Genomic DNA, 55894 nt, shown 5'->3' on the forward strand with positions numbered 1-55894 from the left:
CTCGAAGTTCAAGGCCGAGGCGTACATCCTGACGAAGGAGGAGGGCGGCCGCCACACGCCGTTCTTCACGAACTACCGGCCGCAGTTCTACTTCCGCACGACGGACGTGACCGGCGTGTGCACGCTGCCCGAGGGCACCGGGATGGTGATGCCGGGCGACAACGTGACCATGGACGTGGTGCTGATCGTGCCGGTGGCGATGGAAGAGAAGCTGCGCTTCGCCATCCGCGAGGGCGGCCGCACCGTCGGCGCCGGCGTCGTCGCCGCCATCAACGACTGATCGCCTCCGCAGCGATGACGGGAAAGGCCGGCCCCGCGCCGGCCTTTTCCTTTTTCGGCCTCTGGGAGGCGCGGCGGCCCTTGCATCCGCGATGCGGTTGCGGCATGGAGCCTTCGCGCCGCGCGAGCGGGGCACACAGGAGTGTAGCTCAACTGGTCAGAGCGCCGGTCTCCAAAACCGGAGGTTGCGGGTTCGAGTCCCTCCACTCCTGCCAGTCCGGTCCGCCCGCCGCTCCTCGGTCGACAAGTCACCCGACTTGCGCTAGAGCGGCTCCGATCCGAGATCTGAAACGACCGTCGGTGCGGGCCGGAAAGGCTCTCGGCGCCGGGCGTTCGCGTTTCTGAACGCGGCCGTAAGGCACGAATCCGTCAACGAATCTGGCGCCATGGCATCGAACGAAGCGACGAAGAAGGTGGACCTCGCCCGCGGCACGAACCGTGGTCGCGACGTTGCGCCGCCGGCCCGTCAGACTCCGCCTGCCAAGGTGCCCCAGAAGCGCGTCGGCCCCGGCGAGTTCTTCTCGCAGGTGCGCGACGAGGGCCGCAAGGTCACGTGGCCGTCCCGCCGCGAGACCACGATCACCACGATGATGGTCTTCATCATGGTGGTGGTGACGAGCCTCTTCTTCACCGTGGTCGATCAGGCCATGCGCTTCATCGTCGGCCTGATCCTCGGGCTCTGAGGGATCCTTCCGGTCCCGGACTTCATCGGAGTTGAGCGAACGCCGTGTCCAAGCGCTGGTACATCGTCCACGCCTATTCGAATTTCGAGAACAAGGTCGCCCAGTCCATCAAGGACCAGGCCGCGCAGCGCGGCCTGACGGACCTGTTCGACGAGGTGATGGTTCCGACCGAGAAGGTCGTCGAGGTTCGTCGCGGCCGTAAGGTCGATGCCGAGCGCAAGTTCTTCCCCGGCTACGTGCTGGTGAAGTGCGACCTGACCGACGAGGTCTACCACCTCATCAAGAACACCCCGAAGGTCACGGGCTTCCTCGGCGCCGACAAGTCCAAGCCGGTGCCGATCCCGGACGCCGAGGCCGAGCGCATCAAGGGTCAGGTCGCCGAAGGTGTCGACCGTCCCAAGCCCTCGATCTCCTTCGAGATCGGCGAGACCGTCCGCGTGGCGGACGGGCCGTTCGCGAGCTTCAACGGCACCGTCGAGGAAATCGACGATGCCCGTTCCCGCCTGAAGGTGGCCGTGTCGATCTTCGGCCGCGCCACCCCGGTGGAACTGGAATACGCCCAGGTCGAGAAGGCCTGAGCGTAACACCCGCGGGAGATCCGCCCGGCTTCGCCTCCGGGAGCTTCGGATCGCACCGCGACCTGCAACCGTCCGACCCGCCGCGCCTCGGCAGCGCGGGGGTGGATGAACATTGGGAGCAGTCCCTATGGCGAAGAAGATCACGGGCTACGTGAAGCTTCAGGTCCCGGCCGGCGCCGCCAACCCGTCGCCGCCGATCGGCCCCGCGCTCGGTCAGCGCGGCCTCAACATCATGGAATTCTGCAAGGCCTTCAACGCGAAGACCGCGCAGATGGAGAAGGGCACCCCGATCCCGGTGATCATCACCGCGTATCAGGACCGCTCCTTCACCTTCGAGATGAAGCAGCCCCCGGTCACCTTCTTCCTGAAGAAGGCGGTCGGCCTGAAGATCGGCAAGAAGCCGGCCTCCGGCTCCAAGACCCCGGGCAAGGGCCCGACGGTCGGCAAGATCACCGAGGCCCAGCTTCGCGAGATCGCCGAGAAGAAGATGCCCGACCTCAACTGTGATTCCGTCGAGGCGGCCGTTGCCATGATCCGGGGTTCCGCCCGGGCCATGGGCCTCGAAGTCACGGCCTGAGGAGGGACACATGGCACGCGAAGGAAAGCGCATCCGCGCCGCCCGCGAGGGCCTGGAGCCGACCAAGCTCTATTCGATCGCCGATGCGGTCAAACTCGTGAAGGAGCGGGCGACCGCGAAGTTCGACGAGACCGTCGAGGTCTCCATGAACCTCGGCGTCGATCCGCGCCACGCCGACCAGATGGTCCGCGGCGTCTGCAACCTGCCGAACGGTTCCGGCCGGACGGTGCGCGTGGCGGTGTTCGCCCGTGGCGCCAAGGCGGATGACGCCAAGGCGGCGGGTGCCGACATCGTCGGCGCCGAGGATCTCCTCGAGATCGTCCAGGGCGGCAAGATCGACTTCGACCGCTGCATCGCGACCCCGGACATGATGCCGCTCGTCGGCCGTCTCGGTAAGGTGCTGGGCCCGCGCGGCCTGATGCCGAACCCGAAGGTCGGCACCGTCACCATGGACGTGAAGGGCGCCGTGGCTGCTGCCAAGGGCGGCGCCGTGGAGTTCCGCGTCGAGAAGGCCGGCATCATCCATGCCGGCGTCGGCAAGGCCTCGTTCGACGCCGAAAAGCTTGTCGAGAACATCAAGGCGTTCGCCGATGCGGTCGCCAAGGCCAAGCCGGCGGGCGCTAAGGGCACCTACGTCCAGCGCATCGCCGTCACCTCGACGATGGGCCCGGGCGTGAAGGTCGAGCCGAACACGGTTCTGACCGCCTGATCGGTCCCAGACCTGCGACCTAGCGAAGCGCCCGGCCGGCAACGGCCGGGCGTTTCGTGTTTCCAGCCCAGGTCGGCGTTCGCAATCGCACCATTCCTGGTCGTAGAGGGGGCGCCGGCGCGATTAGCTGTGCTAGATAGGCGCCCATGCGTAGCACCGTCTCCGTCACCTCCCGTCGACGCATCCTCTGCGTCTTCCCCGCCTACACGCCGTCCTTCGGCACATTCTCCCACGCCTACCCATTGATGGGCGGCGTGAAGGCGTTCATGCCGCCCCAAGGGCTCCTCGTCATCGCGGCCTACATGCCCGAGACCTGGGAGTGCCGCTTCATTGATGAGAACATCAAGCGCGCCACCGCGGCGGATTTCGCCTGGGCGGACGCGGTGTTCGTGTCGGGCATGCACATCCAGGAAGGGCAGATCCACGACATCTGCGAGCGGGCCCACGCGGCCGGCAAGCTCGCGGCGCTCGGCGGACCCTCCGTCTCCGGCGCGCCGGAGAAGTACCCGGATTTCGACTGCCTCCATATCGGCGAGATCGGCGACGCCACCGACCGGCTGATCGTCCGCCTCGACGAGAGCGTCGCCCGTCCGGCCGCGCAGGAGTCCTACGAGACCGCCGACCGTCTGGCGCTCGCCGACTTCCCGACCCCGGCCTACGAGGCCGTGCCACTGAAGCGCTACCTGATCGGTTCGCTGCAATTCTCCTCGGGCTGCCCCTACCGCTGCGAGTTCTGCGACATCCCGCAGCTCTACGGCCGCCAGCCTCGGCTGAAGGGCCCCGAGCAGCTCTGTTCCGAGCTCGACGCCATCATCAGCCAGCCCGGCCACCCGGCGGTGGTCTACTTCGTGGACGACAACTTCATCGGCAACCGTAAGGCGACGCGCGAGATGTTGCCGGTGCTGGTGGAGTGGCAGAAGCGGAACAACTACCCGCTGCAGTTCGCCTGCGAGGCGACCCTCAACATGGCCAAGCAGCCCGAGATCCTCGAGCTGATGCGGCAGGCGAACTTCATGACCGTCTTCGTCGGCATCGAGACGCCGGAGGCGGAGGCGCTGAAGGGGATCGACAAGACCCACAACGCCGCCGTGCCGATGTACGAGGCCATCGAGACGCTCAACTCCTACGGGCTGGAGGTGACGTCGGGCATCATCCTCGGACTCGACTCGGATAGCGACAAGTCCGAGCAGAACCTGATCGACTTCATCGACCGCTCCGCGATCCCGGTGCTGACGATCAATCTGCTCCAGGCCCTGCCGAAGACCCCCCTCTGGGACCGTTTGGAGAGGGAAGGGCGCCTCATCCACGATGCGGCGCTCGAGTCGAACGTGCTGTTCAAGCGCCCGCACGACACGGTGGTGGCGAGCTGGCGCCGGGCCATCGCCCACGCCTACGAGCCCGAGAAGATCTTCGAGCGGTTCAAACACCAGTGCGAGACGACGTACCCGCACCGGATCACCACGCCAACGGCGGGCAAGCTGACCTTCACGAATCTGCGGCGCGGGCTGATCCTCGGCTTCAACATCATCACGCGGGTCGGCCTGTTCTCCGATTATCGCGGGCCGTTCTGGCGAGCGGCGGCCTTCGCCCTGAAGCGCGGGCAGATCGAGGCGGTGTTCAACATGGGCTTCGTGGCCCACCACCTGATCCGCTTCACCCGCGAGGCCCTGCGCGGCGAGCACAACGCCTCGTTCTACGCGGCCAAGGCCGCCGAGGCGAAAGAAGCGCAGGAGCGGACATGGTGGGAGAACGCCCGGCGGCGATTCGTGCCGGAGCGCGAGGCGGCCTAGGTCGCAACCACCGCGCGTTTTATCCGGCCGCTGAAAGACCAGCGTAAGTCGTGTGGATAAGCCATCGGGGCAAAGGACGCTTTGCCTCGGTGCGAAAAAACGGCCCACAAAACGGGGCGAAGACGTGACGGCCTGAGATTCCGGTCCTAAGCTTGGCCGGTCAGTCGATCATCCTCCGATGCGACGGCTTCGGGCATAGCGAAGCTTGCGGCGGAGCTTGCCGGCCGCTGCCAGAGAGCAGGCTCGTCGGAGGAGGTGAGGACGTTGATCGTGTTTCCGCTGATGGTGAGCATCACCATCGCGAAAACGCGAGATGGGTGGCGGTTCGCCATCCATCTCGCTTTGATGATCTAGTCGGATCGTCTGATAAGAGGGCTCGCGGGCTTGCCCCCGCGGGCCCTCGCCAAGGAAGATATCCCCGACAGGCGAAAAAGCAAAGCCGCCGGGATTCTTCCCACCGGCCGCAACGGGCGATGCATGGCAGCCATTCCGGGCTTTGGTCCTTGCCTGCGGCGGAAAAGTCGCGTTGCGGGCCTTGGCAGGCGGCTTGCTAGGTTCTATACACCGCGCCTCACGCTATTCACGTCATTGAGGGAGACGGCCGGTAGGCCGGCTTCCGTTTGAAATGTCGTCCGGGCAACCGGACGTCACTGGCCGGCGGGATCCAAAGGGCGACGAGCCCGGTGGAGCTCAGTCCGGCCGTGTCCTGTCCGAGACTGCAGGCGCCGGTTCGCCGGCTTAATCCCCCAGCCTGCACAGACGGGGATGACCGACGTTTTACGACAGCCGCGCCAGGGCTTCGGCACTGGCAGGCAATCGGTTTGAACCAACTCACCCGCAGGGTCCCGTTCAGGGGTTCGTCGGGGACAGGGCCGCGAAGCGTCGTTCGGACGTTCACGGTCTTTCGCGAGGCCGAGCACGTCCGGGCGGCATGTGCAACCGGCGGAGCCAATCCAGGTTCCGCCAACCGGAGAGAGCCCAGTGGACAGGACAGCAAAGGCTGATCTCGTCTCGACGCTCAACGGCGTGTTCAATCACAGCGCCGTCGTCGTCGTGGCCCACTACAAGGGCCTCACGGTCGCCGACATGCAGAAGCTGCGTTCGCAGATGAAGCAGGCCGGCGCCACCGTGAAGGTCGCCAAGAACAGCCTCGCCGGCATCGCTCTGGAAGGCACGGACGTCGCCTCCATCAAGCCGCTCCTGAAGGGCCCGACCCTGCTCGCCTATTCGGGCGATCCGGTCGCCGCCGCGAAGGTCGCGGTCGACTTCGCCAAGACCAACGACAAGCTCGTGATCCTTGGCGGGGCGATGGGCACGACCTCCCTGAACCCCGATGGTGTGAAGGCGCTCGCCTCGCTCCCGTCGCTCGACGAACTGCGCGCCAAGCTCGTGGGCCTGATCCAGGCTCCCGCGACCAAGATCGCTCAGCTCAGCACCGCGCCGGCGGCCAAGCTCGCCCGCGTGTTCGGGGCTTATGCCAAGAAGGACGAGGCCGCCTGAGGCCCCTTCAAAATCAACCCGTTCGAACCGATATCCTGAAAGGAATACGACATGGCTGATCTCGCCAAGATCGTCGACGACCTGTCCGCCCTGACCGTGCTCGAGGCCGCCGAGCTCGCCAAGATGCTCGAAGAGAAGTGGGGCGTCTCCGCCGCCGCCGCCGTCGCCGTGGCCGCCGGCCCGGCCGCCGGTGGTGGCGCCGCTGCCGCCGCCGAGGAGCAGACCGAGTTCACGGTCGTCCTCGCCGCCGCCGGCGACAAGAAGATCGAGGTCATCAAGGAGGTCCGTGCGATCACCGGTCTCGGCCTCAAGGAAGCCAAGGACCTGGTCGAGGGCGCCCCGAAGCCGGTCAAGGAAGGCGTGTCCAAGGACGACGCCGCCAAGCTCAAGGCCCAGCTCGAGAAGGCTGGCGCCAAGGTCGAGCTCAAGTAAGACGGCGATGGGCCGGCCACGGCCCATCACTCCCCGGCGGTCCGCACAGGGCTGACCGGGACCGGAGCCCGCGGGTGCGAACGCCCGCGGGCTTAAGGTCGCTTCGGGCGACCGGTGGCCCCTGAAACGGGACCGGCGGAATTCGGGACGGGTGGCGTGGTCCGGCGGGGCGCGCGTCACAGCCACGGTGCGGGAGCCCTGAGCTTCCCCGGGCAACGGGCACGCGGAATGGAGCGAGGTCACATGGCCAACACGCTGGTCGGTCGCAAGCGCATTCGGAAGTTCTTCGGCAAGATCAAGGAAGTGGCGCAGATGCCGAACCTCATTGAGGTTCAGAAGGCGTCCTACGACCAGTTCCTGATGGTCGACGAGCCGGAGGGCGGCCGTGCCGACGAGGGCCTGCAGAGCGTGTTCAAGTCGGTTTTCCCGATTTCGGACTTCGCCTCGACGGCCCTCCTCGAGTTCGTGCGCTACACGTTCGAGCCCCCGAAGTACGACGTGGACGAGTGCCGCCAGCGCGGCATCACCTTCGCGGCCCCGCTGAAGGTGACGCTCCGCCTCATCGTGTTCGATGTCGATCCGGACACGCAGGCCAAGTCCGTCAAGGACATCAAGGAGCAGGACGTCTACATGGGCGACATGCCCCTGATGACGGAGAACGGCACCTTCATCGTCAACGGCACCGAGCGCGTCATCGTCTCCCAGATGCACCGTTCGCCGGGCGTGTTCTTCGATCACGACAAGGGCAAGACCCACTCCTCGGGCAAGCTCCTGTTCGCCGCGCGCATCATCCCCTACCGGGGCTCGTGGCTCGACGTGGAGTTCGACGCCAAGGACATTGTGCATGTCCGCATCGACCGGAAGCGCAAGCTGCCGGTGACGTCGCTGCTCTATGCGCTGGGCCTCGACGGCGAAGAGATCCTATCGACCTTCTACAACCGCGTGGTCTACGACCGCGACGGCGCCGACTGGCGCGTGCCGTTCGATGCCGAGCGCATGAAGGGCATCAAGACCACCTCCGACCTGATCGACGCCGAGTCCGGCGAGGTCGTGCTGGAGGCGGGCAAGAAGCTCAACGCGCGCAACGCCCGCCAGATCACCGAGAAGGGCGTGAAGTTCCTCAAGGCGACGGACGAGGATCTCGTCAGCCAGTACATCGCCGAGGACCTCGTCAACATGCAGACGGGTGAGATCTGGGCCGAAGCCGGCGAGGAGATCACCGAGAAGCTGCTGAAGTCCCTGGACGATGTCGGCGTCACCGAGCTGCCGGTGCTCGACATCGACCACGTCAACATCGGCCCGTACATCCGCAACACCCTCGCGGTGGACAAGAACTCGGCCCGCGAGGGCGCCCTGTTCGACATCTACCGGGTGATGCGCCCGGGCGAGCCGCCGACGCTCGACACCGCCGAGGCGATGTTCCACTCGCTGTTCTTCGATTCCGAGCGCTACGACCTATCGGCGGTCGGCCGCGTGAAGATGAACATGCGCCTCGACCTCGACGCTGCCGACACCGTGCGCACCCTGCGCAAGGAGGACATGCTCGCGGTCGTCAAGGCGCTCGTCGAGCTGCGCGACGGCAAGGGCGAGATCGACGACATCGACCACCTCGGCAACCGCCGGGTGCGCTCGGTCGGCGAGCTCATGGAGAACCAGTACCGGCTGGGCCTGCTCCGCATGGAGCGCGCCATCCGCGAGCGCATGAGCCAGGTCGATATCGACACGGTCATGCCGCAGGACCTCATCAACGCGAAGCCGGCTGCGGCGGCGGTGCGTGAGTTCTTCGGCTCGTCGCAGCTGTCGCAGTTCATGGACCAGACCAACCCGCTCTCCGAGGTGACGCACAAGCGGCGTCTCTCGGCCCTCGGCCCGGGCGGTCTGACCCGTGAGCGCGCCGGCTTCGAGGTGCGCGACGTGCACCCGACGCATTACGGCCGCATCTGCCCGATCGAGACGCCGGAAGGCCCGAACATCGGCCTGATCAACTCGCTGGCGACCTTCGCCCGCGTGAACAAGTACGGCTTCATCGAGACCCCGTTCCGCCGGGTCCGCGATGGTGTGGTGACGGACGAGGTCGCCTACCTCTCGGCCATGGAGGAGGCGAAGTACTACGTCGCCCAGGCGAACGCGCAGATGGACGAGGGCCGCAAGCTCACGGAAGACCTCGTGGTCTGCCGCCGGGCGGGTGAAGTCATCGTCGTCGGTCCCGAGCGCGTCGACCTCATGGACGTGTCGCCGAAGCAGCTCGTGTCGGTCGCCGCGGCGCTCATCCCGTTCCTTGAGAACGACGACGCCAACCGCGCCCTCATGGGCTCGAACATGCAGCGCCAGGCGGTGCCGCTCGTCCGCGCCGACGCCCCGTTCGTGGGCACCGGCATGGAAGCGGTCGTCGCCCGCGATTCCGGTGCGGCCATCGCCGCCCGGCGCACGGGCATCGTCGATCAGGTGGACGCCACCCGTATCGTCATCCGCGCCACGGAAGAGGCCGACGCCAACAAGCCGGGCGTCGACATCTACCGGCTGCAGAAGTTCCAGCGCTCCAACCAGTCGACCTGCATCACGCAGAAGCCGCTGGTCCGCGTCGGCGAGGCTGTGAAGAAGGGCGAGATCATCGCCGACGGTCCCTCGACCGAGTTCGGTGAGCTGGCGCTCGGCCGGAACGTGCTCGTCGCGTTCATGCCGTGGAACGGCTACAACTTCGAGGACTCGATCCTGCTCTCCGAGCGGATCGTGAAGGATGACGTGTTCACCTCGATCCACATCGAGGAGTTCGAGGTGATGGCCCGCGACACCAAGCTGGGTCCGGAGGAAATCACCCGCGACATCCCGAACGTCTCGGAAGAGGCGCTCAAGAACCTGGACGAGGCCGGCATCGTCTATATCGGTGCCGAGGTCCATGCCGGCGACATCCTCGTCGGCAAGATCACGCCGAAGGGCGAGAGCCCGATGACGCCGGAGGAGAAGCTCCTCCGCGCCATCTTCGGCGAGAAGGCCTCGGACGTGCGCGACACGTCGCTCCGGGTGCCCCCGGGCGTCACCGGCACCATCGTCGAGGTGCGGGTGTTCAACCGGCACGGCGTCGACAAGGACGAGCGCGCCCAGGCGATCGAGCGCGAGGAGATCGAGCGGCTCGCCAAGGACCGCGACGACGAGCAGGCGATCCTCGACCGCAACACCTACGCCCGTCTGGCGGATGTGCTGATCGGTCAGGCGCCGGTGGCCGGGCCGAAGGGCTTCAAGAAGGACACCACGCTCTCCCGTGAGCTGATCAACGACTACCCCCGCTCCCAGTGGTGGCAGTTCGCCGTCATCGACGACCGTCTCATGACCGAGATGGAAGCGATGCAGAAGCAGTACGACGAGTCGAAGAAGCGCCTCGAGCAGCGCTTCCTCGACAAGGTCGAGAAGCTGCAGCGCGGCGACGAGCTTCCGCCCGGCGTCATGAAGATGGTCAAGGTCTTCGTGGCGGTGAAGCGCAAGATCCAGCCGGGCGACAAGATGGCCGGCCGTCACGGCAACAAGGGTGTCGTGTCGCGGATCGTGCCGATCGAGGACATGCCGTTCCTTGAGGACGGGACGCACGCCGACATCGTGCTCAACCCGCTCGGCGTGCCGAGCCGGATGAACGTCGGTCAGATCCTCGAGACGCACCTGGGCTGGGCCGCTGCGGGCTTGGGTCGCAAGGTGGCGAAGGCGGTCGATGCCTATCTGAAGAACCAGGACATCGCCCCCCTGAAGGAGGAGATGCAGTCCATCTACTCGCCTTCGGAGCTCGAAGGCCTGTCCGACGAGGATCTGCTGGAGGCGGGCAACAACGTCCGTCGCGGCGTGCCGATGGCCACTCCGGTGTTCAACGGCGCCAAGGAGGCGGATATCGAGCAGATGCTGGAGATGGCCGGGCTGGACCGCTCGGCGCAGTCGACGCTCTACGACGGGCGGACCGGCGAGCCCTTCGACCGCAAGGTCACGATGGGCTACATCTACATGCTGAAGCTCCACCACCTCGTGGACGACAAGATCCACGCCCGGTCGATCGGCCCGTACTCGCTCGTCACCCAGCAGCCGCTGGGCGGTAAGGCGCAGTTCGGCGGTCAGCGCTTCGGCGAGATGGAGGTCTGGGCGCTGGAGGCTTACGGCGCCGCCTACACCCTGCAGGAGATGCTCACCGTGAAGTCGGACGACGTGGCCGGCCGCACCAAGGTCTACGAGGCCATCGTGCGCGGCGACGACACGTTCGAGGCGGGTATCCCCGAGTCGTTCAACGTGCTCGTCAAGGAGATGCGCTCGCTCGGCCTCAACGTCGAGCTGACGTCCTCCAAGAAGGCGGCGAACGACCAGCTGGAGCCGCCCGCCGACGCGGCGGAGTAAGGTCCGAAAAAACCTCCCGTGGCGGCGTCCGCGCCGCCACGGTCGAGCGGGGAGGGGAAGAGCCTCCGGCACGACGGCGAGCCGAATCCTACGGGGTCACGGCGCCGGCCCTTTTTTTGAAGACGCTGCGGCCCGGCGCGGGGCTGGCGGCGTCGAGCCGAGGAGCGGATCATGAACCAAGAGGTCATGAACCTTTTCAACCAGCAGCCGCAGCCGGTGAACTTCGACCAGATCAAGATCTCGATCTCGTCGCCGGAGAAGATCCTCTCCTGGTCCTACGGAGAGATCAAGAAGCCCGAAACCATCAACTACCGGACCTTCAAGCCCGAGCGCGACGGCCTGTTCTGCGCGCGCATCTTCGGACCGATCAAGGACTACGAGTGCTTGTGCGGCAAGTACAAGCGCATGAAGTACAAGGGCGTCATCTGTGAGAAGTGCGGCGTCGAGGTGACGCTGGCGCGCGTCCGGCGCGACCGCATGGGCCACATCGAGCTGGCCGCCCCCGTCGCGCACATCTGGTTCCTGAAGTCGCTGCCCTCGCGCATCGGCCTCCTGCTTGACATGGCCCTCAAGGACCTCGAGCGGATCCTGTACTTCGAGTCGTACTGCGTCATCGAGCCGGGCCTCACCCCCCTGAAGGAGCGTCAGCTCCTGACGGAGGAGGAGTACCTGCGCGCCCAGGAGGAGTACGGCGAGGACAGCTTCACCGCCATGATCGGCGCCGAGGCTATCCGCCGGATCCTGCAGGAACTCGACCTCGACAAGATCGCCAACGACCTCCGCGAGGAGATCGCGGTCACGACCTCCGAGCTGAAGCCGAAGAAGCTCCTGAAGCGCCTCAAGATCATCGAGGCGTTCCAGATGTCCGGCAACAAGCCGGAGTGGATGATCCTGACGGTGATCCCCGTGATCCCGCCGGACCTGCGCCCGCTGGTCCCGCTGGATGGCGGGCGCTTCGCCACGTCCGACCTGAACGACCTGTACCGCCGCGTTATCAACCGGAACAACCGCCTGAAGCGGCTGATCGAGCTGCGCGCGCCGGACATCATCATCCGCAACGAGAAGCGGATGCTGCAGGAGGCCGTGGACGCGCTGTTCGACAATGGCCGTCGCGGCCGCGTCATCACGGGCGCCAACAAGCGTCCGCTGAAGTCGCTCGCCGACATGCTGAAGGGCAAGCAGGGCCGCTTCCGCCAGAACCTCCTCGGCAAGCGCGTCGACTACTCGGGCCGTTCGGTCATCGTGGTCGGGCCGGAGCTGAAGCTGCACCAGTGCGGCCTGCCGAAGAAGATGGCTCTGGAGCTGTTCAAGCCGTTCATCTACGCGCGCCTCGACGCCAAGGGTTTCTCGGCCACCGTCAAGCAGGCCAAGAAGCTCGTGGAGAAGGAGAAGCCGGAGGTTTGGGACATCCTCGATGAGGTGATCCGCGAGCACCCGGTGATGCTGAACCGCGCGCCGACGCTGCACCGCCTCGGCATCCAGGCGTTCGAGCCGAAGCTGATCGAGGGCAAGGCGATCCAGCTGCACCCGCTGGTCTGCGCCGCGTTCAACGCCGACTTCGACGGCGACCAGATGGCCGTGCACGTCCCGCTGTCGCTCGAGGCGCAGCTGGAAGCGCGCGTCCTCATGATGTCGACCAACAACATCCTGCATCCGGCCAACGGCCAGCCGATCATCGTGCCCTCGCAGGACATCGTGCTCGGCCTCTACTACCTGTCGATCGTGGGCGAGGGCCTTCCGGGCGCCTTCGACGGCACCAACAAGCTGAACCCGATGCAGGGCGTTTACGGCAACCTCGGCGAGCTGGAGCACGCCCTGGCCGCCGGCGTCGTGAAGCTGCACTCGAAGATCAAGTGGCGCTGGAAGGGCATCGGCCCCGATGGCGAGCCGCTGACCAAGACCTACGAGACCACCCCCGGCCGCGTGATCCTGTCGGGCGCGCTGCCCCTGCACCGGAAGGTGCCCTTCGACGTCGTCAACAAGCTGATGACCAAGAAGGAGATCTCGGCGATGATCGACACCGTCTACCGCCACTGCGGTCAGAAGGAGTCGGTGATCTTCTGTGACCGCATCATGGGCCTGGGCTTCACCCACGCCTTCAAGGCGGGCATCTCCTTCGGCAAGGACGACATGGTCGTGCCGGAGAACAAGTGGGAGATCGTCGAGGGCACCCGCACGCTCGTGAAGGATTACGAGCAGCAGTACAACGACGGCCTCATCACCCAGGGTGAGAAGTACAACAAGGTCGTCGATGCCTGGGCGAAGTGCTCGGACAAGCTGGCCCAGGAGATGATGGGCCGGATCTCGTCCGTCCAGAAGGACGACACGGGCGCCGACAAGCAGGTCAACTCGATCTACATGATGTCCCACTCGGGCGCCCGTGGGTCGCCCGCGCAGATGAAGCAGCTCGCGGCGATGCGCGGCCTCATGGCCAAGCCGTCGGGCGAGATCATCGAGACGCCGATCATCTCGAACTTCAAGGAAGGTCTGGACGTGCTGGAGTACTTCAACTCCACGCACGGTGCCCGTAAGGGCCTCGCCGACACCGCCCTGAAGACCGCCAACTCCGGCTACCTGACCCGCCGCCTCGTCGACGTGGCGCAGGACGCGGTGATCCGCGAGGTGGATTGCGGCACGACCAACGGCATCAAGATGCGCGCCATCGTCGATGCCGGCCAAGTGGTCGCGACGCTGGCCACCCGCATCCTCGGCCGTGCGACCGCGGAGGATCTGGTCGCGCAGGATGGCACGGTCATCGTGAAGACCGGCGAGACCATCGAGGAGCGGCACCTGCCGGCGATCAACGCCGCCGGCATCCAGGAGGTGAAGATCCGCTCCGTGCTGGTCTGCGCCACCCGCAGCGGCGTCTGCGCCACCTGCTACGGGCGCGACCTCGCCCGCGGCACGCCCGTCAACATGGGCGAGGCGGTCGGCGTCATCGCGGCGCAGTCCATCGGCGAGCCGGGCACCCAGCTCACGATGCGCACCTTCCACATCGGTGGCGCCGCCCAGATTGCCGACTCGTCCTTCATCGAGTCGAGCTTCGAGGGCACGATCAAGATCCGCAACAGGGCTCTCGCGAAGAACTCGGACGGCGACCTGGTCGCGACCGGCCGCAACGTGGCGGTGGTCATCGTCGGCGCGGACGGGGTCGAGCGGGCGGTCCACCGCCTGCAATACGGTGCCCGTGTCCGCGTGGACGAGGGCGACAAGATCAAGCGCGGCCAGCGCATCGCCGAGTGGGACCCCTACACCCGTCCGATCCTCACCGAGGTGGACGGCATCGTGGCCTACGAGGACCTCTACGACGGCCAGTCGATGACCGAGACGACCGACGAGTCGACGGGTATCGCCAAGCGCGTCGTGGTGGATTGGCGCGGGTCCGCCCGGACCTCCGACCTGAAGCCGTCGATGGTCGTGGTCGACAAGGACGGGAAGGCCGTGAAGCTGCCACGCGGCGCGGATGCCCGCTACGCGCTGCCGGTCGATGCCATCATCGGCTACGATCCGGGAGCCAAGGTGAAGGCCGGCGACATCCTCGCCCGCGTCTCCACCGACTCGGCCAAGACCCGCGACATCACCGGCGGTCTGCCGCGGGTGGCGGAGCTGTTCGAGGCCCGGCGCCCGAAGGATGCGGCGATCATCGCCGAGAAGTCGGGCACCATCGCGTTCGGCCGCGACTACAAGAACAAGCGTCGGCTCACGCTGACGCCGCATGACGGCTCGGAGGCGGTCGAGTACCTGATCCCGAAGGGCAAGCACATCCACCTGCAGGACGGGGACGTGGTCGAGCTCGGCGATTACATCGTCGACGGAAACCCGGCGCCGCACGACATCCTGGCGATCAAGGGCGTGGAGGAGCTTGCCGCTTACCTCGTCAACGAGATTCAGGAGGTCTACCGGCTGCAGGGCGTGTCGATCAACGACAAGCACATCGAGGTGATCGTCCGTCAGATGCTGCAGAAGGTCGAAGTGACCGATGGCGGCGACTCGGACATCCTCTCGGGTGACCAGATCGACCGGACCGAACTGGCCGAGTTCAACGAGAAGCTGATTGCCGAGGGCAAGAAGCCGATCCAGGGCGTGCCGGTTCTGCTCGGCATCACCAAGGCGTCGCTGCAGACGAAGTCGTTCATCTCGGCGGCCTCGTTCCAGGAGACCACCCGGGTGCTCACCGAAGCCGCCGTCAACGGCAAGGTCGACACCCTGGAGGGTCTGAAGGAAAACGTCATCGTCGGCTCGCTCATCCCGGCCGGCACCGGTTCGCTCGTCGCCGACATCCGTTCGGTGGCCCGCCGCCGGGACAACCTCATCCTGCAGCAGCGCCAGACGGAGAGCGGCATCGATCCGGTCGAGGGCCTTCCGCCCGCCGCCGAGTGATCGATCCATCCTTGCGAGACTCGAAGGGGGCGGCCGAAAGGCCGCCCCTTTTTCGTATCCGCGCCGGGCATCCGCCCCATTAACCACCGGTCAACCATCCCGCCCGATAAATTTCGTGAGGGCCACTTGCCGCCGCCATCGGTGGGCAGCGTGGCGAGCGCGGCACATCGGAACGGGTCGGCAAGGCGTGGCGACGAGACGAGTGCAACAGGAGACCCACCTTCGCTGGCTGTCGGCGGTGTTCACGCCGTGGATGGCCGGGCTCGGGCTGCTCGTCTCCTTCACCGCCAGTGCGGGCACCGAGAGCACCGTGGGCTCGGGCGTGCTCGGCGCCGCCGATATCCGCCGGGCGGTGCCCGCCATGCCGGCCGGAACCGCGCTGATCGGCGCGGCCATCCGCCGGATCGGCGAGGATCCCCAGCGGCCCGACCCTATCGCCTTCACCCGCGAATCAGGCCTCGCCATGCTGTTCGGCGACGTGACCGGCGGCGTCAGCGGCATGATCACCACCGGCTCGGCCGTGTGGGATTCGGAAGCCGAGCCGACCTCCGGCTTCGTGCCCGTCGCCGATCTTGGCCTGACGACGGGTGCCGGCACCGCCGAATCGACGGGCGCGGCCACCGCCGACCGGACCGACGACGAGGACGGCAACCGCTTCGACGGCTCGACCCCAGCGGTGCCGAAGGCGGTCGCCCTATCGTCCACCACCCCGGCCCCGGCGGACGCAATACCCGTGGAGATCACCGCCGCCAGCCTCGTGATGCCCGAGTATCCCCTGCGCAGCGGCGCGGAGATCGAGGCTGCGCCGACGGACGAGGCGCGCAGCCGCTACGCCGACCTGATCGACCCGGAGGCCCAGGACAAGGAGCAGCGCTGCCTGTCCGAGGCCGTGTATTTCGAGGCCCGCAGCGAGTCCGAGACCGGGCAGGCTGCCGTCGCCCAGGTGGTGCTCAACCGGGTGAAGAGCGGTCTCTATCCGCAGAGCATATGCGGTGTCGTCTACCAGAACCGGCACCATTACATGGGCTGCCAGTTCTCCTTCGCCTGCGAGGGTAAGTCGCTGCGCATCAGCGATGCCTCGGCCTGGTCGAACGCCACCCGCGTCGCCCGCTCCGTCCTCGAAGGGCGGACCTACGTCGCGGAGGTCGGTGGGGCGACCCATTATCACGCCGATTACGTGAGGCCCGGCTGGTCGCGCCGGATGCGCAAGCTCGACGTGATCGGCCGGCACATCTTCTACGGCCTGAAGCCCGGCCAGACCTGAGTCGCCGACCCCGCGACGATCCACGACCCCCGCCGGTGCGAGCCGGCGGGGGTTTTTGTTTGCCGGCGGGGCGCAAGCTCAGTTGGTTCCCCGAAAGCGCGAACAACAGTTAACGAACGAAACAGACGCTTCTACGCAGTTCGGACCATAGATTAATTTTACTGTGATTGAGGATCTCGGTTGCTGCGAAGCTCGGGATACTGCTTTCCTCGTTGAGCGTAGGGCGCGGAAATCTCCGCGACCCGGATTGTCCCACGCTTCAAGAGGTTCGCAGCGATGACCGCGCCGGTCGCCAAGACTGTCCTGATGGCCGCCGCCCTGGGCGGCCTGTTCTTCGCCGCCCCGGCCATGGCCGGCGGCTGCTACGGTGGCGGCTGCTACCGCTACGCCACGACCCCGCCGGTCTTCGATACGGTGCAGCAGAACGTGCTGGTGCGTCCGCCGCGCACCGTCTACCGCACCATCCCGCCGGTCTACGACACGGTGCAGGAGCAGGTGATGGTCGCCCCCGGCGGCCGCGTCTGGCAGACGAGCCGTGGCCCCGGCGGTGAGCTGATCGGCTGCTGGGTCGTGACCCCGCCGCGCTTCGCCCTCCGCCAGCGCACCGTGCTGGTTCGCCCGGCCGAGACGGTGCCGGAGACCTATCCGCCGGAATACGCCACCGTCAGCCGCCGGGTGCAGGTTGCCCCGGCGCGGGCGGGCTGGGTGCCGGTCGGCGGCGGCTATGGCGGCTATGGGGGCTACGGCCCGGGCTATGGCGGCCCGCTCGTCGGCTCGATCCCGGACGCCTTCGGCATCACCGGGGCCAGCTCGGCGGATATCGGCGTCGGCCTCGGCTTCTCGCGCGGCAGCATCTACGACGGTTACTGAGTGACGGACGGCCCGGATCGACCAACCGGGCCGTCTTGATTCCCACGAGCTGCGGCGTACCTCCCCGTCATCGACGGGAGGAGCAGGCGATGGGCACGTTCAAGGCGTGGGTGGTCGACAAGACCGAGGGTGGGCAGAACCTCGCCTTCCGCGACTTCGACGAGGCCGACCTGATGGACGGCGACGTCACCGTCCGCGTCGGCCACTCGACGCTGAACTACAAGGACGGCCTCGCGCTGACCGGCCGCTCGCCCGTGGTGCGCCGTTTCCCGATGATCCCCGGCATCGATTTCGCCGGCACGGTCGAGACCTCGGACCATCCCGATTACAAGCCCGGCGATCAGGTGGTGCTCACCGGCTGGGGCGTCGGCGAGACGCATCTCGGCGCCTATGCCAAGAAGGCGCGGGTGAAGGGCGATTGGCTGGTGCCCCTGCCGGAGGGCCTGACGCCGGAGCAGGCCATGGCGGTCGGCACGGCGGGCTACACGGCGATGCTCTCCCTGATGGCCCTGGATGCCCATGGCGTCACCCCCGCCGACGGGCCGGCTCTGGTGACGGGTGCCTCGGGCGGCGTCGGCTCGGTGGCGGTCGCGCTCCTGGCGCGGGCCGGCTGGCACGTCATCGCCTCCACGGGCCGGGCGAGCGAAGCGGATTACCTCAAGGGCCTCGGCGCCGCCGAAATCCTCGACCGGGCCGAGTTGGAGAAGCCCGGCCGCCCGCTCGGCAAGGAGCGCTGGGCGGCGGCCATCGATGCGGTGGGCTCTGCGACGCTGGCCAACGTGCTGGCTATGACGAAGGCGGATGGCGCCGTGGCGGCTTGCGGCCTCGCGCAGGGGATGGACCTGCCGACATCGGTCGCGCCCTTCATCCTGCGCGGTGTCTCGCTCCTCGGCATCAACAGCGTGACGACGCCGCAGAAGAAGCGCCGCGAGGCCTGGGCACGGATCGCCCGCGACCTCGATCTCGACAAGCTCGCCTCCATGACCCGCACCGTCGGCTTCGAGGAGGTCGGCCGGCTGGGCGAGGCGATCCTCGCCGGGCAGGTGCGGGGTCGCACGGTCGTGAAGGTTGCCTGAGGGGGGATTCGCGTACCCGTTGGAACGGTCACCGTGGCGAATCGGTTGATGGTTTTATGAGCGTCGCATTCGTCAAAGAGCCCGAGGGCGGGGAAGCGTTCGAGAACCTTCCCGACCGTCCCATCTCGCCCCACACCAACTTCGTCACGCCCGAAGGCCTCGCGCAGATCGAGGCCGAGGTCGCGCGGCTGGAGAAGGAGGTCGCGTCGCTGGATCCGACCGACAAGGCCGAGGATTCCCGCATCGGGCGTGACCTGCGCTACTGGGCGTCGCGCAAGAACACGGCGCAGCTCGTGGAGCCGAAGTCCGGCGACACGGTGCATTTCGGCGCGACCGTGACGATCCTGCGCGAGGACGATTCCGGCAAGGAAACCAAGCAGACCTTCCGCATCGTCGGCGAGGACGAGGCCGACCCGCACAAGGGCTCGATCTCCTACGTCGCGCCCCTGGCCCGCGCCCTCACCGGCAAGGGCGTCGGCGACGTGGTCGAGGTGAACGGCAACGACGTCGAGATCCTCGCTATCAAGAACTGATCGCCCTTCCCTCGAACAGGGGCCGCAGGGGCTGCATCGCCGCCGCGATGTGATCCATGAGGGCGCGGACCCGCGCCGAGCGGCGCAGGTCCTGATGGGTCAGCAGCCACAGGTCTGTGTGCAGTTCGGGCTCCAGACCGCCAAGACGCTGGAGACGAACATCGGCGTCACCCTCCACGCAGGGGAGGGGCCCGATGCCGATGCCGGCGGCGATGGCCTCCCGTAGCCCAGCTACCCCGTTGAGGGACAGGACGATCCGCTCCGGCGCCGTCCGCCGCTGCACGAAGCCGGCGAACAGCCCTCCGGCCACGCTCTCGCTGAGCCCGACCCATCTCTCATCCGCGAGCGGTCCATAGGCCCGGTCGGCAGCGCCGTAGAGCGCCCAGCCCACTCCGGTCAGGCGGCGGCCTACGAGGGTTTCGTCGGGCCCCCGGCTGGCGCGCAGGGCCACGTCGGCGTCCCGGCGGGACAGGTTGAGGGTTTCCTCGGCAAGGATCAGGTGGAGCCGCACGGCCGGGTGTCGGCGGGAGAACTCGGCCAGGATCGGCATGAGGAACATGCCCGCGAAGCTCGTCGGGGCGGTGATCCGCAACTCCCCCACCATCGCGTCCGACTGCCCGACGACCTCTCGGGAGAAGCTGTCGATGTCGGCCTCCATCCGCGTCGCGACGTCGAGCATCGCTTGGCCGGCGGCGGTCGCGGTGTAGCCGCTCCGGTGCCGCTCGAAGAGGCGGGCCCCGAGGGATTTCTCGATGGCGCCGAGCCGCCGGAACGCGGTGGAATGGTCGATGCCCAGGGCCTCGGCGGCGCCGGTCAGGCCGTGTCCATCGGCCACCGCCTTCACGAAGCGGAAATCGTCCCAACCGGCCTGCATCGCGGCTCCTTGCAATCCTGCAAGGTCATTCTTGCACGCGATGGGCTTCCTGCAAGCGGCGGGACGGGCGATGTGAGCGGCATCGCGCCGCCCTGGCGCTCACCAGAGGAGTCAACGCCTTGGCCAAGATCCTTGTGCTCTACTACTCGACCTACGGCCACGTGGAGCAGATGGCCTATGCCGTCGCCGAGGGCGCCCGCGAGACCGGCGCCGAGGTCGTGGTGAAGCGTGTGCCGGAACTGGTGCCGGAAGAGGTCGCCCGGCAGAACCACTTCAAGCTCGACCAGCAGGCGCCCGTCGCCACGGTGGAGGAGCTTCCGGAATACGACGCGATCATCTTCGGCACGCCGACCCGCTACGGCAACATGGCGTCGCAGATGAAGCAGTTCATCGACCAGACCGGCGGTCTGTGGATGAAGGGCGCTCTGGTCGGCAAGGTCGGCTCGGTGTTCACCTCCACCGCCTCGCAGCATGGCGGGCAGGAGACGACCCTCACCAGCTTCCACACGGTGCTGTTCCACCACGGCATGGTGGTGGTGGGTCTGCCCTACGCCTTCCAGGGACAGGGCGGTCTGGAGCAGGTGAAGGGCGGCACGCCCTATGGCGCCAGCACGCTCGCCGATAGCGACGGTTCGCGCCAGCCGAGCCCGATCGAACTGGACGGCGCCCGGTTCCAGGGCCGCCATGTCGCCGGCATCGCGGCGAAGCTGGCCTGAGGGCAAAAGAAAAGGCTCGGATTTCTCCGAGCCTCGAAAGGTTGAAGGCCGTATGGGGGCTGAGTGGCCTTCCTGTCATATGAACGGGCCGGCGGCCTTTCTGTTCCACACAAACTTCAGCGGGGCGCCGCGGCCCTTCCCAACCGGTCGCGAATCGCCTCGCCGAGGCCCTCGAGCGGGATCGGTGCCACCGCGATGGTCGCCGCGCCCGAGGCGTCGAGATCGCGCAGGGCTCCGAACAGGCGGGCCGCCGCCTCGGTGGCATCGCCGGCTTCGCTGAGGTTCACCACTGCGCGGGCGGCGTCATGGCCCTCCGGCCGGAAGGCGCCGAACAGAATCAGCGCCTCGCCGGGGGCGATCCGCGTGGCGTCCAGGCGCACCGCCGCGTTCGGCGCGTAATGCGAGGCCAGCAGCCCCGGCCCCACCGGAGTGTGGGCATCGGCGGCCTCCGGCCCTTCGGGGTCGTAGCCGAGGACGTCGAGCAGGCGCTCGCGGGTGATCCCGCCCGGCCGCAGCAGGCGCGCCCGCCCGCCGAGGCAGGCGACCACCGTCGATTCCAGCCCGACCCGCGTGTCGCCGCCGTCGAGCACCGCTGCGATGCGCCCGTTCAGGTCTTCGAGGACGTGGGCGGCGCGCGTCGGGCTCACCCGGCCGGAGCGGTTGGCCGAAGGCCCGGCGACCGGGCGGCCGAACGCCGCGAGGAGGGCGCGGGCCGGCTCGCTGCCCGGCACGCGCAGGGCGACGCTCGGCAGCCCGGCGCGGGCGAGTTCGCAGACCCGCGTCCCGGCCGAGGCCGGCACGACGAGGGTGAGGGGGCCGGGCCAGAAGGCCTCCGCGAGGCGGTTCGCTTCCTCTCCGAACACACCCTGCGCACGGGCGGCCCCGGCATCCGGGACATGGGAGATCAGCGGATTGAAGCTCGGGCGGACCTTGGCGGCGTAGATGGCGGCGACCGCGTTCGGATCGGTGGCGTCGCCGCCGAGCCCGTAGACCGTCTCCGTCGGGAAGGCGACGAGGCGCCCCGCGCGGAGCAGCGCCGCCGCCTCCGCGATGCCCGCCGCGTCGGCGGTCAGCAGCCGGGTTTCGGCCGGGACCGTTGACCCCGGATTGCTCATGCGGGATGCCATCTCCGGCGGCATCGCGCCGCCCCGTGGGTTGAGACCGTACCCGCCCTAGCGCCGGCAGCGTGGCGGGGTCAAACCAGGGAAGGCCGGAGGCAAGGTAAGGACACGTCCATGAGCTACCGCGCGCCCGTCTCCGACATGCTCTTCGCCCTGCGGCACGTCTCGGGGCTCGAAGGGGTCGATCCGGACGATGCGCAGGCGATCCTCACTGAGGCCGGGCGCATCGCCGCCGACGTGCTGGCGCCACTGAACCGCGTCGGCGACCAGCACGGGACACGCTTCGAAGACGGCCGCGTGACCACGCCGCCGGGCTGGCGCGAGGCCTACACCACCTTCACCGCAGGCGGCTGGAACGGCCTCTCGGCCGACGCGGACCATGGCGGCCAGGGCCTGCCCAAGGCCATCGAGGCGGCCTGCACCGAGATGTGGAGCGCGGCGAACCTCTCCTTCGGCCTCTGCCCGCTGCTGACGCAGGGCGGGATCGAGGCCGTGGCGGCGCACGGCTCGGACGAGTTGAAGGCGCGCTACTTCGAAAAGCTCGTGACGGGCGAATGGCCTGCCACGATGAACCTCACCGAGCCGCAGGCGGGCTCGGACCTCGCCCTGCTTCGCACCCGCGCCGAACCGGCCGGCGACGGCAGCTATCGGATCACCGGCTCGAAGATCTACATCACCTACGGCGAGCACGACCTTGCGGAGAACATCGTCCACCTCGTTCTCGCCCGGCTGAAGGACGCGCCGGCGGGCACGCGGGGCATCTCCCTGTTCCTCGTGCCGAAGGTGCTGCCGGACGGGTCACTTAACGATCTCCGCTGCTCCGGCATCGAGCACAAGCTCGGCATCCATGCCTCGCCCACCTGCTCCATGGCCTTCGGCGACAATGGCGGAGCCACGGGCTGGCTGATCGGCGAGGCTAACAAGGGGCTCGCCTGCATGTTCACGATGATGAACGCGGCCCGCCTCGGCGTCGGGGTGCAGGGTGTCGGCGTGGCCGAGGCCGCGACGCAGAAGGCGCTCGCCTATGCCGCCGAGCGCCGCCAGGGGAAGGCCATCGGCGCCGCCGAAGCCACGAGCCCGATCATCGCCCACCCGGACGTGCAGCGGATGCTGCTCACCATGAAGGCCTACACGGCGGTGTCGCGGGGCATCTGCCTCCTCACCGCCGCCGCCCTCGATGCCGCCCACGGGCCGGAGGGGCGGGCGGCCCATGACAGGGCCTCGCTCCTCACTCCCATCGCGAAGGCCTTCTCCACCGACATCGCCAACGAGGTCGCCTCACTCGGCGTGCAGGTCCATGGCGGCATGGGCTTCGTGGAGGAGACCGGCGCGGCGCAGTTCATGCGCGACGCCCGTATCCTCGGCATCTACGAGGGCACCAACGGCATCCAGGCCATCGACCTCACCGCCCGCAAGCTGCCCCTGAACGGTGGGGCGACGGCGCGGTCGCAGATCGCGTGGATGCGTCGGGCCGCCGAGGGCCTGCTCAAGAACGCGGACCCGGCCTTCGGCCAGATGGCGCCCCGCCTGCGCGCCGCCATCGAATCCCTCGACCGGGCGACGAGCCACCAACTCGCGGCGCTGGGCTCCAACCGGCCGGAGGCGGCGCTTGCGGGGGCGGCGCCGTATCTGCGCCTGTTCGGGCTGGCGCTCGGCGGCGCCTGCCATGCCCGTGCCGCCCTCGCCTCGGCGGCGGCGCTGAAGGGCGGCGAGACCGATCCGGCCCACCGCGCCCGCATCGCCCTCGCCCGCTTCTACGCGGAGAACCTGCTGCCGGCCGTGTCCGGCCTGGAGGAGGCGGTGCTGGCCGGGGGCGCCTTCACCGAAGATGCCGCCCTGGCGCTTGCCGTTTGAGGACCCGGCCATGACCGACCACATCACGATCAGCGACGGCGAGAACGGCGTCCGCCTTATCGTCATCGACCGGCCGCAGAAGAAGAACGCCCTGACCGGGGCCATGTACGACGCGATGCGTGGGGCGCTCGAAGAGGCCGACGCCTCGGCGGCGATCCGCGCCGTCGTCTTCGCCGGTCAGCCGGGCGTGTTCAGCGCCGGCAACGACCTCGCAGATTTCCTGGGCCAGGCGCGGAACGGCTTCAGCGACGCGCCGGCCCTGCGCTTCATCCGCCAACTGGCCCGCACCGACACCCCGATGGTGGCCGCCGTAGACGGCATCGCCGTCGGCATCGGCGCGACGCTGACGCTCCATTGCGACCTCGTCTACGCCAGCTCGGTGGCGCGGCTGCGGATGCCGTTCGTGGAACTCGGCCTCGTGCCGGAGGCCGCATCGAGCTACCTGCTGCCCCTGCGGGTTGGGCGGTTGAAGGCCACGGAACTGCTGCTCCTCTCCGAAACCCTGGATGCCGACGCCGCCTATGCGCTCGGCCTCGTCAATGCGGTGATGCCCGCCGACATGGTGGTGGAGCACGCCCTCGCGCAGGCCGCCCGCCTCGCCGCCCTGCCGCAGGGGGCGCTGGCCGCCTCGCGCAGGCTGATCCGGGGCGACCGGGAGCGGGTCGAAGCCGCCCTGGAGGCGGAGGCCAAGGCCTTCGACGTGCAGTTGCAATCGCCGGAATCACAGCAGCGGCTGCAGGCCTTCCTGTCGCGCGCCAAGCCGGCCTGAGCCGTGGCCGCGCCCGATCTCTCCGACAAGGTCTGTCTCGTGGCCGGCGCCTCGCGGGGCGTCGGGCGAGGGCTGGCGCGCGCCCTGGGGGAGGGCGGCGCGACCGTGATCGTCACCGCCCGGTCGAGCGAGACCGGGCCCCGCACCGAGATGCGCAGCGAGGCCATCGAGGACACTGCCCGCATGGTCGACCTCGCCGGGGGGCGGGGGCACCATTACCTATGCGACCACCGCTCCGAGCGGGCGACGGACGAGATGATCCATTGGGTGCTCCGGCGCTTCGGCCGGATCGACGTCGTGGCCAGCGCCGTCTGGGGCGGGAACGAGGGCTTCGACGGCGAGCGCTACGCCGACGGCACCGCCTGGGGCACGCCGTTCTGGCGCCGCTCGGCCGAACCCTATCTCGGGCTGATGCAGGCCGGTCCCGTGCCGGCCCTGCTCCTCGCCCGCGCCGTGGCGCCGGCCATGGTCGCCGCCCGTTCGGGCCTCCTCGCCCTGGTCTCGTTCGGGACAGCGGACGCCTATCTCGGCGACGTGTTCTACGATTCCGCCAAGGCCGCCGAGAACCGGCTCGCCCTGGCCTTCGCCCGGGAACTCGCGCCCCACGGCGTGACGGCCCTCGGCCTCTCCCCCGGCGCGGTCGCGACCGAGCGCGCGCGGGAGATCGACGAACAGGATCCGCCCGGGGAGACCCCGCTCTATGCCGGCCGGGCGCTCGCGGCGCTCGCCGCCGATTCGGGTGTGTCGGCCTTTGCCGGTCAGGTGCTCCATGCCGGAGACCTCGCCCGGCGCTACGGCTTCACCGACGAGGACGGCACGCAGCCCGAGCGGCTGCGGCTTGCGGAGTAGGCCGCCCGCGCAAATCGGCCTCAATTGCAGCGCAGGTTTTCAGTAAGGGTGCTATGGTGCCGGTGAATTTCATTCTCCCGGCTAAGGTTGTGAGGCATCGATGAGCCGTAAGTCGGACGTGAACACGGCTCCGCGGGTTCTGCTCGTGTTTCCAAAGTTCTACGAAAACTCGATGTGGAACTTCAAGGAAGCCATGGAAATCCAGGGCGCCCGGGCCGCGGCGCCGCCGCTCGGCCTGATAACCTTGGCCGCGATGCTGCCGGAGGCGTGGCGGATCACCCTGATCAACGCCAATTGCGAACCGCTGACCGACGAGGCGATCCGCGCCGCCGACCTCGTGATGACCGGCGGGATGCTGCCGCAGGAGCCGGATTGCCTTGGCATCATCGAGCGCTGCCGGACGCTCGGCACGCCGGTCTGCGTCGGCGGCCCGGCCCCGACCTCGACGCCGGACGTGTACGACCGCGCGGATTTCGTCGTGGCCGGCGAGGCCGAGGGAATCCTGCCCGAGTTCGTCGCCGCCTGGGAGCGCGGCGAGCGCCGGGGCCGCTTCACCGCCGCGAAGTTCACGGCGGACGTGACCACGAGCCCGATCCCGCGCTTCGATCTGCTGACCTTCAGCCACTACCTGTATATCGGCGTGCAATTCTCGCGCGGGTGTCCGTTCACCTGCGAGTTCTGCGACATTATCGAGCTCTACGGCCGCTCTCCGCGCACCAAGACCGCGCCGCAGATGCTGGCCGAACTCGATCGCCTCTTCGCCCTCGGCTATCGCGGCCATGTCGATTTCGTCGATGACAACCTCATCGGCAACAAGAAGGCGATCAAGCTCTTCCTGCCCCACCTGATCGCGTGGCAGGAGGCGCACGGCTACCCGTTCAAGTTCTCGACCGAGGCCTCCCTCAACCTCGCGGACGATGACGAACTCCTCGACCTCATGCGCCGGGCGAATTTCTTCGCCCTGTTCACCGGCATCGAGACGCCGGACGAGGCGACGCTGATCCAGACGCAGAAGAAACAGAACACCCGCCGGTCCATCGCGGAGAGCGTCCACAAGCTCTACGAGGCCGGCATGTTCGTGACGGCGGGCTTCATCGTCGGCTTCGACAGCGAGAAGGACAGCATCACCCGCGCCATGGCAACCTGCATCGCCGACACGGGGATCCCCATCGCCATGGTCGGCCTGCTGTTCGCGCTGCCGAACACGCAGCTCTCCCGGCGGCTGCGGCGCGAGGGGCGGCTCTACGCGAACTACGCCGAGACCACCGCCGACCAGGGCGACCAGTGCACCCAGGGGCTGAACTTCGTGACCTCGCGCCCGCAGCGGGACGTTCTGGCCGATTATCGCGGTGTCCTGGAGGAGATCTACGAGCCGAACGCGTTCTTCGCCCGGGTGCGCGAGACGGGGCGGCGCCTGAACCGCCCGCGATTCGCGGCGCAGCGCATCCGCTGGGGCGCGGTGGCGAAGGATCTCGCCTCCCTCACGCGGATCATGTGGCGGGTCTCCGTCCGCCGTCCGGACCTCGCCAAGCTCGCCTGGAGCGTCTTCGCTGAGACCGCGCGGCGCAACCCCGCCGCGCTGGAGGCGGTGGTCACCAACATCGTGATCTACCTCCATGTCTATCCGTTCTCCCGCTACGTCATGCAGGAGATCGACGCCCGGCTTGCCGCCATCGACGCGGGGACCTGGGTGCAACCGCCGGTTCTCGCGCCGGAGGCGGAAACCACCGCGACCGGCCGGGTCGGCCGGGTGGCGGTGGAGCATTTCGCGGCCGTCGCTTGACGGGATGCGGGATAAGCCCATCCTAGAAAAATTCGCGGCCATCGGCTCTATTTGAAGGGCCGGTGCAAGCTGCGTCGGCCGGCGCCGTGACAAATTGTCAGCCCGCGGCTAAGCTTGTTGGAGCTCGCGCGTCAGCGTGCGGGTCCGGAAGCAGTCAGGAGGTCTGAGAGTTTCTCGATGGCAGGCCAGAAGACGGACCAGCGCGACGTTTACATCGGTCAGCGCATTGCCGAGCAGCGGCGGAAGGCCTCGCTGACGCAGCGCCGGGTCGCACAAAGCTTCGGCATGTCGGCGGCGCAGCTTCAGAAATACGAGAAGGGGACCAACCGCATCAGCGCGGTCCATCTCGATATCTTCTCCCGGATGATCGGTGTGCCGATGGAATACTTTTTCCGGGGCATGCCGAACGGCGACGCGGGGCAGGACGGGTTCGCCGAGGATCCCCAGGTGCCCTATGCGGAGGGGGGGCTGACCGGCCTCGCCGACCTCGTGGGCCGGCACATCAACGAATCCTTCCCGGACGAAACGCGCCGCGACATCGCCGCGGCCGTACACGTCCTCGAAAGACGGTTGCGCGGCTGACGCGCAACTCTCGTCCTTTATAACGAACGAATTCGTCGGATCGTCTTGACCCTTTGGTGGGCGGATGGGAAAAGCCCCACCCTAGGGGTGCGGAGCCGTGAGGGCCGAACGCCCGCGACCTTTAGGCGACGAGAGAACCGATGGCGCGTTCGAATTACCTCTTCACCAGCGAATCGGTGTCCGAAGGGCACCCGGACAAGGTGAGCGACCGCATCTCCGACACCGTCGTGGATGCCTACATCGCCGCGATGCCGGAGGCCCGCCTCGGCGTCGAGACCCTGACGACCACGAACCGCGTGGTCATCGCCGGTGAGGTGCGCGGCCCCGATTCAGTGACCTTCAAGGACTTGGAGGAGCTGACCCGCGAAGCCGTGAAGGACATCGGCTACGAGCAGGACGGCTTCCACTGGAAGAACAACGAGGTGCAGATCTACCTGCACGCTCAGTCCGCCGACATCGCCCAGGGCGTGGACGCGGCCGGCAACAAGGACGAGGGTGCCGGCGACCAGGGTATCATGTTCGGCTACGCCTCGGACGAGACCCCCGAGCTGATGCCGGCGCCGCTCTTCTACGCCCACAAGATCCTCAAGGACCTCGCCGACGCCCGCAAGGCGAAGCAGGGCGACGCGGCCAAGCTCGGGCCCGACGCCAAGAGCCAGGTGACGGTGCGCTACGAGAACGGCCGCCCGGTCGAGGTCACGCAGATCGTGCTCTCCTCCCAGCACCTCGACGAGAACCTGGACTCGGCCGACGTCCGCGCCATCGTGGAGCCCTACATCCTCAAGGCCCTGCCGCAGGGCTGGGTGAACGAGGGCACCGTCTGGCACGTCAACCCGACCGGCAAGTTCGTCATCGGCGGCCCCGACGGCGATTGCGGGCTCACCGGCCGCAAGATCATCGTGGACACCTACGGCGGCGCGGCTCCGCATGGCGGCGGCGCCTTCTCTGGCAAGGATCCGACGAAGGTGGACCGCTCGGCCGCCTACGCTGCCCGCTACCTCGCCAAGAACGTGGTGGCCGCCGGCCTCGCCTCGCGGGCGACGATCCAGCTCTCCTACGCCATCGGCGTCTCCAAGCCGCTGTCGATTTATGTCGACCTGCACGGCACGGGGAAGGTGGACGAGGCCAAGCTCGAAGCCGTCCTGATGGACGCCATCGACCTCTCGCCCCGCGGCATCCGCACGGCGCTCGGCCTCAACAAGCCGATCTACGCCCGCACCGCCGCCTACGGCCATTTCGGCCGGGCGCCCGAGGCGGACGGCGGCTTCTCCTGGGAGCGCACCGACCTCGCCGACAAGCTCCGCTCGACGCTCGCCTGACCCTGCCATGACCGGGAGGGCGGATGTCCCTCCCGCGACGGAGGGTGAACACGAGGACGGCCTGGAGGAGGCGGATCGCGCCTTCTTCGGCCGTCGCAAGGGCAAGCGCCTGCGGGATGCGCAGGAAACGCGCCTCGAAACCCTGCTGCCGACCCTGCGGATCGACCTGCCGCCGGGCGGCGGCCGGATCGATCCCCGGACGCTGTTCGGGCAGATGGACACCACGCCGGACGAGATCTGGCTGGAGATCGGCTTCGGCGGCGGCGAGCACCTCGCCGCCCGGGCCGCGCAGCATCCGCAAGTCGGCTTTATCGGCGCCGAAGCCTTCGTGAACGGCGTCGTGAAGCTTCTCGCCGACGTCGAGGCGCGGGCCCTGCGCAATGTCCGCGTCCGCGACGGTGACGTGGCCCCGCTTCTCGCCCGCCTGCCGGATGCCTGCCTCGGTCAGGTCAGCCTGCTCTATCCCGATCCCTGGCCGAAGCGGCGTCAGCGCAAGCGGCGCTTCGTTTCGGACGACTCGCTGGCGCAGATCGCCCGCCTCCTGAAGGATGGCGGCGTGTTCCGCTTCGCCAGCGACATCGACGATTACGCCGGGTGGACCCTGGCACGGGTCGCCCGCTGCCCGGACCTGCGCTGGGAGGCGGCCTCGTCCCGCGACTGGCTGCAGCCCTTCCCCGGCTGGCCCGGCACCCGCTACGAGGCGAAGGCCATCGCCACCGGACGGCGGCCGACCTACCTCGAATTCATCCGCAATACCCGCTGACAACTTGCGTCCGCGACACCGGCAGCCTTGCCGCCGCCACGCTTGAGCCCCATCCTTGGGGCGCGGGTTGGCTGGATTTGGTGGCGGCTGAGGGCGCTCAAGTCCCGTCGAACCGCGCGTCCAAGGGTTCCTGGCGTGACGGGACGGGTGAAGCACGATTCCATGGCGATCGACGCGCGCCGGTCGGCTTTCGACGGGGCGCTGGTCGGGCTCGCCCTGCTCGCGGGCGACGGCGAGAGCGTGCTCGTCGCCAATCCGGCGCTGCACGCGCTCCTGGCACGGCCATCGGGCAGCCTCGACGGGGCGTCCGTCTCGGACCTCGCCGCCGATGCGGCCTCCCTCCAGTCCGGCATCCGCGTCTGGCGGCGGGCGGACGGCGTCGAGATCGACGTGCGCGTGCGCCGCTCCGGCGACACGCTGGTGGTCGAGGCGGTGGACCCGGACGAGGCCGCCCATTCCGAGGCGAACCGCGATGCCATGGCCGCCGCCGGGCTCGGCGAATGGCGCTGGGACCGAGCGAGCGGTGATCTCACCCTGTCCCACCGGGCCGCGCGCATCCTCGGCCAGCCGCCGGGCCGCTCCGTCACCTGGGGCGTGCTGCGGCCCTTCCTCATCGAGCCCGAGCGGGTCTCGCGGCTGATCGAGGCGGCGGTGGAGAGCCTGGAGCCCTACCGGTTCGAGACGCGCCTCGCCATCGAGGGGCGCGGAATCGTCGTGCAGGTGAGTGGGCAGGCCCTCACCGACGAGGCCGGCGCGGTCAGCGGCATGGTCGGCGTGGTGCAGGACATCACCACGCGGATCGAGACGCGCAGCGAGTTGCAGGCCCACGACCACCGCCTGCGTGCCGCGACGGCGGTCGCCAAGCTCGGCATCTTCGAGTGGCACATGCTCGATGACCACGCGGTCTGGGAGAATGACCGCATGTACGAGATCTTCGGGCACGCGCCCGAGGACGGCACCATCGGCAAGACCGAGTTCCTGAGCGGCATCCTCCATGTCGACGACCGGGCGGCGGTGCGCAAGGCGATCTCGGCGGCCCTGCGCGAGGACCGCGACCTCCACATCAGCGGGCGCATCCGGCGCAAGTCCGACGCGGCGTGGCGCACCATCGACATGGCGGGCCGGTTCGAGCGCGACGCCCCGGACCGGCTGCCCCGTCGCCTGATCGGCGTGGTCGCCGACGTGACCGACCGCCGCCTCGCGGAGGAGCGGCAGACCCTGCTGATCCGCGAGTTGCACCACCGGGTGAAGAACACGCTGGCCACGGTGCAGGCCATCGTCGGCTCGACGGCGCGGACGGCGACCGACATCGACAGCTTCTACGAGGCCTTCGTCGGCCGCATCAAATCGCTGGCCCATACCCATTCGGTGCTCACCGAGGCGACGTGGCAGACGGCCTCTCTCACCGGCCTCCTCGTCAACGAGCTGCGCCCCTACGCCGAGGTGGCCGAGGCTGGCGGCGAGGACGGGCGCGTCGTCCTCGAAGGCCCATCCATCGACCTGCCCTCCGACATCGCCGTGCCGGTGGGCATGGCGATCCACGAGCTCACCACCAACGCCGCGAAATACGGGGCGCTCTCGAACCGCACCGGGCGTGTCACCGTCGCATGGGATCTAGAGCCCGGCGGCCCCGCCGGCACGTTGCGCCTCACCTGGCGCGAGAGCGGCGGACCCGTGGTGCAACCGCCCCGCCGTCAGGGCTTCGGCTCGCGCCTTCTGCACCGGGTGCTCATCACCCAGGTCCAGGCCGAGGTGACGACCGATTATTCGCCCGATGGGTTCTCCCTCACCATGCGCGCGCCGCTGCCGCCACGGAACGCGAGCCTCAACCCGCTGGCCTGAAGCAGGGCTCCGCCATTGACTTTCGCACCGCAGCGCAGCATATGCGACATGCAGCGTCAGCGGCCGCATCGATGGACCGCCTGAGGGGGCTGCGTGACGGACGGGCTTCAGCGCCGCGGTCCGGCCCCCCTCTTCATAACGTGCATGCACCCGGACGGCCCCATCACGCGGGCTTTCCCCACTCGATGGACCGCCCATACGGTGCCGCAGCCTCTCGCGCGGCCGGCCGGTCTGCTGCGACGGATATCACCTTGACTCAGTTCACCGATTTCGGCCTCGCCACGCCCGTGCTCCGGGCGCTCGAGGAGGCCGGCTACACCACGCCGACGCCGATCCAGGCGCAGGCCATCCGCCCCGCCATGGAAGGCCGCGACCTCTGCGGCATCGCCCAGACCGGCACCGGCAAGACCGCCGCCTTCGCCCTTCCGATCCTCCACCGCCTCAGCCTGGAAGACCGCCGCCCGCCCCGCCGGGGCTGCCGCGTCCTCGTCCTGTCGCCGACCCGCGAGCTGGCCAACCAGATCGCCGATTCGTTCTCCGAGTACGGCAAGCACCTGCGCTATACGAACACCGTCGTGTTCGGCGGCGTCACCATCGGCCGCCAGGAGCGGGCGCTGGCGCCGGGCGTCGACATCCTCGTGGCCACGCCAGGCCGGCTGATCGACCTCGTCGACCGCCGCTCGCTGACCCTCGAAGGCGTCGAGATCCTCGTCCTCGATGAGGCCGATCAGATGCTCGACCTCGGCTTCATCCACGCCCTGAAGCGCATCGTTCGGATGCTGCCCGCGAAGCGCCAGAGCCTGTTCTTCTCGGCCACCATGCCGAAGAACATCGCCGGCCTCGCCGCGCAGTACCTCAATGACCCGGTGCAGGTTGCGGTGACGCCCGTCGCCACCACGGCCGAGCGCGTCGAGCAGCAGGTGATCTTCGCCCATACCGGCGCGAAGCAGGCCCTGCTCGCCCACATCCTGCGCGATCCGGCGATCGACCGGGTGCTGGTCTTCACCCGCACCAAGCACGGCGCCGACCGGGTGGTGCGCGGTCTCGACAAGTCGGGCATCGCCGGCGCCGCCATCCACGGCAACAAGAGCCAGCCCCAGCGCGAGCGCGCCCTTCAGGCGTTCCGCGACGGCGAGTGCCGCGTGCTCGTCGCCACCGACATCGCCGCGCGCGGCATCGATGTCGATGGCGTCAGCCATGTCGTGAACTTCGACCTGCCGAACGTGCCGGAGAGCTACGTCCACCGGATCGGCCGCACGGCCCGCGCCGGCAAGGACGGTCTCGCCATCTCGTTCTGCAACGACGAGGAGCGCGCCTACCTCCGCGACATCGAGCGCCTGACCCGCCAGAAGGTGCCGGTCGTCGGCTTCCCCGAGGGGTTCACGGCCCCCTCCGGCGAGGCTGCCGCCGAGATCGCCCGCGAGGAGGCCCGCCGGCCCCCGCGCCAGCAGCAGCAGCCGCGCGGTGCTCGCCCGCAGGACGGTCGCGGCCGTCCGGGCCAGGGCCGTCCGCAGCAGGGTCGCGCCGAGGGCTCCCGTCCCGGTGCCGGCTCCGGCCAGCATCGCCAGGGTCAGAACGGCCAGGCCCGTCCGGCCGAAGGACGTCCGAACGGGCGTCCCGCGCAGGGCGCTCGCCCGGCGCAGGGTCGTGACGGGCAGGGCCGCGACGCCCGTCCGCAGCAGCCGCGCTCCGGTCGGGACAACCGTCCCCGCCAGGGCGAGGCGTCCGGCCGTGGCGGCAATGACGGCCGCAGCATCGGCTGGCTCGACCGCGCCCCGCGCTCGTAACCGCCCCGTCTTCCGACGGGCGACATCGACCTTATCTTGAGGCCATCCGGCCGCGACGCGTCCCGCGTCGCGGCCGTTTTCGTGGGAGACGGTGATGCGCTTCGAACTCTACCGGGATGCCGGCGGCCAATGGCGCTGGCGCCTGCGCGCCCGCAACGGCGAAATCATCGCCGAATCGGGCGAGGGCTATGTCCGCCGCGAGGATTGCGAGCACGGCATCAACCTCGTGCGCCAAAGCGCCGAGGCGAAGATCGAGGACATGACGACGAAGATCGCCTGAGACGTGTTTGACTCCCTCCTCACGCTGCCGATATTATGACCATATGGTCATTCTCTGGAGGGTGGCGTGAGGAGCGTTCCGATTGTCGAGGCCAAGGCGCATTTCTCGGCGCTGCTGGCCGAAGTCGAGGGCGGCGCGGAAATCGCCGTGACGCGCCATGGCAGGATCGTGGCGCGGATCGTCCCCGATCACCCCCGGAGCGCGGCCGACCTGTTCCGAGACTTCTGGCTCTCCGCCGACTCGGTCGATCTGACGGCACCCGAGGACCCTCCGGCGGAACCGGTGGCGTCCTGGGACGCGTGAGCCGTGCCGCTCCTGTTCCTGCTGGACGCGAACATCGTCATCGCCGCGCTCAAGGGACACCGTGAGGTTCGCAGGCGACTGGAAGCCGAACCGGCGTCGGCGCTGCGCCTCTCCACCATCGTGCTGGGCGAACTGGAATTCGGCGCGGAGAAGAGCGCCTATGGCGACCGCAACCGCGCCAACCTGGCCGCTCTGACGGAGCGCATTCCCGTGGTCGGGATCGATCCCGAGACGGCCCGCTGCTATGGCCGCATCCGCGCGCATCTCGAACGGCAGGGGACGCCCATCGGGGCGAACGACACCTGGATCGCCGCCCAGTCCGTCGCCGTCGGCGCAACGCTGGTGACGGACAATCTGCGTGAGTTCTCCCGCGTGCCCGACCTCCGTGTCGAGACGTGGCTGACGACGCCGGACTAGTGACGCGCACCGCCCATCGCGTCGCGGGCCGCCCTGCGCTATGGTGCTGGTTCGGCACGGTCGGCGTCAGATCCGGCTGGCCGCGAGGAAACGCGGACCACTCGCCATGAACGATATCGCCGAGCGTCACGCGGAGGCGCGTGCATCGCGTGACCTCTGGCAATCGATCCCGCTCGATTGCATCCTGTGCGCGGTGTTCGTGTTCGTCGCGGCGGGGCTCACGCTCGCCGGGGTGTTTCCTTGAGGGCGGCCCGATGCAGGATTCCGGCACTGCGGACGAGACCACCGCGGAGACGCCGCAGGGCGACCTGACGGTGCGCACCATTGCCATGCCCGCCGACACCAACGCCAACGGCGACATCTTCGGCGGCTGGGTGCTGTCGCAGATGGATCAGGCGGGCGGCATCGCGGGCGTCGAGCGGGCGCGGGGGCGGGTCGTTACCGTGGCCCTCGACGGCATGACCTTCCTGCGCCCCGTCTCCGTGGGCGATGTGCTCTGCGTCTACACCCGCGTCGCCCATGTCGGCCGCACCTCGATGAAGATCGAGGTCGAGGCCTGGGCGCGGCGCTTCCGCACCCAGCACCGGGAGAAGGTCACGCGGGCGACCTTCACCTTCGTCGCCATCGACGACGAGGGCCGCCCGCGCGCGATCGCTACTTGATCACCCCGCAGGCGATGCGGTCGCCCGCGCCGCCGATGGGCTGGGTGGTGTGGTCGTCCTCGTTGGCGTGGATGATCAGGGCCGAGCCGTCGCCGTCCTTCAGCCCGCCCTCGCCGGTCAGCGCCGTCTCGGACGAGACCTCGGCATTGGCTGAGCCGTCCTGATTGGCGAAGATGTTCGGCAGGTCGCCCTCGTCCGGCCCGTCCGGGTTGAGCAGGCCGTGCTTGCTCTGGTCGTGGTTCACGTGGGCCTTGGAGTTCATGAACTTCGGATCGGAGCAATCGCCGACCGCGTGGAAATGGATGCCGTGCCAGCCGGGGGGCAGGCCGCCGGGCTGGATGGTCAGGCGCAGGACGAGGGTGTTCGCCCCGTCGCGGATCGCGAGCTTGCCGATCGTATCGCCCTTGGCGTTCTTGATCGGGCTCTCGTAGGTCTCGGGGGCGGCGGGTTTGGCCGCGTCCTTCGCGGGCTCCTGCGCCAGAGCCCCGCTTGCCGCGAAGGACCCCAGTGCGGCGAGCAGCGTCAGCGTGCGTGTCATACGATAGCCCTCTTCTCTGGCCGCGGTTAGGTAGGGGTCGCGGGCGGCGCCGACACCCCTGCCCGAGACCGGAGACACATGACCCGCGAGCGGCAGAGGGCCGACCTCTATCTGGTGGAGCACGGCCATTTCGAGAGCCGCGCCCGGGCGCAGGCGGCCATCCGCGCCGGGCGCGTGCGGGTGGACGGGCGCGTGCTCGCCCGCGCCTCCGAGACGATCCCGCCGGGCGCGGCGGTGGAGGCGGAGCCCGAGCATCCCTTCGCCTCGCGCGGCGGGCTGAAGCTCAGCGCAGCCCTGGACGCCTTCGGACTCGATCCGGCGGGCCTGCCCTGCCTCGATGTCGGCGCCTCGACCGGCGGCTTCACCGACGTGCTGCTCAGGCGCGGGGCGGCCCATGTCCATGCGATCGATGTCGGGCGCGATCAGCTCCACCCACGGTTGCGGGTGGATCCGAGGGTGACGAGCCGTGAGGGGGTCGATATCCGTAGCCTCGCACCCGGCAGCCTCGATCCGGCGCCGCGCTTGGCGAGCGTGGATGTCAGCTTCATCTCCCTGCGCCTCGTCCTGCCGGCCCTGTGGCCACTGCTGGCACCGGGGGCCTTCCTCGTCACGCTGATCAAGCCGCAATTCGAGGCGGGGCGCGAGCGGGTGGGGCGCGGCGGGATCGTCCGCGATCCCGAAATCCATGGGGAGGTCTGCGAGACGGTGCGCGGTCTCCTCGAAGGCCGGGGGGCCACGATCCTCGGCCTCGTCCCGTCCCCCGTCGAGGGTGGGGACGGCAATGTCGAATTTCTGATGGGGGCGAAGCTGCCGTGAGCGAGAGCGTCGAGATCATTCGCCTGGGCGCGCGCGGCGACGGCATCGCGCAGGACGGGACCATCGTGCCCTACACCCTGCCGGGGGAGCGCGCCGCGATCCGCCGGGGGGGCTCGCGGGCCGAACTCGAGGCAATCGAGCGGGCGTCGCCGGAGCGGGTGGAGCCGTTCTGCCCCTACTTCATGCGTTGCGGCGGGTGCCGCACCCAGCATCTCGCCCGCGAGCCGGAACTGGAATGGAAGCGGGGCATCGTCGCGAACGGGCTCGCGCAGGCGGGCCTCCCCGTCGCGCCGGAGCCGGCCCTCGACGCCCACGGGGCGGGACGGCGGCGGCTGACGCTGCATGTCCGCTTCGTCGAGGGGCGGACGGAGGCGGGGCTGATGGAGGCTCGCAGCCATGCCCTCGTGGACCTCGACCATTGCCCGATCACCGTGCCGGCCCTGCACCGGGGGCCGGATGTCGCCCGCGCCCTGTCGGTGCCGATCGGCGGCGGCCGCAAGCCCCTCGACGTGGCGGTGAGCGCGACCGACCAGGGGCTCGATGTCGACATCCGCGGCCATGGGGTGGTCTCGCCCGGGGCCAGCGCCGCCCTCGTGCGCATCGCGGGGGAACTCGGCCTCGCCCGGCTCTCGCTTCATGGGGAGCGGCTGATGGAAGCCGAGCCGGTCTCGGTCGCCGGCGAGGGCAGGCGGCTGTTCCCGTCGCCCGGCGGCTTCCTACAGGCGACGGCGGCGGGGCAGGCGATCCTCACCGGCCTCGTCCTCGATGCCCTCGGCCCGAAGGTGAAAAAGGTGGCCGACCTATTCTCGGGTTGCGGTCCGCTGGCGCTCGCCATGGCGAGCCGGGCCTCCGTCCACGCGGTGGAAAGCGAGGCCTCCGCGCTCGCGGGGCTCGATCGCTCGGTGCGGGCGGCGACCGGCCTGAAGCGCATCACCCAGGAGCGGCGCGACCTGTTCCGCCGCCCGCTCCTGCCCCTCGAACTCAAGGCCTACGACGCCGTGGTGTTCGATCCGCCCCGCGCGGGTGCCGAGGCGCAGGCGAAGCAGCTCGCGGCCTCCACCGTGCCCCTCGTCGTCGGCGTCTCCTGCGATGCCGGGACCTTCGCCCGCGATGCGGCCACCCTGGTCGCAGGGGGCTACCGGCTGGAGCGGGTGACGCCGGTCGATCAGTTCCGCCATGCCGGCCATGTGGAGATGGTCGGCGTGTTCCGGCGCGAGAAAGCCCGGCGCTAGGACGAGGCAACTGTCGCGCGCATCGCACGTTTTTCCGGCGACGGAGACCCGGACGATGCGCACCACGACCCTTTCCCTGCTGATCGCCTCGCTCATGCTGCCGGGTTCGGCCCTGGCGCAGAGCCGCGTGGCCCCCGACGAAACCGGCACCGGAGGCGGCCCGCGCTCCACCATCACGGCGCCCAACACGAACAGTCTCGGCGTCACGAAGCCGCCGGGCACGTCCATGGGGCCGGGGGAGGTGCCGTCCTCGCGCGAGCGGCGGCGGGAGCGCGCCCTGACCAACCGAATCGACAACAGCATCTGCGACGGCTGCAACTGAGGCAGCCCGGCGGCGGCGCTGTCACGGAACCTTCAAGAAACGGCGCCACATGCCCTCGGCCCCTTGCGCCTCCCGCCCGCCTGCGGGATGCCGGGGCCGCCATAGCCGCCGCGTCCCTGAAGAGATTCCCGCGTGATCTTCATCCATCAGCCTGTCACGGAGGCCGGCCAGCGCCTGCTCGAACGCCGGGCCGTGAACCTGCAGGACGTGATCCCCGAGGACACGATCTGGCTCGACCTCATCCGCCCGACCCGTGAGGAGGAGCTGAAGGTCGAGGAATTCGCCGGGATCGAGGTGCCGACCCGCGAGGAGATGAAGGACATCGAGCCGTCCGAACTCCTCTATGTCGAGGACGGCGCCCGCTACATGACCGGCCGGGTGCTCTCGAAGGTCAGCGATTCGGAGGAGCCGGGGCTCGCTGGCATCACCTTCATCCTGCGGGGCAACCGGCTCATCACCGTGCGCTACGAGGAGCCGCAATCCTTCCGCATGTTCGCGCAGCGGGCGGGGCGGGCCACCGGCAACGGCCACGCCACCGTCGCCTCCGGCGACGCGATCCTCGCCGGGCTGATCGAAGCGGTGATCGACCGGGCGGCGGACGTGCTCCAGCTCCAGGGCGAGCGGATCGACCGCCTGTCGGGGTCGATCTTCGAGGTGCAGGACGATCCGAGCGCCCGCAACACCGCCTTGCAGGACACTTTGCGGGCACTGGGCCGACACGGGGACCTCATCTCCAAGCAGCGCGAGAGCCTCGTCTCGATGGAGCGCATCCTGCTCTCGCTCTCGGCGACCTACCGCACCAACAAGGCGCCCCGCGATCTGCGCGAGGATGTGCGCTCCACCCTGCGCGATCTGCAATCGCTGGAGGAGCACGCCACCTTCCTCTCCACCAAGATCCAGTTCCTGCTCGACGCGACCCTCGGCCTCGTGAACCTGGAGCAGAACAACATCATCAAGCTGTTCTCGGTCATGGCCGTGGTGTTCATGCCGCCGACGCTGATCGCGTCGATCTACGGCATGAACTTCAAGACCATTCCCGAACTGGACTGGTCCTTCGGCTACCCGATGGCCGTTGTGATGATGGTGGTGGCGGCCGTGCTGCCCTACGCCTTCTTCCGCTGGAAGCGCTGGCTGTGACGAACACCGCCGGATAGGCGCGTCACGCCGCTGTCGCGCGGGCTTGCCATAGGGCGCTCCTCACCACGAGGAAGAGCCCCATGGCCCTGGACCGTCGCCGTTTCGTCCTCACGGGGGCCTCCGGCCTCGTCGGCGCGAGTCTTGGGCTGGGCAGGCCCTACCTAAGCCGCGCCGCCGACCGGCCCGCCCTCTCGCACGGGCTGCAATCCGGCGATGTCGGCAGCGATACGGCCATCGTCTGGGCGCGGGCCGACCGGCCCTGCCGGGCGATGATCGAGTGGTCGACCACCGAGAGCTTCGCGCAGGTCCGGGGCGGCGTCTTCGCCGACGCCCTGCCCGAGACGGACGGGACGGTGAAGGTCGCCCTGGAAGGCCTCCCCGCCGGCCAGGATATCTTCTACCGGGTCAGCCTCGAAGACCTCGCCGCCCCGACGATCCGCAGTGCGGGGCAGGTGGGCCGCTTCCGCACGGCGCCGGCCGACCGGCGCTCGGTGTCGTTCTGCTGGTCGGGGGACACGGCGGGTCAGGGCTGGGGGATCGACGAATCCCGTGGCGGCATGACGATCTATGCGGCCATCGCCAAGAACCGGCCGGACTTCTTCCTCCATTCCGGCGACACGATCTACGCCGACGGCCCGATCCAGGCCGAGGTGAAGCTGCCCGACGGCACCCTGTGGCGGAACCGCGTGACCGAGGAGGTCTCGAAGCCCGCCGAATCCCTCGCCGAGTTCCGGGGCCGCTACAAGTACAACCTGCTCGACAGAAATCTGCTCGCGCTGAACGCGCAGGTTCCGATGCTGGCGCAGTGGGACGACCACGAGGTTACGAATAACTGGTGGCCGGGCGAGCCCCTGACCCGCGCCGAGCATCTGCGGAAGAAATATGCTGACCCGAACGTCCTGGCGCTGCAGGTCCGCGCGGCCTGCGCCTTCCACGAATACATGCCGATGCGCTTCGATCCGGCGGAGCCGGGCCGGGTCTACCGCAAGATCTCCTACGGGCCGCTGGTCGACGTGTTCATGCTCGACATGCGCAGCTATCGCGGCGCCAACGGCGAGAACCGCCAGACGGAGTACGGGCCTGATTCCTACTTCCTCGGCCCGCAGCAACTCGCGTGGCTGAAGCGGGAACTGGTGTCGTCGCGGGCGACGTGGAAGGTGATCGCCGCCGACATGCCGCTCGGCCTCGTCGTCGTCTACGACACCGACCGCAACTTCGGCTCCGAGGCCGTGGCGCAGGGCGACGGCCCGGCCCTCGGCCGCGAGCTGGAGGTCGCCGACCTGCTTCGGTTCATCAAGGCGGCGGGGGTGCGCAACACCGTGTGGCTGACGGCGGACGTCCACTACACGGCGGCGCATTACTACGACCCGAACAAGGCGCAGTTCCAGGATTTCGAACCGTTCTGGGAGTTCGTCTCCGGCCCGCTCCATGCGGGCACCTTCGGGCCGAACACCCTCGACAACACCTTCGGCCCGCAGCTGCGCTACGTGAAGGCGCCGCCGGCGGGGCAGGTGAACGTCTCCCCGGCGGCGGGCCTGCAGTTCTTCGGCCACGTCGCGGTGGACGGGCGCACGGAGCAGATGACCGTGACCCTCAAGGACGCTGCCGACACCGATCTGTGGCATGTCACCCTCGACCCCGCGCGGGGGTGAGGGCGGCGCCGCTCAGGCGGTGGTGATGTACTCGCGCAGGGCCTGATGCTCGGCCTCGACGGTGGCGATGCGGCGCGCCACCACGTCGCCGATAGAGACGATGCCGACGAGGCGTCCGCCCTCGCAGACCGGGATGTGGCGGAAGCGACCGTTGGTCATCAGTTCCATCACGTCCTCGATCGTCGTGGAGCGGTTGCAGGTCGTCACGTTGGCCGTCATGTGGTCGCCGACCGGGGCGTCGAGGGTGGCCGCGCCGAGCCGGGCCAGGGCGCGCATGATGTCCCGCTCCGAAACGATCCCGGCCACCGTGCCGTCGGGATGCTCCACGACGAGGGCGCCGATGCGCTTCTCCGCCAGGATGTGAATGACGTCTCCGAGGGTCTTCTCCGGGCCCACCGTGGCCACCGAAGTTCCCTTCTCCGACAGAATCCGCGCGACGGTCATCGACCCCTCCCTGTCATCGGTTGGGTGCGCCGTCAGCTCCGGCGCACCGGTTGCGACATGCGGGCCGGGTTGGTCCCGGCTCTCGATCGTGGCCGAGTGTGTGACTGTTCCGGCGCCCTGGCAAGGCCGCCGGTCAGCGCGTTGGGGGGAATTTCCTGTCGAGCAGCGGGAAGAGTAGGAAGCCGGCGATAAAGCCGCCGAGATGCGCGTCCCACGCCACCGCCGCGCTCTCGGCGCCGAGCGGCAGGCTCACGATGCCGAACAGCAGGTTGGTGACGAACCAGATCGCCAGGAACGACACCACCGTGCGGTTGCGCAGCAATTCGGGGATCGTCTCGGCCGGGCGGTGGGCGGTCCTCTGCCAGGGCTGCGTGCCGTAGCCCGAGACCGGCGGCTGGAACACGAAGCGCGCCGCCGCCGCCATGAGGGCCGAGATGCCCGCCGAGGCCCCGACCAGGGGCGTGGCGCTCAGCGGATCGATCATGATGTGCAGCAGGCCGCCCGCGAGGATCCCCGCCAGGGCGAGGGCGCCGTAGCGCCACGCTCCGCAGCGCCGGGCCACGGGCGTGCCGAAGGCCGCGAGCCACACGCTGTTGAACAGCACATGCATCCACGAGCCGTGGAGCAGGGCGTAGGTCGCCAGCGTCCAGGGCTCCAGGCTCTGCTGGCCGGTGACGTAGCGCGCGAAGGCTTCCCGCATCGCCGCGACATCGGGATCCCCCGAGGCCGCCGCCTGGATCACCTCCGCGACGCGGCTGGGATCGAACCACACCGTCCACCGGGCGGGGACCAGGGCGAGGTCGAGCACGACCTGGATGTCGCGCACGTCCGAGAGGAGGTATTCGCGAATCGCCTGGATCGCGACGAGCACGGCGATGGAGGCCGTGACCACCCCCGGCATGTTGAAGACCGGGGCACGGCTCTGGCGGGGGAAGTCGGGCGAAGCGTCCATTGCCCCACATGTTGTCACGGGGAAGTTGCGGACAAGCCCGCGATGCCACACGAAGGCGATTCCCCGCCCTGCAACTCCTTCTCAGCGTTGTGTTGTGCCGGAGGACACAGGCTTCAGTGGCGATCAACCTTAACCAAAGCGTAACTCGCCGGATGCATCGGCGCGCCCGAGGGCATAGGGATTGCGGACAGGGACGGTAACCGCCCGATGCGCGGCCGCAGACGTCGTCCAGACGTTTCGGAACGGGCATCCACGAGGCACTTTTGTACCGATCCGGGACAGACATGAAGCATCCCACAAGTCATCTGCTTCACGCTTACTGGGAAAAGCTCCGCGGTGATCGTGCCGCGCCGGAGCGGGCCGAAATTGAGCCTGGCGAAATCCGTCATCTTCTGGCGGATAGCCTGATCCTGGAGCTCGACGTGCCGGCGCGCTCCGCCATCATCCGCCTCGCGGGGACGCGGGTCTGCGCCCTGTACGGCCGGGAATTGCGTGGCCAGCCCTTCAGCGCCCTCTGGGGTGACCGGGCCTGCGACGCCTGGCGCCTCGCGGAGACGGTCGCCCTCGACACGCTCGGCGTCGTGGCGGGCCTGCGCGGCGTGAACCGCGCGGAGGAGGGGGTCGATCTCGAACTCCTGCTGCTGCCCCTGCGCCACCGGGGCCGCCCGCATGTCCGCGCCCTGGGCGCGCTGAGCTTCGTCGGGGCGCCGCCCTGGCTCGGCCTGAAGCCCGTGGAGCGGGCCGAGACGACCTCCCTGCGCATCCTGGCGCCGCGCAGCCGCAGCGCCCGCCCGCCCGCCGCCGGGCCGGGCGAGGGCATTCGCCGCGTGTTGATGCCCGATGCACCGGTGCGGCGGGGGCACCTGATGGTCCATCCCGGCGGTCGCGCCTGAGCCGGTCCAACATTCTGACGAAAGAGCGACATGAACCGTGCCGGTGAAGGCTTTCCGTAACTCGTGATCACTACGGTTGCCGCAGCGAAGCTTACTCGGCGACTGATCTTGGCATGATCGCGGTGGATGCCGGCCCACTCCAGACTTTGAGAAGTCGCCCCGTCGTGGGCGTGGCGTCGGACCGTCGCCAGCACCAGCGGGTGCGCGTGGCCGTGCTCGGCCGCTACATGCTCTCCGACCGGCGCGAATATCCCTGCCAGACCGTCGACATGTCGCCCGGCGGCGTCCGCCTGACCTGCGCCGTCCTCGGCGAGATCGGCGAGCGGGTGGTGCTCTATCTCGAATTCATCGGCCGGATCGAAGGGGTCGTGGCCCGGCACACGGCGGGCGGCTTCGCGGTGAAGCTCGCGGCGACGTCCCGCAAGCGCGACAAGCTCGCCTCCCAGCTCACGTGGCTCGCCAACCGCGAAATCCTCGGCCTGCCCGAGGGCCGCAGCCACGAGCGCGTCGTGCCGGAGAAGCCCGGCGTCACCCTGAAGCTGGAGAACGGCCGCGAGGTCATGGCGCGGCTCATCGACATCTCGCTGTCGGGCGCCGCCATCTCCTGCAACGCGACCCCGCCGATGGGCAGCATCGTCGTGGTCGGCAGCACGCCGAGTCGGCTGGTGCGCGTGTTCGAGGGCGGGTTCGGCGTGCAGTTCCTGCTGCCGCTCTCCCCCGACCGCTTCCACGCCGGGATGGTCCTGTAGGAGCCCGGCTCAGATCTTCTTGGCGAGTTCCGCCGCCGTCTGCTCCGGCGGGCGCGAGATGTCGAGGGCGCCGAGGAAGCGGTTCTGCGCGTCCATCACGTACACGATCGCCGTGTGCTCCATGACGTAGTCGCCCTTCTGGTCCGGCACCTTGCGGGCATAGGCGCGGTAGGCCTTCTCGACGGCGGCGATCTGCTCCGGCGTGCCGGTGAGGCCGGTGATGCGCGGATCGAAGCTCGACAGATAGGTCTTCAGGCTCGCCGGATCGTCGCGCTCGGGATCGACGGTCACGAAGGCGACCTTCATCGCCTTGGCCTTGGGGCCGAGGGCCGCCATCACGTCCGAGATCTGCTGCAGCGTCGTCGGGCAGACGTCGGGGCAATGGGTGAAGCCGAAGAAGACGAGGTGCGTCGCCCCGCTGAAATCCTTCTCCGTCACCGTGCGCCCGTCCTGGTTCACGAGGGTGAACGGGCCGCCCACGGTGGCGGTGCCGACGGACGTCGCCTCCGGCCGCAGCATCACGAAGGCGGCGGCGGTGATGCCGACGAGCCCCAGGCAGAAGGCGAGGAGCGGAATGAGGGCGCGGCGCATGGCGTGATTAACCCCGGCACTGGTGTGCCGGGGTGGTGCACCGAACGAACCCGGTCTTCAAGCCCGCACGTCGCCGCCGGGCGGGGCGGACCCGCTCAGGGCTTGCGGGCGGGCTCGGCGGCCTGCGCGTCCTTCGGCTTCTCCTTGCCGAGGTAGATGTATTCCGGCGCCGCGCGGAGCTGGTCCTTCGTGGTGTCGATCGTGGCCTTCAGGGTGTCGTTGTCGCCCCGGCTGACCTTGATCGCGGTGGGGTCGATGGCGACGTACTTCGCGCCGATGCCGAGGAAGCCGCCGACGCCGACGATCCACGCCTTCACCTGCTGCTTCTCGTCGAGGACGAGGTCGGCGATCTGGCCGATCGTCTCGTTCGCGCCGTTGGTGACGCTGAGGCCCACGAGCTTGCTCGACACCATGTCGGAGGGCGCTTGGGCGACGAATTTCGGGCGCAGGTCGTCGGAGAGTGTCGCCGGCTTGGCGGCCACGGGACCGCCGGCCGCCGGGGTGTCGGCGTTCTGGGCGAGGGCCGGGACGAGGGCGGCGGTGACGAGGGCCGTCGCCAGGGCGACGGTCGCGAGCGGGTTGCGCATGGTGCGGGAGCCTTCCGGTCGGGCAGCCGCGTCGGCTGCGACGCCCGCTCAAGGGTCAGCGGCACCGCACGGTTCCACGCGCGATGTTGAAAACATTGCGCTTTGCCGGCTGAGCGGCGATAGCCCGTCCCCGATGCCCCGCCTGACCCTCTACCAACCCGACATCCCGCAGAATGCCGGCACGATGATGCGCATGGCGGCCTGCCTCGGCCTGCCGGTGGAGATCGTGGAGCCGGCGGGGTTCGACGTGTCCGACCGGCACCTGCGCCGCTCCGGCCTGGATTATCTCGACCATGTCGCGATCACCCGCCACCGCTCCTTCGCGGCCTTCGAGGCGTGGCGCCGGGAGGCGAGGGTCCGCCTCGTCCTCGCCACCACGAGCGGCGCCGTGCCCTATACGGATTTCGCCTTCCGCCCCGGCGATTGCGTGATGGTCGGGCGCGAATCGGCCGGCGTGCCGGAGGCGGTCCATGCCGCCGCCGACGCCCGCGTTCTGGTGCCGATGCGCGCCGGGATGCGCTCCCTTAACGTCGCCGTGGCGGCGGCGATGATCCTCGGCGAAGCCCTCCGGCAGGTCGGGGACGCAACGGATCGCCCCGAGCGGGCTTGACCCGACAGACCCCTTCAGCCCGCACCCACCCGAGAGACGCCTTGCCGGATCAGCTCCAACCCCGTCCGTCCCGCCGCCATGCCGATCTCGGGCCGGACTTCTTCGACGTCGTCGCCGCGGCGCGCTTCCCGAAGACCGTCCTGCGCCATCGCAACCAGCCCTGGGCCGAGCGGGTGGGCCTCGGCGGGCTGACGGACGAGGAGTGGGTCGCCCATTTCGGCCGGTTCGCGCCGCTGCCCGGCAGCTTCGAGGAGCCCCTGGCGCTGCGCTACCACGGGCATCAGTTCCGCTCGTACAACCCCGACCTCGGGGACGGTCGTGGTTTTCTCTTCGCGCAGCTCCACGATCTGAAGGACGGGCGGCTCCTCGATCTCGGCACCAAGGGCAGCGGCACCACGCCGTGGTCGCGCACCGCCGACGGGCGTCTGACCCTCAAGGGCGGGGTGCGCGAGGTGCTGGCGACCTCCATGCTGGAGGCGCTGGGCGTCACCACGTCGAAGTCGTTCAGCCTGATCGAGACAGGCGAGGACCTGATCCGGGGCGACGAGCCCTCGCCCACGCGCTCCTCGGTGCTGGTGCGGCTCTCGCACGGGCATATCCGCATCGGCACGTTCCAGCGCTTCCTGGCGCTGGAGCAGCCGGAGAACGTCGGCAAGCTCCTCGACCACACCATCGCCACCCACATGCCGGACCTCTGGCGCGACAGCGTCGAGGACCGCGCCGCCGCCTTCCTGGAGGACGTGACGGTGCGCGTGGCGCGGATGGGCGCGCAATGGGCGGCGGCGGGCTTCGTCCACGGGGTCCTCAACACTGACAACATCAACGTCACCGGCGAGAGCTTCGATTACGGCCCCTGGCGCTTCCTGCCGGCATTCGATCCGAACTTCACGGCGGCCTATTTCGACCAATCCGGCCTCTACAGCTTCGGCCGCCAGCCGGAGGCCCTGTTCTGGAACCTGTGTCGGCTGGCCGATTGCCTGCTGGCGCTCGCTCCGCAGGCGCGGCTGGAGAAGGCCCTCGAAGGGTTCGGCCCCGCCCTGCAGGAGGGCTTCGCGCAGGCCCTGTTCGCCCGGCTCGGCCTCGCCCCCGCGCCTCAGGCCGAGACCGACCGCCTCGTCGCCGCGATCTGGCGCTTCCTCGGCGACAGCCGGGCGCCGTTCGAGCGGTTCTTCTTCGATTGGCGTGGGGGTCTCGCCAGCGCGGAGCGTGCCGCCGCGAGCCCGAGCGCCAGCCATTACGCGGCCGAGGGCTTCGCCCCGGTGCGGGCCGCCTTCGAGGGCGTGGAAGCCTCGGCGGACGCACGCCTCGATCACCCGTACTTCGCGGGCGAGCCCTGTACGATGCTGATCGACGAGGTCGAGGCGTTGTGGGCGCCCATCGTGGAGCGGGACGACTGGTCCGTCTACGAGGCCAAGCTCGCGCGGATCGGGGAGATGGCGGACGCCTACGGCACCGCGCTCGCGCCGGTCTGATCGGCCTGCGCGGCGAGCGCCTCGGCCTCGATCCGGCGGCGCTCCTCGGCGTGGCCGGCGGCGATGGCCATTGCCATCAGGCGCTGCGTCAGGCGCAGCACCAGCCAGAACAGGGCGAGGCAGAAGAGGGTGGCGGCGGCGGCCTTGAGTGGATCCACGCGTCTCCCCTATTGCGGCAGGGCCGACCGGAGTGATCGGTTGCGCCCCACATAGATCAGGTGCCCCCGGTTGCGCGAGACTTTCCATATCGAAGTGATCGGGCCGGATGGCGAGGAGGTCGTCACCCGGATCTCCGTGCGGGTCGCGAATGTGGAGAGCGCCCAGGAGCGCGCCCTGCGCTTGTTCGCCCGCGCGCGGGTGCCCCAGCGGCGGGACGAGCCCGCCCAGGCCGTGCGGGTGATCGACGGCGCGGGCCGGGAAGTGTTCCACCGCACACGGTTCGAGGAAGGCGACTGACGGCGCCTAGCCCTTCGCGCGGCGTTCCCGAAGCCTGAGTCGCAGCCGCGCCACCCTCTCGCGCCCGCGCTCCAGCCGGGCGGCGAGGGGGAAGAGCGGATCGCGCCCCGATTCGATCAGACGGTGGGCGATGGCCCGGCGCTCCGTCCAGAACAGGGTGGCGAGTTCGAAATCCGGCGGCGCGCAGGAATCGATCCGGTCGATGCCGGAGGTCGCCAGCACCGCCTCGGTGAGGCGGTGGACCAGTTGGACGCCTGTCGCGACGGCCGGGTCGGTGTCGTCGTGGGCGACCTTCAGGACGAAGGCGTCGCGGCCCGCGAGGGGCAGGACCATCGAGGCGAGGATCGTGTCGCCCCGGTGGAGCCGCGCGATCCGCACCCGCCCCCGTTCCGCCAGGGCGGCGACGGCGGCGCGCAGGAGCGCGGCCTCCTCCGGCCGTTGGGCGAGGGCGGTGCCGGCGCGGCCTTTCCAGCTCGCGGCCTCCAGGGCGATATGCGCGTTGAGGGCGGCGGGGAAACCCGCCGGATCGGCCAGCATCGTGAAGGCGACAGGGCCGTCCGCGTCAAGGCGACGGCGGGCGCGGCGCAGCCGGCGACGGCGGTTGCCGGAGAGGTGGTCGAGATAGGCGCCCCGCGCCGCCGGATCGAGCCCGGCGGCATCCAGCAATCCCCGGTCATGCGCCCAATAGGCGTCCTGCCGGACGCCCGCGTCGTCAAGGAGGACGCGGAAGGGGCCGTCGGCGGGGGCGTTCTGCAGGAGCAGGCGCGGCGGCTCGCCGAGGGCCTGCGGCGCCGCGAGGAGCGCGGCCAGGGCGGCGGCAGGATCCTCTCCGTCGAGGAGGGGGATGCCGAGGGGCGCGTAGCCGTGGGTCCAACCCATCAGCACCGGCAGGGGCAGGCCCCAGCGGCGGGCGACTCGGCGATGCGGCCACGCCGCCAGAAGGCGCGCGCCCGGTTCCTCCGGCGGCCTGTCCGCCACGAGGAGCATCCGTACCCCGGCGCCGAAGGCCGGCGCGGCGGCCAGGGCGTAGGACGCCTCGTAGAACGGGTTGGCGACGAGGGCGCGGGCACCCAGCGCCTCCCAGGCGGCCACCCAAGGTGCGGCGGGGTCGAGGGGCCGGATCGCGGCGACGAGCCCGCCGGGCAGGGGCGCCGTCACGAAAGGGGAACGGGTGTCCGGCAGGGGTGCCTTCGGCATCGGGGCGGGGGCGATCATGCCGCGAGCCGGCGGCGGATCGCCCCCGCCAGACCGAGCATGTCGAGGCGCCACGCCACCGCGACGAAGGCTGCGCCGAGGATGAGCATCCCGAGCACCTGCCCGGGCGGCTGCGTGCCGCCGGGCAGGAGGCCGATGCCGATCACCGCCAGCCCCGCCGCGAGGGCGGCGGCGAGGATGCCCGCCATGTCGGCCAGCGGCAGGGGCATGGCGGTGCCGGCCCTCTTCGCGCCGACGATGAGGACGAGGCAGGCGGCGGCCTGCCCACCCGCGAAGGCGAGGGCCGCGCCCATGGCGCCGAGCCTGGGGATCAGCAGCAGCGAGGCCGTGGCCACCGTCACGAGGGTGGCGAGGGCGGCGGCCGCCTCGAGCCGGCTGGTGCGGGTGAAGTAGATGACCTGCCCGAAATAATACGAGCGGAACATCATCAGGATGCTCGCCAGGATCAGCACCGGGGCGAGGCGGCGCGCTTCTTCGCGGTAGCCCGGTCCGAGCAGGATCGTCACCACGAGGTCGTCGAAGCACAGGAAGAACACCGCGCCGAAGGCGGCGATGGCGGTCATGGACCGCGCGGCGTCGCAGAGCACGCCCGAGGCCACCGCCATGCCGCCGAGCCGCGCCTCACGCTTGGCGATGGACATCAGCGAGAGGGCCAGCGCCTCCCCGAACACGATGAAGCTCTGGCGCAGGAAATCCGCGATGGCACCGTAGGCGCCGAGACCGGCAGGGCCGACGGTCTTGGCGATGATCAGCCGGTCGAGGCTCTGGGCCAGCGCCGCCGTGGCGAAGGACAGGACCAGGGGCCAGCCATAGGCGAGGAGGCGCAGGGCCTCGTCGCGGCTCCCCGATCCACGCATCAGCGGCGCGATGGTGACGAGGGCGGGCAGTGAGCCCAGCGCGTTCGCCGCCGCGATGGCCATGGCGAGGTCGACCGGGTCCCCCGTCGCCTTGAGCACGATGCTGCCGAGGGTGAGCATCAGCACCGCCCGGCACAGCACGGCGGCGGCCACGGCGCCCGCCGCGAGGCGGGTGCGGGCGATCTCGGTGGAGCCCTCGAACAGGACGAAGCCCATCGCCAGCATCAGGATCGCCCCCGCCGCCGCAGGAGCGATCAGCCCGAGGAGCGCGGCGAGCCCGGCGGCAGCGCCCGCGAGCAGCAGCGAGCCGCCGAGGAGGCGCACCACCGTCCCGATCTGCGCCGAGGCGCGGGCCTCGTCGTAAAGGGCGAAGAACGCGAATTTCGGCCATTGGCAGGTCGCGCCGTAGAGCACGAGCGCCCAGGAGAGCAGGTACAGGTAGCTGCCGTAGATCTCGGTGGGCGCGAGGCGCGTGAACACCGCCACGGAGGCCATGTTCAGGGCCGCCGCGACACCGCGCGAGCCGACATAGATCAGACTGTGCCGAGCGATCATGGCATCGCGTTCGGTGCGCGGCCCGAATCCCCGGATGGGGCGAGTCCGTGCTGTCGTGGGTCGAAACGGAGGGCGGGGCTGTGGGTCACGCCGCTCCGGTGCAGGGGCCGTGCCGTCAGGCGGCGCCCCGCGTGCCGACCTCGCCGCCGCCGTCTACGAAGGCCTTCAGCTCGTCGAGGGAGGCGAAGGTGAAGCGCCCGTTCGGCGTGTCCGCCTCGATCGCCCCGTCATCGAACATCATGTAGGTGTTGCCGCCGGAGCTGTAGCGCCCGACCACGGCACGCTCGGGCTTCGCCTCGGGGGCGGCGTCGAGGCTCGACCGCAGGGCCGGCTCCGGCGCGGGCTCCGGCGCCACCGGCTCGGGGCGCCCCGGTACGAACAGATCGTCGGCGGTCTCCGCGACGACCGGCTCCGGCTTGGTGGGCGCCTCGGGCGGCTTCACGTCCGCCGGGGGTTTCGCCGGCGTGGCGAGGCCCGGCATCGGCAGTTCCGGCTCGACGGCCAGGGGGCGCGGCGGCAGGACGAGGGAGGGCTCGATCCGCGTGCGATCCGAACCCATGCCGACCACGGGCGGGACGGGCACGGCCGCCGACAGGTCGTGGCCGACCTCGGGAGCCGGCAGGTCCGGCACCCCGACGGGCGCGGCCTCGGCGCGGACCGCGCCGTCGCGCAGGACCCTCTCGATGCGGCGCAGCCAGGTGGCGACGACGGCGAGGCCGAACAGCAGGATGCCGGAGGAGGCGACGACGGCGCCCCCATAGACCATCGCCATCCCGCTTTCGAGACGCACGTAGGGGAAGCCCTCGACGACGGCGATCACCCCGGCGATGAGCATGGCGGCGGCGAGCGCGAACAGCGCAGCGATCATTGTACACTCTGGACGCGGGCCGAGAGGGCCCCGAAATCGCCGGCACGATAAGGCGCTGCACAGGTTTTGCAAAACCTGTTCGCACGGCCCTTACGGCGTTGCCGATGACGCAGGCCCGACTTACGTACCGGACGTCAACCCGGGGACCCCCGCCGGGGGCATGCGGTTGCCCTCGGCCGCACGGAGACATGCAATGACTTTCACCCTGCCGGAACTGCCCTACGCCTACGACGCCCTCGGGCCGTACATGTCGAAGGAGACCTTGGAGTTTCACCACGACAAGCACCACAAGGCTTATGTGGATACCGGCAACAAGCTGCTCGAAGGCAGCGATCTGGCGGGCAAGAGCGTCGAGGAGATCGTGAAGGCCGCCTACAACACGAATCAGGCGCTCTTCAACAACGCCGGCCAGCACTACAACCACATCCACTTCTGGAACTGGATGAAGCCGAACGGTGGCGGTGCCATCCCCGGCGCCCTGGCCAAGAAGATCGATGAGGACCTCGGCGGCGCCGAGAAGTTCAAGGCCGACTTCATCCAGGCCGGCGTCACGCAGTTCGGCTCGGGCTGGGCGTGGCTCGTCGTGAAGGACGGCAAGCTTGCCCTCATGAAGACCCCGAACGGCGAGAACCCCCTGGTCCACGGCGCCAAGCCGATCCTCGGCGTCGATGTGTGGGAGCATTCCTACTACATCGACTACCGCAACCGCCGCCCCGACTACCTCAAGGCGTTCATCGAGAACCTCGTGAACTGGGAGCACGTCGAGAAGATGTACGCCGAGGCCACCGCCTGAGCGTATCCCACCGGGCGCCGCGCCGCGCGGCTGTGGCGCCCGGGCCCTTGAGATGAAAACCGAAACCCGATCATGATCCGCTCCATCCTCTCCGTCGGCGGGTGGACGCTCGTCTCGCGCGTGACCGGCTTCGCCCGCGACGTGGTGATGGCCGCCGTGATGGGCGCCGGGCCCCTCGCCGACGCCTTCGTCGTCGCCTTCCGGCTTCCCAACCATTTCCGGGCCATCTTCGGCGAGGGGGCGTTCAACACCGCCTTCGTGCCCTCCTACGCCTCCCTGGAGGAGGCGGCGGCGACCGGTGCCGCGCGGCGCTTCGCGGATCGCGTCTTCACGCTGATGCTGATCGTGCAGCTCGTGCTGCTCAACCTCGCCCTGCCGCTGATGCCATGGGTGGTCCACGCCCTGGCGCCGGGGTTCGAGGAGGGCGGCGAACGCTTCCAGCTCGCGGTGGCGCTGACGCGGATCACCTTCCCCTACCTGCTGTTCATGACCCTGGTGACGCTGCTGTCGGGCATCCTCAACGCCCATCGCCGCTTCGCCGTGGCGGCGGGCGCGCCGGTCCTGCTCAACCTCGCCATGCTGGCGGCCCTGAGCCTCACGGCCCTGTTCCCCAATGCCGCCTATGCCGCCGCCTGGGGCGTCGCGGTCTCGGGCCTGCTCCAGTTCGGCCTGCTCTGGTGGGGCTGCCGCCGCGCGGGGGTGATGCCGGACCTCGCGGTGCCCCGCCTCGATCCGGCGCTGAGGCGGTTCTTTGCGGTGCTCGGGCCGGCGGTGATCGGCTCGGCCGGGTTCCAGATCGCGGCCTTCGCCGACACGATCATCGCCAGTTGGCTGCCGACCGGCGCGGTCTCGGCGCTCTATTACGCCGACCGGCTCTACCAACTGCCCTTCGGTGTCATCGCCATCGCGGCGGGCACGGTGCTGCTGCCGGAGATGAGCCGCCGCATCGCGGCCGGCGACGTGGCCGGCGCCCATGGGGCGCAGAACCGGGCTGCGGGGTTCTCCCTGGCCCTGTCGGCGCCGTTCACCGTCGCCTTCCTGACGATCCCCGGCTTGATCATGGCCGCCCTGTTCCAACGGGGCGAGTTCAGCGGCGAGGACGCCGCCCGCGCCGCGTCGGTGCTCGCGGCCTACGGGCTGGCGCTGCCGGCGGTGGTGCTGGTGCGCAGCGCCGTGGCGAGCTTCTATGCCCGCCAGGACACCAAGACGCCGCTCTGGGCCTCGCTCACCGCCATTGCCGTGAACGTGGTGCTGAAGCTGTGGCTCACCGGCCCCTACGGCGTCACCGGCCTCGCCATGGCGACGGCGGTGAGCCAATGGGTCAACCTTGCGATCCTCGTCGCCCTCGCCCTGCGGAGGGGATGGACGGCGCCGGGGCGGACACTCGGCCTGACCCTCGCGGGGGTGGTGGTCGCCTGCATCGCCCTGACGGGCGTGTCCCTGTTCGGACGTCCCGTCGCCGAGGCGCTGGTGCCGACCCTGTCCCATGGGCGTGAGATCGCGGTGCTCGTCCTCCTCGGCCTCGCGGGGGCGTTGGTCTATGGCGGGCTGCTCCTCGGCTCGCTGCACCTGTTCGGGCTTCGCCTGCGCCGGGCGTGAACGGAGCACCGCCGGCCGAGTTGTTGGCGGAGAATGCGAGGAGACCGCATGTCCGACTTGAACCTTCTGGACGGGATCCGCGCCGCGGTCTTCGACGCCTACGGCACGCTGTTCGACGTGAACGCAGCGGTGCAGCGCCACGCCGCCGCCATCGGGCCCCAGGCGACGTCCCTCTCCGAGACGTGGCGCACCAAGCAGCTGGAATACAGCTGGATCCACGGGCTGATGGGCCGGTACGAGCCCTTCTGGACGCTGACCGAACGCGCCCTCGATTTCGCCCTGGCCAAGCACCCGGAGGTGGACCGGGGGCTGCGCGAGCGGCTCCTCGACGCCTATCGCGATCTCGATGCCTACGAGGAGGTGCCGGGCGTGCTCGCGGCGCTCCGGGAGCGGGGCCTGCGGACGGCGATCCTCACCAACGGCGACAAGCCGATGATCGACCGGGCCGTGGCCTCGGCCGGGCTGGCGGGGCATCTCGACGCAGTGCTGACGGTGGATGCGGTGCGGATGTTCAAGACGCACCCGGACGCCTACCGGATCGCCCTCGATGAATTCGGCGTGAGCCGCGAGGAGGTGCTGTTTTGCTCCTCGAACCGGTGGGACATCGCGGGGGCCGCCGCCTACGGCTTCCGCCCGGTCTGGATCAACCGGAAGGGCCTGCCCGACGAGTATCCGGACTTCGCCCCGGTGGCCGTGCTCTGCTCCCTCGAAGGGCTGCTCTAGCTCGGTGGCCTTCCGACAAAATTAAGGCTCTCGCGCTCTCATCCGCTCAACACGAGCAGGAGAGTTCTCGCGTGTCCGTTCACCCGTCTTTGTCCACGATCCGCGCCAGCGCCCTCGCGCTGGCCGGTCTTCTCACCGTCACCGCCATGCCCGCCACCGCCCGCGACGGGCAGAACGGCGCGATCATCGGCGGCCTCGCGGCCGGCGTCGTCGGCGGCATGGTTGGCAGCGCCATCGTGAACGGCGCCAACAACCCGCCGCCGCCGCCCCCGCCGGAGTACCGCCCGCGCCGGGTGCTGGTGGAAGACGAGCCCGAGACCGTCATCGTCCGCGAGCGTCGCGGCCCGATCTGCCATTACGAGCGCCGCAAGGTGTGGCTCGACGACGAGAACTTCACCTTCAAGCGCGTGCAGGTCTGCGAGTAAGCAAGGCGGGCTGCGGGCACCCCGCCCGCAGCCTCACACCCGCATCGGCATCAGCACGTAGAGGGCCGAGGCGCCCTCGCGGTCCTGGATCAGGGTCGGCGAGCCGGGATCGGCCAGCTTGAACAGGGCGGTGTCGCCTTCCAGTTGCGCCGTGATGTCGAGCAGGTAGCGGGCGTTGAAACCGATGTCGAGGGCGGACGCCGCGTAGTCGACGTCCAGCTCCTCGGTGGCGCTGCCCGCATCGGGGTTGTTCACGGAGAGGGCGAGGCGCCCGTCCGTCAATCCGAGCTTCACCGCCCGGCCCCGCTCCGACGAGATGGTCGAGACGCGGTCCACCGCCTTGGCGAAGGTGTCGCGCTCCACGGTCAAGCGCTTGTCGTTGTTGGCCGGGATGACCCGCTGATAATCGGGGAAGGTGCCGTCGATCAGCTTCGAGATCAGAGTCAGCCCGTCCGCGAAGCGCAGGCGGATCTTGGCGGGCGACAGGTCGATGCCGACCGTCTCGCCGCCGTCGTCGAGGAGCTTCTGGATCTCGGCCACCGCCTTGCGCGGCACGATCACCCCCGGCATCCCGACGCTGCCCGCAGGGGCGGGGATCTCGACGCGGGCGAGGCGGTGCCCGTCCGTCGCCACCGCGCGCAGGACCGGCGCGCCATCCGATTCCAGCACGTGCAGGAATATGCCGTTCAGGTAGTAGCGCGTCTCCTCGGTGGAGATCGCGAATTGCGTCTTGTCGATGAGGCGCTTGAGGTCGGCGGCGCCGATCTCGAACCCATGCGGCATCTCGCCCGTGGCGAGATCGGGGAAGTCGCCTTCCGGCAGGGCGCCCAGGGCGAAGCGCGAGCGGCCGGAGCGGATCGACATCTGCCCCCCTTCGCCGCCGGTTTCCAGGGAGACCTGCGCGCCTTCGGGGAGCTTGCGCACGATGTCGTAGAGGACGTGCGCCGGCACGGTGGTGGCGCCGGGATCCGACACGTCGGCGGCGATGCCCTCCGTCACCTCGATGTCGAGGTCGGTCGCCTTCAGCTGGAGTGTCGATCCCTCGCCGCGCAGGAGCACGTTCGACAGGATCGGGATGGTGTTGCGCCGCTCCACCACCCGGTGGACGTGGCCGAGCGACCTGAGAAGGGCCGCGCGCTCGACGATGACTCTCATCGCACAAACTCTGACAATTCGGGACCGCGGCGGCCCCTGGAAAACGGTCGTTCAGCTTGGCGAAGCGCCGGAGCGAAGGCAAGGCCGTGCAGCCCGACTCGCACAGGCGAGGCGTTCAAACGCCCGCCTTAGCCACGCTTGTCGAGGGGTCGGCCAAGCAACCGGGCGAATTCCGCCTCGATTTCCTCGACGGAGAACGGGTTGCCGGGGGATTTCGGCTCGGGCTTCGTCGCGGCCGGCTCCGGGCGCTGGGCGGCGGCCTTCTTCTCCGCACGGGTCGGCCGGGCGGCCGG

Annotated in this window: 56 protein-coding genes, 1 tRNA gene and 1 pseudogene (1 of these 58 cut by a window edge); 44 read left to right on the forward strand and 14 right to left on the reverse strand. The window is 69.4% G+C overall.

The genetic code is table 11. The features are described from left to right. The 7 genes and pseudogenes from tuf to MKK52_RS03510 form a co-directional block, all read left to right on the forward strand. A pseudogene (gene tuf / locus MKK52_RS03480) lies at window positions 1-280 on the forward strand (elongation factor Tu); the annotation flags it as partial. A gap of 137 nt (window positions 281-417) precedes the next feature. After that, window positions 418-494 (forward strand) — tRNA-Trp (locus MKK52_RS03485). A gap of 171 nt (window positions 495-665) precedes the next feature. After that, on the forward strand, window positions 666-962 hold the full coding sequence (secE, locus tag MKK52_RS03490) for a preprotein translocase subunit SecE (RefSeq protein ID WP_243952353.1): 297 nt from the start codon (window positions 666-668) through the stop codon (window positions 960-962). Between the two features lie 44 nt (window positions 963-1006). After that, entirely contained in the window at window positions 1007-1540 is a 534-nt protein-coding gene (gene nusG, locus MKK52_RS03495; RefSeq protein WP_238248993.1) for a transcription termination/antitermination protein NusG, read from the forward strand. A gap of 127 nt (window positions 1541-1667) precedes the next feature. Next, window positions 1668-2117 carry a 50S ribosomal protein L11 gene (gene rplK, locus MKK52_RS03500; protein ID WP_238248985.1) on the forward strand — a complete coding sequence of 150 codons (450 nt, stop codon included), beginning with the start codon at window positions 1668-1670 and terminating at the stop codon, window positions 2115-2117. Between the two features lie 10 nt (window positions 2118-2127). Continuing rightward, the gene (rplA, locus tag MKK52_RS03505; protein ID WP_243952354.1) at window positions 2128-2826 is read left to right on the forward strand and encodes a 50S ribosomal protein L1; all 699 of its coding nucleotides are present in this window, start codon (window positions 2128-2130) and stop codon (window positions 2824-2826) included. Between the two features lie 146 nt (window positions 2827-2972). Continuing rightward, window positions 2973-4616: a B12-binding domain-containing radical SAM protein gene (locus MKK52_RS03510; RefSeq protein ID WP_243952355.1), complete on the forward strand. Its 1644-nt coding sequence runs from the start codon at window positions 2973-2975 to the stop codon at window positions 4614-4616. 146 nt (window positions 4617-4762) lie between these two features. Here MKK52_RS03510 and MKK52_RS03515 read toward each other — a convergent pair whose 3' ends face one another. Beyond that, on the reverse strand, window positions 4763-4948 hold the full coding sequence (locus MKK52_RS03515) for a hypothetical protein (RefSeq protein WP_243952356.1): 186 nt from the start codon (window positions 4946-4948) through the stop codon (window positions 4763-4765). Between the two features lie 649 nt (window positions 4949-5597). Between MKK52_RS03515 and rplJ the strand changes: the two genes are divergently transcribed. The 8 genes from rplJ (at window position 5598) to greA (ending at window position 19039) form a co-directional block, all read left to right on the forward strand. Continuing rightward, a complete protein-coding gene (gene rplJ / locus MKK52_RS03520) occupies window positions 5598-6116 on the forward strand; it encodes a 50S ribosomal protein L10 (RefSeq protein ID WP_243952357.1) in 519 nt (172 codons plus the stop codon). Window positions 6117-6167: 51 nt separating this feature from the next. Beyond that, window positions 6168-6548 carry a 50S ribosomal protein L7/L12 gene (gene rplL / locus MKK52_RS03525; protein WP_243952358.1) on the forward strand — a complete coding sequence of 127 codons (381 nt, stop codon included), beginning with the start codon at window positions 6168-6170 and terminating at the stop codon, window positions 6546-6548. A gap of 243 nt (window positions 6549-6791) precedes the next feature. Beyond that, the gene (gene rpoB, locus MKK52_RS03530) at window positions 6792-10916 is read left to right on the forward strand and encodes a DNA-directed RNA polymerase subunit beta (RefSeq protein WP_243952359.1); all 4125 of its coding nucleotides are present in this window, start codon (window positions 6792-6794) and stop codon (window positions 10914-10916) included. A 171-nt stretch (window positions 10917-11087) separates the two neighbouring features. Further along, window positions 11088-15296 (forward strand): DNA-directed RNA polymerase subunit beta', encoded by a 4209-nt coding sequence (gene rpoC / locus MKK52_RS03535; protein ID WP_243952360.1) that lies wholly within the window; start codon window positions 11088-11090, stop codon window positions 15294-15296. A 187-nt stretch (window positions 15297-15483) separates the two neighbouring features. Then, the gene (locus tag MKK52_RS03540) at window positions 15484-16560 is read left to right on the forward strand and encodes a cell wall hydrolase (RefSeq protein WP_409564614.1); all 1077 of its coding nucleotides are present in this window, start codon (window positions 15484-15486) and stop codon (window positions 16558-16560) included. A gap of 276 nt (window positions 16561-16836) precedes the next feature. Beyond that, the gene (locus tag MKK52_RS03545) at window positions 16837-17430 is read left to right on the forward strand and encodes a hypothetical protein (protein WP_243952361.1); all 594 of its coding nucleotides are present in this window, start codon (window positions 16837-16839) and stop codon (window positions 17428-17430) included. 89 nt (window positions 17431-17519) lie between these two features. Next, window positions 17520-18506, forward strand: a complete 987-nt coding sequence (locus MKK52_RS03550; protein ID WP_243952362.1) for an MDR family oxidoreductase — start codon at window positions 17520-17522, stop codon at window positions 18504-18506. A 56-nt stretch (window positions 18507-18562) separates the two neighbouring features. Next, complete coding sequence (gene greA / locus MKK52_RS03555; RefSeq protein ID WP_243952363.1) at window positions 18563-19039, forward strand: transcription elongation factor GreA; 477 nt, start codon at window positions 18563-18565, stop codon at window positions 19037-19039. Here greA and MKK52_RS03560 read toward each other — a convergent pair. Further along, window positions 19029-19913, reverse strand: a complete 885-nt coding sequence (locus tag MKK52_RS03560; RefSeq protein WP_243952364.1) for a LysR family transcriptional regulator — start codon at window positions 19911-19913, stop codon at window positions 19029-19031. The genes greA and MKK52_RS03560 overlap by 11 nt on opposite strands. A gap of 119 nt (window positions 19914-20032) precedes the next feature. Here MKK52_RS03560 and wrbA point away from each other — a divergent pair, with 119 nt between their 5' ends. Beyond that, the gene (gene wrbA / locus MKK52_RS03565) at window positions 20033-20629 is read left to right on the forward strand and encodes an NAD(P)H:quinone oxidoreductase (protein ID WP_243952365.1); all 597 of its coding nucleotides are present in this window, start codon (window positions 20033-20035) and stop codon (window positions 20627-20629) included. Window positions 20630-20745: 116 nt separating this feature from the next. Here wrbA and MKK52_RS03570 read toward each other — a convergent pair whose 3' ends face one another. Continuing rightward, window positions 20746-21744, reverse strand: a complete 999-nt coding sequence (locus MKK52_RS03570; protein WP_243952366.1) for an L-threonylcarbamoyladenylate synthase — start codon at window positions 21742-21744, stop codon at window positions 20746-20748. 120 nt (window positions 21745-21864) lie between these two features. Between MKK52_RS03570 and MKK52_RS03575 the strand changes: the two genes are divergently transcribed. The 14 genes from MKK52_RS03575 (at window position 21865) to yciA (ending at window position 34960) form a co-directional block, all read left to right on the forward strand. Continuing rightward, entirely contained in the window at window positions 21865-23604 is a 1740-nt protein-coding gene (locus tag MKK52_RS03575; protein ID WP_243952367.1) for an acyl-CoA dehydrogenase, read from the forward strand. 10 nt (window positions 23605-23614) lie between these two features. After that, window positions 23615-24373 (forward strand): enoyl-CoA hydratase-related protein, encoded by a 759-nt coding sequence (locus MKK52_RS03580; RefSeq protein ID WP_243952368.1) that lies wholly within the window; start codon window positions 23615-23617, stop codon window positions 24371-24373. Between the two features lie 39 nt (window positions 24374-24412). Next, window positions 24413-25222, forward strand: coding sequence for an SDR family NAD(P)-dependent oxidoreductase (locus tag MKK52_RS03585; protein ID WP_243952437.1), 810 nt, complete (start codon window positions 24413-24415; stop codon window positions 25220-25222). Between the two features lie 100 nt (window positions 25223-25322). After that, window positions 25323-27005, forward strand: coding sequence for a B12-binding domain-containing radical SAM protein (locus MKK52_RS03590; RefSeq protein WP_243952369.1), 1683 nt, complete (start codon window positions 25323-25325; stop codon window positions 27003-27005). 177 nt (window positions 27006-27182) lie between these two features. Next, window positions 27183-27587 carry a helix-turn-helix domain-containing protein gene (locus MKK52_RS03595; protein WP_243952438.1) on the forward strand — a complete coding sequence of 135 codons (405 nt, stop codon included), beginning with the start codon at window positions 27183-27185 and terminating at the stop codon, window positions 27585-27587. Between the two features lie 140 nt (window positions 27588-27727). Further along, complete coding sequence (gene metK, locus MKK52_RS03600) at window positions 27728-28906, forward strand: methionine adenosyltransferase (RefSeq protein ID WP_243952370.1); 1179 nt, start codon at window positions 27728-27730, stop codon at window positions 28904-28906. A gap of 7 nt (window positions 28907-28913) precedes the next feature. Continuing rightward, entirely contained in the window at window positions 28914-29669 is a 756-nt protein-coding gene (locus tag MKK52_RS03605; RefSeq protein WP_243952371.1) for a tRNA (guanine(46)-N(7))-methyltransferase TrmB, read from the forward strand. 162 nt (window positions 29670-29831) lie between these two features. Next, window positions 29832-31511: a sensor histidine kinase gene (locus MKK52_RS03610; RefSeq protein ID WP_243952440.1), complete on the forward strand. Its 1680-nt coding sequence runs from the start codon at window positions 29832-29834 to the stop codon at window positions 31509-31511. Between the two features lie 251 nt (window positions 31512-31762). Further along, a complete protein-coding gene (locus MKK52_RS03615; protein WP_243952372.1) occupies window positions 31763-33298 on the forward strand; it encodes a DEAD/DEAH box helicase in 1536 nt (511 codons plus the stop codon). A 94-nt stretch (window positions 33299-33392) separates the two neighbouring features. Further along, window positions 33393-33578: a YegP family protein gene (locus MKK52_RS03620; RefSeq protein ID WP_243952373.1), complete on the forward strand. Its 186-nt coding sequence runs from the start codon at window positions 33393-33395 to the stop codon at window positions 33576-33578. 66 nt (window positions 33579-33644) lie between these two features. Beyond that, window positions 33645-33881 (forward strand): type II toxin-antitoxin system Phd/YefM family antitoxin, encoded by a 237-nt coding sequence (locus MKK52_RS03625; protein ID WP_243952374.1) that lies wholly within the window; start codon window positions 33645-33647, stop codon window positions 33879-33881. 3 nt (window positions 33882-33884) lie between these two features. Beyond that, a complete protein-coding gene (locus MKK52_RS03630) occupies window positions 33885-34298 on the forward strand; it encodes a PIN domain-containing protein (protein ID WP_243952375.1) in 414 nt (137 codons plus the stop codon). Window positions 34299-34404: 106 nt separating this feature from the next. Then, on the forward strand, window positions 34405-34542 hold the full coding sequence (locus MKK52_RS03635; RefSeq protein WP_243952376.1) for a hypothetical protein: 138 nt from the start codon (window positions 34405-34407) through the stop codon (window positions 34540-34542). A gap of 10 nt (window positions 34543-34552) precedes the next feature. Next, window positions 34553-34960 (forward strand): acyl-CoA thioester hydrolase YciA, encoded by a 408-nt coding sequence (yciA, locus tag MKK52_RS03640; RefSeq protein WP_243952377.1) that lies wholly within the window; start codon window positions 34553-34555, stop codon window positions 34958-34960. Here yciA and MKK52_RS03645 read toward each other — a convergent pair. Next, window positions 34953-35498, reverse strand: a complete 546-nt coding sequence (locus MKK52_RS03645) for a superoxide dismutase family protein (RefSeq protein WP_243952378.1) — start codon at window positions 35496-35498, stop codon at window positions 34953-34955. The genes yciA and MKK52_RS03645 overlap by 8 nt on opposite strands. 78 nt (window positions 35499-35576) lie before the next feature. Between MKK52_RS03645 and MKK52_RS03650 the strand changes: the two genes are divergently transcribed. The 5 genes from MKK52_RS03650 to MKK52_RS03670 all read left to right on the forward strand — a co-directional run bounded on the left by MKK52_RS03650 (window position 35577) and on the right by MKK52_RS03670 (window position 40657). Continuing rightward, the gene (locus tag MKK52_RS03650; RefSeq protein WP_243952379.1) at window positions 35577-36314 is read left to right on the forward strand and encodes a TlyA family RNA methyltransferase; all 738 of its coding nucleotides are present in this window, start codon (window positions 35577-35579) and stop codon (window positions 36312-36314) included. After that, window positions 36311-37546 (forward strand): class I SAM-dependent RNA methyltransferase, encoded by a 1236-nt coding sequence (locus tag MKK52_RS03655; RefSeq protein ID WP_243952380.1) that lies wholly within the window; start codon window positions 36311-36313, stop codon window positions 37544-37546. Before MKK52_RS03650 ends, MKK52_RS03655 begins: the two co-directional genes overlap by 4 nt. A gap of 55 nt (window positions 37547-37601) precedes the next feature. Further along, window positions 37602-37868: a hypothetical protein gene (locus MKK52_RS03660; RefSeq protein ID WP_243952381.1), complete on the forward strand. Its 267-nt coding sequence runs from the start codon at window positions 37602-37604 to the stop codon at window positions 37866-37868. A gap of 132 nt (window positions 37869-38000) precedes the next feature. Continuing rightward, a complete protein-coding gene (locus MKK52_RS03665; RefSeq protein ID WP_243952382.1) occupies window positions 38001-39005 on the forward strand; it encodes a magnesium transporter CorA family protein in 1005 nt (334 codons plus the stop codon). Window positions 39006-39085: 80 nt separating this feature from the next. Beyond that, complete coding sequence (locus MKK52_RS03670; RefSeq protein WP_243952383.1) at window positions 39086-40657, forward strand: alkaline phosphatase D family protein; 1572 nt, start codon at window positions 39086-39088, stop codon at window positions 40655-40657. A gap of 12 nt (window positions 40658-40669) precedes the next feature. Here MKK52_RS03670 and MKK52_RS03675 read toward each other — a convergent pair whose 3' ends face one another. Then, on the reverse strand, window positions 40670-41101 hold the full coding sequence (locus tag MKK52_RS03675; RefSeq protein WP_243952384.1) for a CBS domain-containing protein: 432 nt from the start codon (window positions 41099-41101) through the stop codon (window positions 40670-40672). Window positions 41102-41234: 133 nt separating this feature from the next. Then, window positions 41235-42053: a rhomboid family intramembrane serine protease gene (locus MKK52_RS03680; protein ID WP_243952385.1), complete on the reverse strand. Its 819-nt coding sequence runs from the start codon at window positions 42051-42053 to the stop codon at window positions 41235-41237. Between the two features lie 284 nt (window positions 42054-42337). Here MKK52_RS03680 and MKK52_RS03685 point away from each other — a divergent pair, with 284 nt between their 5' ends. Together MKK52_RS03685 and MKK52_RS03690 are read left to right on the forward strand one after the other, a co-directional pair. Next, window positions 42338-42946, forward strand: a complete 609-nt coding sequence (locus tag MKK52_RS03685) for a PAS domain-containing protein (protein ID WP_243952387.1) — start codon at window positions 42338-42340, stop codon at window positions 42944-42946. 113 nt (window positions 42947-43059) lie between these two features. Next, the gene (locus MKK52_RS03690) at window positions 43060-43695 is read left to right on the forward strand and encodes a PilZ domain-containing protein (RefSeq protein WP_243952388.1); all 636 of its coding nucleotides are present in this window, start codon (window positions 43060-43062) and stop codon (window positions 43693-43695) included. A gap of 9 nt (window positions 43696-43704) precedes the next feature. Here the strand turns inward: MKK52_RS03690 and MKK52_RS03695 are convergent, their stop codons facing one another. Then, entirely contained in the window at window positions 43705-44286 is a 582-nt protein-coding gene (locus tag MKK52_RS03695) for an SCO family protein (RefSeq protein WP_243952389.1), read from the reverse strand. Window positions 44287-44381: 95 nt separating this feature from the next. Next, window positions 44382-44873: a PRC-barrel domain-containing protein gene (locus MKK52_RS03700; RefSeq protein WP_243952390.1), complete on the reverse strand. Its 492-nt coding sequence runs from the start codon at window positions 44871-44873 to the stop codon at window positions 44382-44384. 133 nt (window positions 44874-45006) lie between these two features. On the opposite strand from MKK52_RS03700, the gene MKK52_RS03705 reads away from it, so the two are divergent. Beyond that, window positions 45007-45483, forward strand: coding sequence for a tRNA (cytidine(34)-2'-O)-methyltransferase (locus MKK52_RS03705; RefSeq protein ID WP_243952391.1), 477 nt, complete (start codon window positions 45007-45009; stop codon window positions 45481-45483). A gap of 41 nt (window positions 45484-45524) precedes the next feature. After that, the gene (locus tag MKK52_RS03710; protein WP_243952392.1) at window positions 45525-46955 is read left to right on the forward strand and encodes a protein adenylyltransferase SelO; all 1431 of its coding nucleotides are present in this window, start codon (window positions 45525-45527) and stop codon (window positions 46953-46955) included. Here MKK52_RS03710 and MKK52_RS03715 read toward each other — a convergent pair. Continuing rightward, window positions 46928-47113 (reverse strand): hypothetical protein, encoded by a 186-nt coding sequence (locus tag MKK52_RS03715; protein ID WP_243952393.1) that lies wholly within the window; start codon window positions 47111-47113, stop codon window positions 46928-46930. The two genes, MKK52_RS03710 and MKK52_RS03715, sit on opposite strands and share 28 nt — an antisense overlap. A gap of 70 nt (window positions 47114-47183) precedes the next feature. On the opposite strand from MKK52_RS03715, the gene MKK52_RS03720 reads away from it, so the two are divergent. Next, the gene (locus MKK52_RS03720) at window positions 47184-47411 is read left to right on the forward strand and encodes a hypothetical protein (protein WP_243952395.1); all 228 of its coding nucleotides are present in this window, start codon (window positions 47184-47186) and stop codon (window positions 47409-47411) included. A gap of 6 nt (window positions 47412-47417) precedes the next feature. On the opposite strand, the gene MKK52_RS03725 is transcribed toward MKK52_RS03720, so the two are convergent. The 3 genes from MKK52_RS03725 to MKK52_RS03735 all read right to left on the reverse strand — a co-directional run bounded on the left by MKK52_RS03725 (window position 47418) and on the right by MKK52_RS03735 (window position 50906). After that, entirely contained in the window at window positions 47418-48626 is a 1209-nt protein-coding gene (locus MKK52_RS03725) for a GNAT family N-acetyltransferase (RefSeq protein WP_243952396.1), read from the reverse strand. Beyond that, the gene (locus tag MKK52_RS03730) at window positions 48623-50038 is read right to left on the reverse strand and encodes a lipopolysaccharide biosynthesis protein (protein WP_243952397.1); all 1416 of its coding nucleotides are present in this window, start codon (window positions 50036-50038) and stop codon (window positions 48623-48625) included. Before MKK52_RS03730 ends, MKK52_RS03725 begins: the two co-directional genes overlap by 4 nt. Before the next feature lie 115 nt (window positions 50039-50153). Then, window positions 50154-50906, reverse strand: coding sequence for a hypothetical protein (locus MKK52_RS03735; RefSeq protein WP_243952398.1), 753 nt, complete (start codon window positions 50904-50906; stop codon window positions 50154-50156). Between the two features lie 193 nt (window positions 50907-51099). Between MKK52_RS03735 and MKK52_RS03740 the strand changes: the two genes are divergently transcribed. The 4 genes from MKK52_RS03740 to MKK52_RS03755 all read left to right on the forward strand — a co-directional run bounded on the left by MKK52_RS03740 (window position 51100) and on the right by MKK52_RS03755 (window position 54446). Next, the gene (locus tag MKK52_RS03740) at window positions 51100-51699 is read left to right on the forward strand and encodes a superoxide dismutase (RefSeq protein ID WP_243952399.1); all 600 of its coding nucleotides are present in this window, start codon (window positions 51100-51102) and stop codon (window positions 51697-51699) included. Window positions 51700-51771: 72 nt separating this feature from the next. Beyond that, window positions 51772-53298: a murein biosynthesis integral membrane protein MurJ gene (gene murJ / locus MKK52_RS03745; RefSeq protein ID WP_243952400.1), complete on the forward strand. Its 1527-nt coding sequence runs from the start codon at window positions 51772-51774 to the stop codon at window positions 53296-53298. 48 nt (window positions 53299-53346) lie between these two features. Next, window positions 53347-54021 (forward strand): haloacid dehalogenase type II, encoded by a 675-nt coding sequence (locus tag MKK52_RS03750; protein ID WP_243952401.1) that lies wholly within the window; start codon window positions 53347-53349, stop codon window positions 54019-54021. Between the two features lie 71 nt (window positions 54022-54092). Further along, on the forward strand, window positions 54093-54446 hold the full coding sequence (locus tag MKK52_RS03755; RefSeq protein WP_243952402.1) for a hypothetical protein: 354 nt from the start codon (window positions 54093-54095) through the stop codon (window positions 54444-54446). Between the two features lie 33 nt (window positions 54447-54479). Here MKK52_RS03755 and dnaN read toward each other — a convergent pair whose 3' ends face one another. Beyond that, a complete protein-coding gene (dnaN, locus tag MKK52_RS03760) occupies window positions 54480-55601 on the reverse strand; it encodes a DNA polymerase III subunit beta (protein WP_243952404.1) in 1122 nt (373 codons plus the stop codon). Between the two features lie 128 nt (window positions 55602-55729). Continuing rightward, a protein-coding gene (locus MKK52_RS03765; protein ID WP_243952405.1) for a flagellar biosynthetic protein FliO crosses the window boundary here: on the reverse strand, window positions 55730-55894 show its final stretch. It continues 1113 nt past the right edge of the window; only the last 165 of its 1278 coding nucleotides appear in the window; the start codon falls outside the window, past its right edge; its stop codon occupies window positions 55730-55732.

This window comes from Methylobacterium sp. J-067 (genome assembly GCF_022829465.1).
GTDB classification, from domain to species: Bacteria; Pseudomonadota; Alphaproteobacteria; order Rhizobiales; family Beijerinckiaceae; genus Methylobacterium; species Methylobacterium litchii.

What these genes read in the sequence shown, in the direction of transcription:
- secE (WP_243952353.1), top strand. Translation starts at nt 666, where the DNA reads ATGGCATCGAACGAAGCGACGAAGAAGGTGGACCTCGCCCGCGGCACG.
- rplK (WP_238248985.1), top strand. Translation starts at nt 1,668, where the DNA reads ATGGCGAAGAAGATCACGGGCTACGTGAAGCTTCAGGTCCCGGCCGGC.
- rplA (WP_243952354.1), top strand. Translation starts at nt 2,128, where the DNA reads ATGGCACGCGAAGGAAAGCGCATCCGCGCCGCCCGCGAGGGCCTGGAG.
- MKK52_RS03510 (WP_243952355.1), top strand. Translation starts at nt 2,973, where the DNA reads ATGCGTAGCACCGTCTCCGTCACCTCCCGTCGACGCATCCTCTGCGTC.
- MKK52_RS03515 (WP_243952356.1), bottom strand. Translation starts at nt 4,948, where the DNA reads ATGGCGAACCGCCACCCATCTCGCGTTTTCGCGATGGTGATGCTCACC.
- rplL (WP_243952358.1), top strand. Translation starts at nt 6,168, where the DNA reads ATGGCTGATCTCGCCAAGATCGTCGACGACCTGTCCGCCCTGACCGTG.
- rpoB (WP_243952359.1), top strand. Translation starts at nt 6,792, where the DNA reads ATGGCCAACACGCTGGTCGGTCGCAAGCGCATTCGGAAGTTCTTCGGC.
- rpoC (WP_243952360.1), top strand. Translation starts at nt 11,088, where the DNA reads ATGAACCAAGAGGTCATGAACCTTTTCAACCAGCAGCCGCAGCCGGTG.
- MKK52_RS03545 (WP_243952361.1), top strand. Translation starts at nt 16,837, where the DNA reads ATGACCGCGCCGGTCGCCAAGACTGTCCTGATGGCCGCCGCCCTGGGC.
- MKK52_RS03550 (WP_243952362.1), top strand. Translation starts at nt 17,520, where the DNA reads ATGGGCACGTTCAAGGCGTGGGTGGTCGACAAGACCGAGGGTGGGCAG.
- greA (WP_243952363.1), top strand. Translation starts at nt 18,563, where the DNA reads ATGAGCGTCGCATTCGTCAAAGAGCCCGAGGGCGGGGAAGCGTTCGAG.
- MKK52_RS03560 (WP_243952364.1), bottom strand. Translation starts at nt 19,913, where the DNA reads ATGCAGGCCGGTTGGGACGATTTCCGCTTCGTGAAGGCGGTGGCCGAT.
- MKK52_RS03570 (WP_243952366.1), bottom strand. Translation starts at nt 21,744, where the DNA reads ATGAGCAATCCGGGGTCAACGGTCCCGGCCGAAACCCGGCTGCTGACC.
- MKK52_RS03575 (WP_243952367.1), top strand. Translation starts at nt 21,865, where the DNA reads ATGAGCTACCGCGCGCCCGTCTCCGACATGCTCTTCGCCCTGCGGCAC.
- MKK52_RS03580 (WP_243952368.1), top strand. Translation starts at nt 23,615, where the DNA reads ATGACCGACCACATCACGATCAGCGACGGCGAGAACGGCGTCCGCCTT.
- MKK52_RS03590 (WP_243952369.1), top strand. Translation starts at nt 25,323, where the DNA reads ATGAGCCGTAAGTCGGACGTGAACACGGCTCCGCGGGTTCTGCTCGTG.
- MKK52_RS03595 (WP_243952438.1), top strand. Translation starts at nt 27,183, where the DNA reads ATGGCAGGCCAGAAGACGGACCAGCGCGACGTTTACATCGGTCAGCGC.
- metK (WP_243952370.1), top strand. Translation starts at nt 27,728, where the DNA reads ATGGCGCGTTCGAATTACCTCTTCACCAGCGAATCGGTGTCCGAAGGG.
- MKK52_RS03605 (WP_243952371.1), top strand. Translation starts at nt 28,914, where the DNA reads ATGACCGGGAGGGCGGATGTCCCTCCCGCGACGGAGGGTGAACACGAG.
- MKK52_RS03610 (WP_243952440.1), top strand. Translation starts at nt 29,832, where the DNA reads ATGGCGATCGACGCGCGCCGGTCGGCTTTCGACGGGGCGCTGGTCGGG.
- MKK52_RS03620 (WP_243952373.1), top strand. Translation starts at nt 33,393, where the DNA reads ATGCGCTTCGAACTCTACCGGGATGCCGGCGGCCAATGGCGCTGGCGC.
- MKK52_RS03635 (WP_243952376.1), top strand. Translation starts at nt 34,405, where the DNA reads ATGAACGATATCGCCGAGCGTCACGCGGAGGCGCGTGCATCGCGTGAC.
- yciA (WP_243952377.1), top strand. Translation starts at nt 34,553, where the DNA reads ATGCAGGATTCCGGCACTGCGGACGAGACCACCGCGGAGACGCCGCAG.
- MKK52_RS03645 (WP_243952378.1), bottom strand. Translation starts at nt 35,498, where the DNA reads ATGACACGCACGCTGACGCTGCTCGCCGCACTGGGGTCCTTCGCGGCA.
- MKK52_RS03650 (WP_243952379.1), top strand. Translation starts at nt 35,577, where the DNA reads ATGACCCGCGAGCGGCAGAGGGCCGACCTCTATCTGGTGGAGCACGGC.
- MKK52_RS03660 (WP_243952381.1), top strand. Translation starts at nt 37,602, where the DNA reads ATGCGCACCACGACCCTTTCCCTGCTGATCGCCTCGCTCATGCTGCCG.
- MKK52_RS03670 (WP_243952383.1), top strand. Translation starts at nt 39,086, where the DNA reads ATGGCCCTGGACCGTCGCCGTTTCGTCCTCACGGGGGCCTCCGGCCTC.
- MKK52_RS03675 (WP_243952384.1), bottom strand. Translation starts at nt 41,101, where the DNA reads ATGACCGTCGCGCGGATTCTGTCGGAGAAGGGAACTTCGGTGGCCACG.
- MKK52_RS03680 (WP_243952385.1), bottom strand. Translation starts at nt 42,053, where the DNA reads ATGGACGCTTCGCCCGACTTCCCCCGCCAGAGCCGTGCCCCGGTCTTC.
- MKK52_RS03685 (WP_243952387.1), top strand. Translation starts at nt 42,338, where the DNA reads ATGAAGCATCCCACAAGTCATCTGCTTCACGCTTACTGGGAAAAGCTC.
- MKK52_RS03690 (WP_243952388.1), top strand. Translation starts at nt 43,060, where the DNA reads ATGATCGCGGTGGATGCCGGCCCACTCCAGACTTTGAGAAGTCGCCCC.
- MKK52_RS03695 (WP_243952389.1), bottom strand. Translation starts at nt 44,286, where the DNA reads ATGCGCCGCGCCCTCATTCCGCTCCTCGCCTTCTGCCTGGGGCTCGTC.
- MKK52_RS03700 (WP_243952390.1), bottom strand. Translation starts at nt 44,873, where the DNA reads ATGCGCAACCCGCTCGCGACCGTCGCCCTGGCGACGGCCCTCGTCACC.
- MKK52_RS03705 (WP_243952391.1), top strand. Translation starts at nt 45,007, where the DNA reads ATGCCCCGCCTGACCCTCTACCAACCCGACATCCCGCAGAATGCCGGC.
- MKK52_RS03725 (WP_243952396.1), bottom strand. Translation starts at nt 48,626, where the DNA reads ATGATCGCCCCCGCCCCGATGCCGAAGGCACCCCTGCCGGACACCCGT.
- MKK52_RS03730 (WP_243952397.1), bottom strand. Translation starts at nt 50,038, where the DNA reads ATGATCGCTCGGCACAGTCTGATCTATGTCGGCTCGCGCGGTGTCGCG.
- MKK52_RS03735 (WP_243952398.1), bottom strand. Translation starts at nt 50,906, where the DNA reads ATGATCGCTGCGCTGTTCGCGCTCGCCGCCGCCATGCTCATCGCCGGG.
- MKK52_RS03740 (WP_243952399.1), top strand. Translation starts at nt 51,100, where the DNA reads ATGACTTTCACCCTGCCGGAACTGCCCTACGCCTACGACGCCCTCGGG.
- murJ (WP_243952400.1), top strand. Translation starts at nt 51,772, where the DNA reads ATGATCCGCTCCATCCTCTCCGTCGGCGGGTGGACGCTCGTCTCGCGC.
- MKK52_RS03750 (WP_243952401.1), top strand. Translation starts at nt 53,347, where the DNA reads ATGTCCGACTTGAACCTTCTGGACGGGATCCGCGCCGCGGTCTTCGAC.
- dnaN (WP_243952404.1), bottom strand. Translation starts at nt 55,601, where the DNA reads ATGAGAGTCATCGTCGAGCGCGCGGCCCTTCTCAGGTCGCTCGGCCAC.